We start from the raw sequence: 55,588 nt of genomic DNA on the forward strand, positions 1-55,588 counted from the left end.
ATGAATGGTGCGGACGCCGTTTTCATCGTCAGGGCCGCCCCACATCCAGCCACCGATGGCCCAGGTGCCAAGGGCAGCGCGAGAGATTGGCGTATCAATGCCTGGAATGAGAATGGTGTCGGTGGACATGTCTGTCTCCGTAGGAAATGGACTGTTTCAAAAAAGCGCATACCCGCCAGGGTGGTTGCATGGAAAGTCGAAACCCGCCATCCAGATTGTCTATGCGCCAGTCTTCCTTGACCCTTACACGCCTCGGCCAGTGGCTTGCCGTCATCCTGCCCCTGACCCTCACGCATCTTCGGGGGCTGGCGGAAGCGGATATGGACTGTCTGGCGGTTCTTCTGCTGATTTATTCCGCCAAAAACAGGCAGTGGGGATGGGCTCGGGAGCCATGGGTTGTCGCCACATTCTGCTGGTGGAGCTGGCAGGTTCTGTGCACGCTCTGGGTTTCACCGGGACATGGTGCTTTGGGACAGTCTCTCGCGGCGATCCGCTTTCCCGTGGCCGCGGCTGCTCTGGGATGCTGGGTTCTGCGTGACGCTGTCTGGCGCCAACGAACGCTCTGGGTCACCTGCGGATGCGGGTTCTATATTGCCGTCCAGATGCTGTTGCAGGCGACGATCGGCTACAATCTGTTCGGCGTTCCCCGCTTCCATGACGGAACTCTGACCGGCCCTTACACACACCCGCGTGCTGCCGCTCCGCTGTCCCGCCTGATCTTGCCCATGCTCATGTTGGGCTGCACACTGATCGAAGGCTGGAAGACACGTCTGTCGCGCACGCTGGGCCTGTGCGCTGCAACGGTTCTGGCCGTGGCGATCATGGTACTGGCAGGGCAGCGGATGCCTTTCGCGCTGTCCCTGTTCGGGATCGGGATCTGCGCGCTGCTCTATCGTCCGATGCGGCCAGCCGCACTCGTGGCCGCTGCGCTGATGCCGCTTCTGGTCTTTGCTGCCAGTGTGGTTTCACCGGGGAGTTTTTCGCATCTCGTTGTGCTGGCCCGGCAGCAACTGATGCATTTCAGCCAGTCGCCCTACGGCGAAATCTACACCCATGCTGTTGTCATGGCACAGGAGCATCCGCTGTTGGGACAGGGTTACGACGCCTATCGTCATCATTGTGCGGACCCCTCCACGTTTCATGGGGTGCCATGGCTCTCTATGGAGCACCCGCCGGGGGGCTGGACGGATCTGTGCGTCCAGCATCCGCACAATCATTACCTTCAGGCTCTGGTGAATGCGGGCATTCCCGGCCTGATTCTGTTCATTATTATGATTGCCTGCTGGCTCAAGGCCCTTTGGCCGGGGTGGCAGGGTTTAGCAATTTCCATTGGTCTGTTCGCGGCCGTGTTCATTCAGGAATGGCCCATTGCTTCAGCGTCTGATTTCCTGAACCTGCCTTTGGGTGGGTGGGGGTTTCTGTTGCTGGGGCTTGGACTGGCGTTCCGCGATGGCTTTCAAGACCGCTCGCAGAAGCCTATATCGTAACTCAGATTACGGAGGCCCTTCATGTCCAGCACCAGTGACCCGGCACGCACCGGAACCGTTCCCGTTACCGTTCTGACAGGCTTTCTCGGAGCCGGAAAAACCACCCTGCTCAACCACATTCTGACTGCCGAACATGGCCGCAAATACGCCGTGGTCGTCAATGAATTTGGCGAGCTTGGCGTGGACAATGACCTCGTGGTGGATGCCGACGAGGAAGTGTTCGAAATGAACAACGGTTGCATCTGCTGCACCGTGCGCGGCGATCTGATCCGCATTCTGGGTGGTCTGCTGCGTCGTCGGGGGCGTTTTGACGGGATCATCGTCGAGACGACCGGTCTTGCCGATCCGGCTCCCGTCGCACAGACATTCTTTGTGGATGAAAACATTCGCGAGAAGGCCCGTCTGGATGCTGTCGTAACGGTTGTGGATGCTTTCAACGTCATGCAAACGCTGGACGAAAGCCCTGAGGCTGTTAGCCAGATCGCGTTTGCGGATGTGATTGTGCTGAACAAGATCGATCTTGCGGATGAAGAGCGCCGCAAGGAGATCGTTGCCCGCATCCGTCAGATCAATGCCGTTGCCGAGATCCACGAAGCCCAACACGGTGGCGTCAAGCTGACGGATATTCTGGACCGTGGCGGCTTTGATCTTCAGCGTGCGCTTTCCACAATGCCGGACTTTCTGGAGAACGCTCACCATTCCCACGAAGAGGGTATCGTCAGCATTTCCCTCTCCGTGAAGGAACAGATTGACCAGCGGCGCTTCCAGGCCTGGATCGGTGCGCTTCTTCAGGAACAGGGCGGCGATATTCTGCGTTCCAAGGGCATTTTGAACTTCAAGGGTGAAGAGCAGCGCTTTGCGTTTCAGGCTGTGCACATGATGGCGGATGGGGATTTCATCGGTCCGTTCCGTGACAGTGAAAGCCGGGATTCTCGTCTGGTCTTCATCGGCCGCAACCTGAACCGCCCGCAGTTGCGTCGCGGCTTTGAAAGCTGCATCGCGGAATGACACGGGAAATCATTGAAGATCGCGGCGCCGAGCGCCGTTTCGAAAGCCCGATTGTTGGTGTCGCGTCGTCGCGTGACGGCAAAACATTCGCGGCGGCGACTGCGGATGGCGAGATCATTCTCATCCCGCGCGATCAGATGGCCACGCTGGGATCATGGACCGTTCTACAGGTTCATGACGGTGCACTCTGCCTGTCGCAGGACTGCCTGCCGGATGCGTTTCTGACGGGCGGTGAAGACGGTAAGCTGGTCCGGACATACGCTGATGGTCGGACTGAGGTTCTGCGGGAAGGGCGGCGCTGGGTCGATTGCATCGCCACATCCACCACGCATCTTGCGTTCTCGACAGGGCGTGAACTGGAAGTCCGGGCGGCTGAAGGCAAGACGACGCTCAAGACGCTGGATCACCCGTCATCCGTGACGGGTATCGTGTTCGACGCCAAGGGCAAGCGGGTTGCAGCCTCGCACTACAACGGTGCGTCGGTCTGGTTCGTGCAGGCGAAGATTGACACTGTGCGTCCGTTTGAATGGAAGGGCAGCCATATTGGGATTGCCATCCATCCTGGCGGTGAGGCGCTTGTGACGTCCATGCAGGAAAACGATCTGCACGGCTGGCGTCTGGCCGATGGGCACAACATGCGCATGAGTGGCTATCCAAAGCAGGTGCGGTCCATGGCGTTTACGCGCAATGGGCGCTGGCTGGCGACGGCTGGTGCAGATGCCATTGTGCTGTGGCCGTTCTTCGGTGGTGGCCCGATGGGGAAGGCGCCGTCTGAACTGGCGCGTCTGCCGGGCCTGTTCGTCAGTGCGGTCTGCCCGAACCCCAAGGAAGACATCATTGCCGGTGGCTATGAAGATGGCACCGTCCTGCTTGCCGAAATTGGCGGCGGGGATCAGCGCGTCCTGCCTCTTTGCTCAGGGCAGAAAAATGCTCGTGGAAAAGTGACGGGTATCAGCTTCACACCGCAGGGGGGCGCGATCATTTTCGGTACGGAAGAGGGAACGGTTGGCGTTGTGGACCTGTCCGCAAAATAGCTGATCAGTCCGTTCGTTATGCAGAATCATAAAAGGAGGCGTCCCTGAACCGGGACGCCTCTTTTTTATTCAGGCCGTGAAGAAGTGGCTCAGGCCCATGCCGCGCAGACCGCGGCGGTAGGCAATGGAACTCCGATCCGCCATGACATGAGCTTCAAGATTGGGATCGAGCGGCAGGTTTTCCGGCTTCTGCGCTTCGACAATCTGGCGATCTTCTTCAAAAACGCGCCGGTTGAACTCGTAAACATCCTCCACCGATCCGGTCGTATCGAAGTTCCGGCAGATCGGTGCGAACATCCGCGTCACGCGGGCAGAAACCGGGGAGGCAGCATTCATGATGACGAGCCTGCCGTCGTTCGGAAAATGGATTTCCAGCGTTGCGGTAAACGGCAGGAAAACCCTGAAATGCCGCAGCCATTCGAAGTCTGCAAACTCTTCAACGCCCAGAAGCCCATGTGGGAAATTGGAGACGTTGCTGCGGTATTCGGCCTCGAAACCCGTTTCAGTCAGCCTAGGCGAATAGGACGGAACGACCGGGTTCTCGGGGTCGGCAAACGTCTCGGTATGGACGAAGGCGAAATGCGCAACGTCAATGAAACCCTCGACCTGGCGACCTGCAAAGCCCTTGATGTCGATCCAGGGGCATGTGATCTGCTGGAACGCCGGATCATCCCAGTGCGGCATGGGCGGCAGGTTTACATCCCCTTCAGGGCGCAGACACGTCCAGATCAGACCGAAGCGTTCGACGACCGGATAGGTTCGCAGATGCAGTTTCGGCGGAATCTTGCTGTCCGGGTGAGCTGGGACCCGCACGCAACGGCCATCCTGCCCAAACCGGAAACCGTGATAGGCACAGGCAATCGTCTTGCCGTTTCCGTTGCCCATGCTGAGGGGAACACCGCGATGCGGGCAGAGATCATCCGCGATCACGATATCCCCATCCGCCCGATACACTACCAGCGGCGCATCCAGCAGCGTCACGCCCATCGGGCTGTCTCCCAGATCGCGGGACAGCGCCACCGGATACCAGGATTTGGCAAGGATATGCCAGTCTGCGGGCTCAAATGTGCAGTTCCGCGGAAGATCGACGGATGTCGGAGAAAGGCTGGCGCAGGTTGCGGTCATGACGGGATCTCCGCAGGCTGAAAAGTAGGGGCTGACAGATCATTTCATGGATGGAGCGTTCTCGGATATATCATAAAGACGGTTGAGCTGTTCTGATATTTAGGGAGGGTATATAGTGGGAGGTGTTCCGCCTCCCCGGTAGATGGCGGAGTGTTGTTCCTTGTCCGAAATTATCTCATAGTCAGGTTAGAAATGTCATAAGGTAACTTCATGTCTGGGCGGCCTTTTCCGGATCATCTGCGAACAACTGGCATGCTTCTTCAGTATCGGGCGTGGGCCGACAGGCTGACATATGAGGCCCTTCTTCAGCTTCCCCATGAGGAAATTGTGAAGCCTCGCCAGACAACGTTCGGTACGATCTTGCAGACGCTGGGCCATGTGTATGTCGTGGACGACATGTTCCATCACCATCTTCAGGGGACGGAACATGGTTATCGTTCACGGCAGGTCGACCAGACACTGGATCTTGAAGAGTGGTGGCATGCGACACAGGCACTCCATCAGTGGTATATGAAAGAATGTGCTGACTGGAGCGTGGAGGATCTGAAGGAGCAGATTGCTTTTGCGTTTATTGACGGGCAGACCGGGATAATGACCCGGGAGGAAATCATTCTCCACGTCATCAATCATGCGAGCTATCACCGGGGCTTCATCGGCGACATGCTGAAGCAGATTCCCTATAGCTGGCCAGCTAATGATCTGACGGTATTTCTACGGAATCATTGTGACAGGGGCGTATGATCAGCGATCCGTGTGACCCAGATCATGCTCTGGAGCGATCACGTCCCGTACGCGCTGCTTAAGTTCTTTCGGCCCAGGAAATCCGCCATCACGCTTGCGCTCCCAGATCAGCACATCATCGACGTGAATTTCGAAGCGTCCTCCCGTATCGGGAAGAAGCGCCACTTCTCCGAGGGCTTGCCCAAATGTAGACAGCAGTTCCTGTGCCATCCACCCGGATCGTAGGAGCCAGTTGCACTGCGTGCAGTAGCGGATTGAGACGCGGGGCGCTGTAGAGGACATAAGGCTTTCCTGAAAGGCGTAATGTCAGTTCATCATGACACAGTAGCAGGGTTCCGCCGCAGTCTTGAGCAGGAACGTCCTGTAACGTTCACAAAGAAACACTTTCCGACCGTCCACAGAGAACATTATGAAGACGAACTGTCTTTTCAACCTTGTGAGGTCCTGAACCGCATGAATATCGCTGCTCGCCTGCCAGTTACAGTTCTGATGTGTACGACGCTTCTCGCAGCCTGCACGGCGCCTTCGCATCAGCCGATCCCGGAAACAGCCATTCCTGATGCGCGGTTGGTTCTTCCTGCGCCTCCTGTTTCAGGCAGCGCAGCACAGGCAGATGATGATCGGGTCTTTCATGAAACACGCAGTCTGAAAGATACGCCGAGATGGGCGCTGGCCCAGCGGGATGCGGATCTGGAAGTGCCGCATCTGGTAAAGGATTTCTCCTGTGCTGTTGGATACACGCTGGATCTATCCAAGGCGCCTCATCTCGCGGCAGTCCTGAAGCAGATGGAAAACCCGATTGTGCATCGGACCTCCGAGGCCAAGCATTACTGGCATCGGACACGACCCTTCGTTGGAACCAACCTGCCGATCTGTACGTCTCCGGAAGGGTTAGGGCTTCATTCCTCCTATCCGTCGGGTCACACAACGGCTGGATACGGCATGGCTCTTCTGCTGGCTCACCTGCTGCCGGAACATGCCACTATGATCCTGCAGCGCGGACGTGTCTTTGGAGAAAGCCGGATTGTCTGCGGGGCTCACTGGAAATCTGACGTGCAGGCCGGTTTCCTGAATGCCTCGTCCGAGATGGATACGCTGCTTGATGCACCGGAACTTCAGGATGATCTTATTGCGGCGCGGAAAGAGCTAAGAGCCATGAAGGGAACAACGCCTGCTCCCGATGCAGCCGAGTGCGCCATTGAAGTTGAGGCTGCCGCTCATTCCATTTTGTCGGAACGCTGAAACAGGCTTGATTCAGGGCGCTTTTTTAGCGTCCTGAACAGGGGTGGACTGAATATCAGATTGAGGCGGTGGACGACTGGCGCGCTCATTGGCTTCCATAAAGCGATCCGCCAGCGCGGTATAAAGTGGGCGGGGGCACACCATTCGCGAGACGCCAAAGGCCAGGAATGATGTGGCTAGAAGCGCCAGCGTCACCTGCTGGTTGTCACACATTTCCATGACAATAATTGTTGCCGTCAGCGGGGACTGCGCCACCCCACAGAAATAGGCGACCGTGCCAAGAAGCACGACAGCGCCCGGTGTTGTGTGAGGCAGGAACTGCTCGATCCAGCCCCCGATGGCGGCACCAATGGCCAGCGAAGGCGCAAACATCCCGCCCGGAATGCCGGAGCAGTAAGACACTAGCATTGCCAGATATTTCAGCAGGAAGAACGAAGCTGGATAATGCTCTGTTCCTGCGAAAATGGCGCGAGCCTGTGCGTAGCCGGTACCGTAAGTGGTCCCTTTTGAAATCAGGCCGATAATGGCAAGAACCAGCCCGCAGGCGGCGGCGAACGCAATCGGGCGTTGTCCGGCAAAGCGTCCGACAGGGCCGGGGAGGCCGCGGGAGGCTTTAATAACAAGCGCCGCAAAGGTGCCGCCGGCCAGCCCCCCAAGGATGCCGCAGGTCAGTACGGCAATCCAGGCCGTGCCAACGGGAATATCCACATCCGCATGGCCGAAATAGGTGTAATTCCCCAGCAGGGCGATGGCCGTGACACCGGAGACGACCACGACCGTCAGCGTACGGCCGGAGGTGCGTTGCTCAAAAGAGTGAGAGAGTTCTTCAATCGCGAAGACGATCCCGGCCAGAGGCGTATTGAACGCGGCAGCCATACCGGCCGCGCCTCCCGCAAGGATCATACTGCGTTTGGCCGCGATATTGGACTGCCCGAGCAGACGGGAGAAACCGTGCATGACGGATGCCCCAACCTGCACGCTTGGGCCTTCACGGCCAATCGACGCCCCGCAGATCAGGCCCAGGCAGGTGAGCAGGATTTTGCCGACTGAAATCTTGAGAGACAGAACACGGTCCACAACCGTGTAATTGTCGATGTGGAGGGTCGCAATTGTTTGCGGAATGCCTGACCCTTGTGCACCTTTGAAGATCGTACGGGTCATCCACGTGATGAAGGCCAGACCAGCAGGAGCAATGAGCAGCATGGCCCATGGGTGCCAGGCGATAATTCTGGATCGCAGATCGGCTGCGGCATCACCCATATGCGCAAACAGAACAGCAATGACGCCGACGAGAACCGCACCGATCCAGTAGATGGCTGTGCGGCGCCACTGTGTCGTCGTGGCGCGTGCAGACCGGCGCAGATGATGAATGCGGTCTTTGCGGCGGAGGGCGTGCTTTGAGGACAAATGCCCTGCGGGTATTTGCTTGGGTGCGGAGTCGGGAATTTGGGGCGAAGTATCGGCCAATGGAAGACGTCCGGGAAGGAGTGTCGGGCAAGGGAAGATACGCCCGGTTCAGACCCGCGCGTTACAGTCCCGGTCCTGCCAGTCTTCTTCGCGTCGGGTCAAGCAGTCTGAACCGATCAAGTGTAAAATCAGTGAAATAACTGAAAAACCGGGCTCAACATTCGGGGAAACTGACAGCCAGACCACCCAGAGATGTTTCCTTGTAACGGTGGTTCATGTCAGCACCGGTCTCCCGCATCGTTCGGATGACCTGATCCAGAGAAACATGGTGTACCCCATCCCCCCGCATCGCGAGAGATGCCGCGTTGATGGCCTTGATGGCGCCAAAAGCATTTCGTTCGATACACGGAATCTGCACCAGGCCACCGACGGGATCACAGGTCATGCCCAGATGATGCTCCATGCCGATTTCTGCTGCATTTTCCACCTGGTCCGGAGTGGCGCCTAATGCCGCTGCAAGTCCAGCCGCCGCCATGGAACACGCAACACCCACTTCACCCTGACAGCCAACTTCCGCACCGGAAATGGATGCATTGCGCTTGAACAGGGCACCGATGGCAGTGGCCGTGAGAAGAAACTCCCGCATTCCCTCGCGAGACGCCCCGGGACAAAAATCGCGATAATACCGCAGGACCGCAGGGATGACGCCGGAGGCACCATTGGTCGGAGCTGTCACGACGCGACCGCCTGCAGCATTTTCTTCATTCACGGCAATGGCGAAAAGACTGACCCAATCCATGATCTCGTGCGGTGCACGCTGGTTCCAGCGAACACCATTTTCCAGCTTTCGGAAAAGGGCCGGAGCGCGACGTTTGACATGGAGTTTGCCGGGAAGGACGCCATCTTCCTTCAGCCCACGGTCAATGCAGTCCATCATCGTATCGAGAATACGATCAATATAGGCTGTGACGTCCTGATCGGCCCGCAACGTTGCTTCATTGGCCCGGATAAGACCGGCAATGCCCAGCCCCGTCCCTCGACAGTCTTCCAGCAGTTTGCGCCCGGAGGTCACATCATAGGGGACGCTGACGGGAGGAATAACTTTCGTAGCCGGAGAGGTATCTTCCGGCACAATAAAGCCACCACCGATGGAGCAATATCGCTCGCAGGAGATAACGGTGTCCGTATCATCGAAAGCTTCGAATTGCAGAGTGTTCGGATGAACCGGGGGAACGGTTTCATAATCGAACACGACATCTGATGCCGGGTCGAAAGGGATTGTGTGTCCATTCACGGTCAGGCGCTTGGTGGACTGGATCGTTTCAATGACGTGGCGTGCGTGATCCGGTGCAATGTCGTCTGGCAACCAGCCTTCGAGACCCAGAAGTACGGCGGTATCTGTTGCATGACCAACACCTGTCCAGGCAAGGGAGCCATACAGTGTGACCTGAATGCGGGACACGGGCGTATCTGCGGGCAGGTTCTGCACAAAGGCCAGTCCGGCTCGCATGGGACCAACCGTATGGGACGAGGACGGGCCGAGCCCGATACGGAAGAGGTCAAAAAGGCTGATCATATCAGAAAGCTCCGACGCTCAGGACAGCACCAGAACGCCGGAATGCTTGGCTTTGTCTGCGGGTTCGACGTGAATGTGAATGGAAGCGCGTCCGAGTTCTTCACGCAGGGCCGCTTCAATGCTGTCACAGATTTCATGGGCGTCATGAACACTCATTTCGCTGGGGACCACGAGGTGAAATTCCACGAAATGCAGGACGCCAACCTTGCGCATCCGCAGGTCATGCGCTTCCAGCGCTCCTGTTCCGCTGACGGAGATAATGCTTTTGACGGTCTCAACCGTGTCAGCGCCCGGCGTTTCATCCATCAGGCCGGACATTGAAATGCTCATCATCGAGAAACCGGCACGAAGCACGTTCAGAGCCACCAGCGCTGACAGTACAGCATCCAGACGGTCCCATTTCACCAGCGGAATCAGCGACACACCAATAACAAGAGCGACCGTTGCCCAAACATCGGACTGGACATGCTCACCCGCTGCCAGGAGGGCCTGCGAGGAATTTTTTCGGCCAAAACCGATGAGAATGCGAGCCCAGACCAGATTGACGATTCCGGCCAATGCGTTCAGCGCAACACCCTGAAATGGCGCATGAACCGGCGTGGGGTGCATCCAGTCGTGTACGGCAATTACCAGGATGCCAAGTGCGGTCAGAACAACCAGAACACCCTCAATGACAGCAGACAGATATTCTGCCTTGCCGTGGCCATAGGGATGATTGTCGTCTGCGGGGAGTGCCGCGATGGACAGAGCCCAGAGTGTTCCTGCAGCAGCAATGACGTTCAGGATCGTTTCAATGGCATCTGACAGCAAGGCCTCGGAACCGGAAACCCAGAATGCTGCGTATTTGATGGCCAGAACCACCACGCTCACCCCGATGGAAGCGCGGGCAATCTTGATACGGGTCGAAGGCATGAAGGTCCTTAACAGCAGGCCTGTTGAAGATCGCAGGACACTGGAGGGCTCTCGATCTGGAACGTGGGATGGGAGATACCAAACTTCTCCCGCAAAATCACGCTTGCCTGTGTGATGATCTGTTCAGAGGTCTGGGATGCGGCCTCTTCACGCAGAAGATGCACGGTCAGGGCCGTCTCCGTGGTGCTCATGGGCCAGATATGCAGATGGTGCAGCCCACAGACACCCGGGATAGCAAGCAGGGCATTTTGAACATCTTCGGGCGTAATGCATGCTGGCACACCATCCAGAGACAGGGAAACTGCGCCTTTGAGAAGAGACCACGTTGCCATGATGATGGACGCGGAAACGACCAGACTGACGATCGGGTCAATGATCTGGAAGCCCGTCCAGACAATCAGCAGCCCCGCAATAACCACGGCGAAGGACATCATGGCGTCCGAAGCCATATGGAGGAAGGCCCCGCGGATGTTGAGATCATTGGAGGCGCCCTTCATGAAAAGAAGCGCCGTGACGGCGTTGACCGCAATTCCTACAAGCGCCACCCAACTGACGGTCATGCCTTCAACCGGCCCGTGAACAAAAAGCCTGACAACAGATTCCCAGATGATCCCGCCTGTCACCAGAAGCAGGATCGTAGCATTTGCCAAAGCGGCCAGAATGGTTGATCGGCGCAGGCCATAGGTAAAGCGGGTCGTCGGTGCACGTCGGGCCAGACTTTCCGCGAGCCAGGCTGCCCCCAGACCCAGAATATCGGACAGGTTGTGCCCGGCGTCTGCCAGCAGAGATAGGGAATGCGCCCAGACACCCCATAGCGCTTCGGCAATGACGTAAACCGTGTTCAGGACAATCCCGATGGCGAAGGCACGACCGAAGCTGGCGGGGGCATGAACATGCTGATGCCCGAACCCGAAGCCGTGGCTATGTCCGTCACAGGACCCATGATCATGGTCGTGTCCGTCATGGCTATGCTCATGTGTGTGCTCGTGCCCGTGCGAGTGATCGTGGGCATGATCTGCATGGTCATGCGAACAGGCGTGATGGGATTCTGTGGTCATATCCGGGTAGGTCTGTGGCTGATCCGAAGATCATACTGCATGTCCATGGTTCAACCCAAGCAATGATCTGGCAACGGTGCGAGAGGCGTTGGGTGACCTTCTGTCGGGCAGGGCGACGGCTGTCTCGGATCATCATGACTGGACATGAATGTGTCATTCCGTAACACCTGGACTGTCACACCCTGCATGTCCGCAGAGGGGACTTGCACGGAGAGTGTTCATGAAGGGTACCGTCCTCGGTTTTGATAATCTGACAGGTGAAGGTGTGATCCTGAATGATCAGGACGTTCGGTACTCATTTTCGAAAATAAACTGGCGGGACACTCTGGCGCCTGAGAAGGGGCAGCGCGTTGATTTCGAGCCTTGGGGGACAATGGCCAATAACGTGTTTCTGGATGTTCGCGCAGGGCAATTTGCACCCGCAGCGGATATGTCTTTCAAAGAGGCCATTCAGGCTTGTTTCCGTCGGGTAACGGATTTTCAGGGGCGCTCCCGCCGGAAGGAATATTGGTACTTCAGGATCTTCGGAATTGTCTGTTCCGGCTTGTTTTCCCTGATTTCCGGTGACTTGAGGCACAGCAGCGGGATTAGTGTCGGCCTGCTGGAGATCGCGATTTCCCTCGCGTGGCTTTATCTGTTTGTCGTTGATCTCAGCGTGTCGGTCAGACGGCTGCATGACATCAATCGTTCAGGCTGGTGGACGCTGCTGTACCTTACAGTCATCGGAACAATCCCCCTGCTGATCATGATGTGTTTCGATACCAATCCGCGTATCAACAAATGGGGCTATCCCGCCAAATAGTCTCAACTCCCGCTGGACACATATCCCGCGACCCCCCGCCGCCACCACAGCATCATGAGGGCAAGAAAAACGAAGCCCATAGCGGGGGACAGCAGACCGAACCAGAGCGGCATCCCCAGGGGGTCGGGATGGTTCAGCATCGCGAGGGCCGGGTAGTAGCAAACGGCAGAGAGCGGAAGGGCCCATGTCAGGAAACGCCGCAGCCAGCGGGCGAACATGGTAATCGGGTACTGTCCGGCTTCCACGCCGCCATAGGTCAGCACGTTTACAACCTCCAGCCCTTCTACTGTGATGAAACACAGCGCGGCCTGCCCGATCAGGATACCGAGAAACATCACAGCTCCGCCTGCCACGGCCCAGGGCAGAAGCCAGACTGTATTCCACGACACATGAGGCGAGAGCCAGAAACCTGCCCCCAAAACGAACGCACCTTGCAGAAAACGACCGATCGGCCGGAGGCGCAGTTCATGCCCGAGCAGAAGAACCAGCGTTGAGCGGGGACGCAACAGCAGCCGGTCAAACGAGCCGGTCTTGACGTACTCGCTGCCGAACACATCAAAGCCACGGCCAAGCGTTTCGGCGACTGAAAAAGAGACGTTCACCAGTCCATACAGAACGGCGACAGCCCCAATATCCCAGCCCGCAATACTGCCAAAACGGTGGAACAGGCTCCAGATGCCGAAGAAGCTCAGCAGCGTCGTGACGAAATTGCCGACAAGCTGAAGGGCGAAGGTTCCGGGATAGCGAAGCTGTGCCTTGATCGAGGCACCAGCCATCCGGCGATAGAGCGTAAAGGCATTCATGCGCCCTGAACCTCCATCCTCGACACGGTGCGATTCATCCAGAAACGCCCGATCATGGTCAGGACCAGGAGCCAGAATCCCTGGATTCCCAGAGCGGCCACAACGCCCCCCGGAATGGGCATCCCCATGTAAAGCCGGATCGGAATATCCGAAATACCCGCGAAGGGCTGGAGCAGCAGCAGTTCGCGCGCCCAGTCCGGATAGAGCGGAAGTGGTAGCAACATGCCGGACATCAGAACAGCCAGAGGGGTTCCTACGGCATAGGTGCCGAGAGGCGACAGGGTGCGAGCGGCGATGATGTTCCACCACATCACGATACTGGCTGAAATGAAGGCCCCCAGAATAAAGGATACCAGTGCCAGAAGGGCGGCTTCAAAAGACGCAGGCGGGGCGAGGCTCCACCCGTTCAGGCCAACGAGTGCGGCCAGAGGACCTGCGACGATAGCCAGAAGAACGGCGCGGGGAACCGCATTGCCCAAGAGACGGGCAAGGGAGGCGGAGAGCCACCAGTTCCAAAGATCTACCGGGCGAAGCAGATCATAGACAATGGCCCCACTCTTTGCGGCCTCGCCAATCGCGGGGAGGCAGCCAAGTGGGAGTAACGTGAAAAACGACTGTTGAATCCAGGTGTAGGTCATGGCCTGACGCAGCGTCATCGGCGCATTCACGTCGGGCGCGTGGTGATACACGGCGGCATAGGCCATCAGCGAGATCGCCCCGAACCACATCTGCGCCACAAGTCCCGCCAGAACAGCAAGGCGATACCGCAGTCCGATTTTCCATTGCAGGACGAAGGACGTCACATACGGGCGGATCGTCACGAGGCATGATCCGCGTAAAAGCGTGTGATGATCTCTTCAATCGCCGGGCGCCCGATCCGCAGATCGCCCAGACCCGGTAATGTGGACAGGTGCGCAACAAGGGCAGGAGCGGGAAGGCGTTGCGGATCGAACGTGATGGTCACGCTGCGTGTTCCTCGCTCGGTTTCTACAGCGCCGTCTGGAAGGAACAGCTTCGGCGGAGGGCCCGTGAAATCCGCTTCCAGAATACGCTCGGACAGTGTTGTCGCTTGAAGCGCCTCAAACGGGCTGTCTGCCAGAATACGGCCATGCCCAATGACGATAACCCGGTCTGCCAAGGCTTCAATGTCGTGCATGTCATGGGTGGTGAGCAGAACCGTCGTGCCCCGTTCTCGCCGCAAGTCCCGCACAAAAGCACGGACTGCCAGTTTGGACGGTGCATCCAGCCCAATCGTCGGCTCATCGAGAATGACCACATCCGGATCATGGATCAGAGCCGCAGCGATCTCAGCCCGCATCCGCTGCCCCAGTGACAACTGCCGGACGGACTGATCCATGATGCCGTTCAGGTCCAGCGCTTCAGCCAGACGGTCCCGGTTCCGTCTGAACCGCGCCGGCTCCACACTGTAAATATCGCGCAGGAGCGCCAGCCCTTCGGCAACCGATAGATCCCACCACAACTGCGTCCGCTGGCCGAACACAACGCCAATACGCGCAACATGAGCGATCCGGTTCTCCCACGGGACCAGATCTCCCACTCGCACGATGCCGGATGTGGGACGCAAAATACCGGATAAAATCTTGATGGCCGTGGATTTTCCCGCTCCGTTCGGACCGATAAACCCGGCAATTTCGCCAGATGGAACCGTGAAGGAAATCCCATCCAGCGCCGTGATTTCACGCGTCTTTCCACGCCAGCTTCCGCCATCGCGGACCTGATACGTCTTGCGGAGGTCCCGAACCTCGATCGCGGCGGCAGTCTTCATGGATGAATGCGGTCCCTGACAGGCAATATCGCCAACAGTTCTGAGGCAGCTTGGCTTTTCCGGCAAGTGGGTGACAGGACTGAGTGTCGTTACCACCTATTACCCACACTCCTTCTGCATACGGTAAGAAGGAGTCCGTCTTTTGAACCCCGATCGTCAGGATGATCTCATGGCCGGTAAACGTATTCTCATGCTTGCAGGTGATTTCGTTGAAGATTACGAAATCATGGTGCCCTTCCAGATGCTGCTGATGGTTGGGCACAAGGTGGATGTGGTGTCTCCGGGCAAGAAGGCTGGCGAGCAGGTGGCGACGGCCATCCACGACTTCGAAGGCCATCAGACCTACACCGAAAAGCGTGGCCACAACTTCACGCTCAACGCCACCTATGCAGGCACGAAAGCGGACGATTACGATGCGCTGGTCATTCCGGGCGGACGTGCGCCTGAACAGCTCAGCACTGATGAGAGCGTGCTGGACCTGATCCGGGCCTTCGTGGCGGCCGATAAGCCAATTGCTGCCGTCTGTCATGGCCCACAACTTCTCGCCGCTGCCAATGTGATTTCCGGTCGCAAGGTTTCTGCCTATCCGGCCTGTCGTGCGGAAATGATCCTTGCAGGCGCAGACTATCAGGCGATTGCGATTGATGGGGCTGTAACGGACGGTAAGCTGGTGACCGCGCCAGCATGGCCAGCGCACCCGGCCTGGATCGGCCAGTTCCTGAAGGTTCTGGGCACGAAGATCGAAGCCTGATTGTTATCCGCAGGGAAAGACCAGCCATGTGTGAACTCTATGTCCGTGCCGACCCGATCTTTTACGAAAGCCGGACGCGCTCCCTGCGGATCCATGGTGTTGTCACCACGATCCGGCTGGAGAACATGTTCTGGGATGTGTTGACGGAAATCGCCGCAGCCGATGGCATGACGGTCAACCAGCTTATCACGAATCTTTCGGATGAAATTCTGGAGCTTCGAGGTGAGCTTCCCAATATGGCGTCTTTCCTGCGCGTCAGTTGCCTGCGCTATCTGGACCGGGAGCGTCAGACCCAAAGCGTCCCGGGATCTGTGGCTGTTCCGCCCGTTCCGCTGCGAAAGGTCGGTTAAACCTTTGCATCGCAGCAAAGAGGCATTGGCGGACAGGGGCGCAAAATCGTAGAGAGGGAGCATGACGACTCCTTCTTCTCCGCAGGGCCAGAAGCCCGGCAACAAACCTCTGTCTTCCAGACGCACGGAACACGTCATGGAGCGTGCGTTTTTCGCGACGCGCTGGATTGCGGCGCCGTTGTATTTCGGTCTGACGATCGGCTTGCTTCTGGTGGCGTTCAAGTTCTTCCAGCAACTCATTGGGCTGGTCCTGAAAGCCACAGGGCTGGATTTTGATGACGTGTTTGTTGGGGTGCTGGATCTGATCGATCTGGTCCTGCTGGCCAATCTGCTGCTGATCGTCATGTTCTCAGGGTACGAGAATTTCGTCTCCCGTCTCGATATCCGTCAGCATGAAGACTACCCGTCCTGGATCGGGCATGTGACGTTCGGGGATATCAAGATCAAGCTCATGGCGTCCATCGTCGCCATGTCTGCCATCCATGTCCTGGCTGATTTCATTCGCGTGGATGACACGTCTACGCGTGCTCTGGAATGGAGCGTCGGGATTCATCTGGCCTTCGTTGTTTCCGGTGTTCTGATGGCCGTCATGGATCGCATCATGGAAGGCTCTCCGGATACGCATCACGCTGATCCGCAGCCAGAAACCGCTCAGAATAAAGAAAAGCACGACGCATGATCCGCCTGACAGAACTGCGCCTGCCGCTGGAGCACCCGGAAGGTGCACTCCGGGAGGCAGTCCTGACGCGTCTGAACATTCCGTCCGACGCTCTTAAAGATTTCAAGATCGCCCGCCGCGGCTATGACGCCCGCAAGCGCGGCCATATCGTTCTGGTGTATAGCATCGACTGTGACGTTGCGGATGAAGCAGCTGTCCTGGCCGCTCATGAGGGCGATCAGCATGTCCGTCTAACGCCAGATACAACCTATCATCTTCCCAAGGCGACTTTGCCAGAAGGCATGCCCCGCCCTGTTGTGGTGGGGGCTGGCCCATGCGGAATCATGGCAGCGCTGACCTTGGCACAGGCTGGTCTCAAGCCAATCATCATCGAGCGCGGCAAGGATGTCCGTTCCCGAACGGTGGACACGTTTGCCCTGTGGCGCAAATCGGTTCTGACGCCCGAAAGCAACGTGCAGTTCGGTGAAGGCGGGGCAGGAACGTTCTCAGACGGCAAGCTCTATTCCGGTGTGTCCGATCCACGGAATCTTGGACGTCGCGTTATCGAGGAGTTCGTTCGGGCTGGTGCGCCGGAAGAAATCCTCTATGTGTCCAAGCCCCATATCGGCACGTTTCGTCTCGTCTCGATGGTTATGTTCATTCGTGAAGAAATCGAGCGTCTGGGCGGGGAATACCGCTTCGAAACCCGTGTCGAGGGTTTTGAGATGGAAGGCGAGGGCACGGAGCGTCGTCTGCGCGGGCTTCACCTTTCAACGGGAGAAATTCTTCTAGCCGAGCGTGTTATTCTCGCAGTTGGACACTCAGCACGCGATACGTTCGAAATGCTGCGCCAGGCTGATGTTGCAATGGATGCCAAGCCGTTCTCCATTGGGGTTCGGATTGAGCATCCACAGTCCGTCATTGATACCGCCCGTTTTGGTTCCGATGCGGGGAATGAGATCCTTGGTGCCGCGGATTACAAGCTGGTGCATCATGCCTCCAACGGGCGCTCGGTCTATTCGTTCTGCATGTGCCCCGGTGGGCAGGTTGTCGCGGCAACGTCTGAAATCGGACAGGTCGTGACCAATGGCATGAGCCAGTATTCCCGCGCCGAGCGGAATGCGAACAGCGGCATTGTCGTGGAAGTCACGCCGGAAAAGGACTTCCCGGACGATGTTCTGGGTGGCGTCGCATTTCAGCGGAAATGGGAAAAGGCAGCTTTTGTGGCAGGTGGCAGCGATTATCGCGCTCCTGCCCAGCGGGTTGGCGATTTTCTGGCAGGTCGGCCCTCCACAACGCTAGGCGATGTTGTCCCGTCCTATCAGCCGGGCGTGACCCCAACCGATCTGACGCTGTGTCTGCCAGATTTCGTCTGCGAGGCTATTCGTGAAGCCTTGCCGCGTTTCGAGCGCAAGCTGAAGGGCTTCTCGATGGAAGACGCGGTCATGACGGGTGTTGAAACCCGCACGTCGTCTCCCATCCGCCTTCAGCGAGACAGGGACGGACAAAGCCCGACCCTGCGGGGTCTGTTCCCGGCCGGTGAGGGTGCGGGTTATGCTGGCGGTATCCTATCCGCCGGAATTGATGGCATCCGCACAGCGGAGTGGCTTGCAGCGTCTCTTTAAGACGCTGCTTCCTCGTCACCTTCCATGGTTTCGCCTGGAAGGTTCTTCGGTTGAAGCAGGGCGATACCCGCTGTCACGGCACTTGATCCCACCACAAATGCTTCAGCCGTCAGAGGCAGGGTAATTGGCGTCCGTCCGATGCCCGGAATGATCCATCCGGCAATGCCTTGCCCGATGGAGCCAAGAGCATAACCCAGGCCCATCCCGAAGCTGCGTGTTTCAGACGGAAAGCACTTGGCCAGATAATGCGGCACGAGTGCGAAAATCCCGGAAGCAGCAGCACCCATGATGAAAGCAGCCGTCAGCAGCATATTCCATGACGGAGCACTCAGGAACGGCCAGATTGTCAGTACGACAATGGCAATCGCACCCAGCATGACTTTCAGATCACCGAAGCGTTCCGCCAGCCATCCGCAGAGGATTTTTCCGCTGAAAGACCCGATGCAGTAAAGTGTGATCGGGATGAAAACGTCCTGCGGTGTCAGATGATGGGACCCGCGCAGGATGGTGGGATAAAATGTATAAATGGCCGCTTTTTGGAACTCCAGAAAGCCCATGAAGGCAATGGCCTGAATGGCCGCGCCATCCAGACGGAACTGGACCTTTGGTACAGGCTGCGTTGGTGTTCGGGCCTGCCCTGCTACCCGCTCTGCACGATTGCGAAGCCAGACCGGACTTTCTTTCACGCCGAGACGAATGAAGATCGCCAGAAGGGCCGGGGCCAGACCGATGAAAAACAGCATCCGCCAGCCGTAATGTGGCAGGATCAACGCCTGCGCGCCGGCAGCAGCAAAATAGCCGACTTCATAGCCGGACATCATGAGCGCGGACGCCATGGGGCGCGTCCATGCTGGAACGCTTTCCATCAGAAGGGCCGCGGAGGCTGTCCACTCGCCACCAAAGCCGATCCCAAACAGGAATTGCACGATGCCAAGCATTAGCAATCCATGAGACAGGCCCGTCATGGCGGAAAATACGCCAAACCAGACGACACCCAGCATGAATGCCAGACGGCGTCCGTAGCGATCCGCCAGCCAGCCCCAGCTTGTATTGCCAATGGCGCGGCCAATGGATTGGGCCGTCAGAATCATGCCCAGAGCGCTGATGGTGCATCCGAATTCATGGGCGATGTCCGGCAGTGTGAACATCAGCGATGTCTGATCAAAGGCGTCCAGAAACCATCCCAAAAAAGAGGCGAACGTGACTTGCCAATAGGGGAGGAGGGCCTTGAGAGAACTGCGGGAAGACGTGTTCGGGGCGGAGCGGGAAGAGGCATCCGTCATCAACAATGTCCTGACAGGCAGATTGAACCTGCACGCTTGATGGAAGTGGCACGGAAAATCCGCAGGGATAAATCGGTAGCAGATTCGTCCTGATTGGGCGAACGAAGAATGAGCCCCTACAGTTTCAGCAGGATTCACTGAAATCACACGGCAAAGTGAGGAGAAAACGCAGGCTGTTAAGGGAAAATTAGGGGTCTGGCGTCATTTTCCTGTCTGGATAGAACAGGAGATGTCCGAATTGGATGACATGGGACAGGAGGTCAGTTACGGGACGGCGGCGCCTCGTGCTCTGGAAGGGGCAAAAGAAACCGGTAGGAGCAGACTGCAAAGCGGTAGTCCTGTAGGGGCTGTCCCCCCGCCAAGTGCAGGAATGTTTGCTACAACCTTGCGCAGTCGCCGAGCCCGTCAAAAAAGTGCGCTGCCTCCGTTAAGGTGGCTTCCCAGACTTGCCAGTGCGCGTGGGGGAATGGAAAAGCTGATTGGCGCGCAGGTCGACATGAGCCAGTTATGGCTGGCTATTCCCCGAAGGACAGTGCGTCGCAGTCGTCGAAAGTCACTGGATCAGCAGCAGCGGGAGTTCGACCTTGAACTCCTTCAGACCGCTTGTGCCCAGGCAGCGACATGGCCCGACGACATGCGACTGATGGTCTCTCTTGAAGACGATCAGGCGCCGGATGTTGCTTTCAACAAGCGGTTGAATGACGTTCTGGACCAGACCGGTTTCCCTGTTTCCCGTCTGGATCTGGTTTTTCAGGAAAGCGGTATTGCCCAGAGCGAGCGAGAAGTATGCTGTACGCTTGCGTCACTTCGGGACCGAGGGGTGCAGATCTTTACCAATGGCTTCGGGATTGCCCCCTCCAGCCTGACACTCCTGCGAGATCGCGCCATCAGTGGTCTTCTGGATGGGGTGCAGTTCGATACGTCTGTTCTGTCAGCGTCCACGCTTTCATGGTCTCTGAAGGGAGATGTACCGGAACTGGACGAGGGAGCTGTGGCATTCTTTCGGGCTGCGCTTGACGCAGTGAGAACCCTTGATCTGCATGTGCGCGCCACAGGCGTCGATACACCAGCACAGCTGGATTTTGTGCAGAAAAACGGTTGTGTAGAGGCCTCTGGCCTGGCTCTTCTACCCGCAGAAACGACGGCGCAGATTGCAGAGCGTTTTGCCGGAACAGAAGGGCGTACCCGCCGCCGCCGGATGAGTCGGACGGCAGAAGGGTTATGACGGGCAATGTCAGCAGGATGTCTTACCCTGCTGACACGACGTGCACTTGCGTCAGATTTTGCACTGATACTGAAACAGACGTTCAGGGTCGACGCGCAGGAGATTGCCCAGCATGGGAAGGACTTCCGTCAGGGCATCCTCAATTGCTTCAAGCGACTGCCCGGTCTGGTCAGCAATGTACTTCAGGTGCTTCTCGCCCATCAAGACTTCAACTTCCTGCGGTGTGAGGGGATTGGCTTCAGTGTTGTGGATTTCACTGACCCGTGTTGCCAGATGACAGTCATCACGCATCAAGCGGATGGTGACTTCCGTTAGGCCTGACCTGTCCATACTGGCATTGCTGAGCCAGTCGCCGAAGCGGACGAACAGGGAGGTTTCTTTTTCGCCTTTGGTTTTAACGGTGGTGGTCATGACCTGTATTCCTCAGCAAGGGAGGGACTGGCCGCATCCGGGGGGAATCGGCCCTGCACTGACAACGCATGAAGTCTGGTTTGGTCGCGAGGGACGAAAACACCTTCGCGTGATGTTTCCGCCCTTTTTGCGTCAGTCCAGAGGGCCGCTTTCGACCAGAACAATTTCGGCATCTTCTTTGGCCGTAATAACAATGCGTTCTACATCGGTCAGGGCTGCGCCATCCCGTGTTGCGACAGTCTGACCGTCAATCTCCAGACTGCCGGTTGCGGGTACGAGATAGGAGAAATTTTCCCGCCGTGTCTCGAATGTTAATGTTTCGCCTGCTTTCAGAGTAGCACCAAGGACGCGGGCTTCGGCCCGGATCGGTAGCGCATCGTCATCTTCGAAACCGGATGCGAGCGTGACGAACCGTCCGTTACGTGCGTCTTTCGGGAAAGGCCTTGTTCCCCAGCCTGGCGTTCCTCCTGATTCATTGGGAATGATCCAGATCTGGAACAGCGTGGTGTCCTCGGTTTCCTTGTTGAACTCCGCATGGGTGATCCCGCTACCTGCGGACATCACCTGAACATCGCCAGCTTCTGTGCGTCCTTTATTTCCCAAGCTGTCCTCGTGGGAAATAGCGCCCGTGCGGACATAGGTGATGATTTCCATGTCCTTGTGAGGATGGGCACCAAAGCCGGTGCCACCCTCGATCCGGTCGTCGTTCCACACGCGCAGGCGCCCCCAGTGCATGCGGTGACGATCCATGTAGCCAGCGAATGAGAAGTGGTGCCGGGCGTCCAGCCAGCCATGGTTGGCATGTCCAAGCGAAGAAAAGGGTCTGATGTCGAGCATGATGTGCTCCTGTTGGTTTGTTCTGACTTCCAACATGGGGCTCGGATAAGGTAAAGAAAATGGAACTGATGGAAATATAAAGTTTCCAAAAACGGCATAAAAGGCTTCTGATGCTGCCTGATCTTGAAGGCTGGGCTGTTTTCGCCCGTGTTGCGGAAAGCGGTTCGTTTGCGTCCGCTGCCCGATCACTAGGGCTGTCCGCTCCAACTGTCTCCAAAGTCATTGCCCGGCTGGAGCATCGCCTGAAAACAACGCTCTTTCAGCGGAGCGCACGCCACCTCTCCCTTACGGCAGCGGGTGTCGCCTGTCTGGAGCGAGCAAGACGAATGCTGTCGGATGGAGAATGGCTGGAGGCCGAACTGCGGGAAGGATCAGTCAGACCCCGTGGGACAATCCGGCTGGCAGTTCCAATGGGGTTCGGATTGGATATTCTGGGGCCGGTGCTGCCTGCCTTTCTGGAAAAATATCCGGATATTTCGATGGAAATTGATCTGGATGACCGGACCGTAGATCTGCTCGGTGGACGGTTTGAAGCGGCAATTCGGATTACGCCGGGCGAATTGCCGCCCGCGTCAAGTGGTGGGGCGCATCTTCTGTGTCGATCCATGGTGAGGTTCGTGTGTTCACCGGAACTAAAGGCGAGTCTTGGCCCTCTGGAGACTCCGGAAGATCTCTCTGGCAAATCTGGTCTGCTGTACGCGAATACTGACCTGCCGGATCTGTTGAGACTGACTCATCACGATGGGAAACAGGCATCCGTTCGACTGCGCGGCAGGATGACCGTGAATAATGGTGACATGCTGCTTCCGGCACTGAGAAACGGCACAGGACTGGCACTTTTGCCAGATTTCATGCTGCGAAAAGATCTTGAGGCAGGCCGACTGGTCGAAGTTTTGCCAGGATGGCAAGGCAATGTCCTGTCGGTTTGGTTCATGGTTGTTGGGTGTGGTGCGACACGCCTGCAGATGCCAGCCAGACTGCGTGTTCTCTTGGCTTACCTGGAGCAGACACTTGGCGGAAAGATGTCACAGGATTACAGTGCCGCGCAGGAGAAAACGCGATGAATTATGATGCGATGTTCCAGTCCGCCCTGGACGGTCTGCGTGCTGATGGCAGCTACCGTTACTTTGCGGAACTTGAACGCCGGTCCGGCAATTTTCCGAAAGCCTACCATCATGGGCTCGGTCGTGACGTCACAGTGTGGTGTTCCAACGATTATCTCGGCATGGGACAGCACCCGGAAGTTCTCAAGGCGATGCATGATGCCCTTGACGAGACGGGTGCAGGCGCAGGCGGAACGCGCAACATTTCCGGCACAAACCACTATCATGTGGAACTGGAAAAAGAGCTGGCGTCCCTGCACGGCAAGGAAAGCGCGCTACTCTTCAACTCGGGCTACCTGTCCAACTGGGTCACGCTGGGGACGATTGCAGGGCGTTTGCGGAACTGTGTGGTTCTGTCGGACGAACTGAATCACGCTTCCATGATTGAAGGCATCCGCCATTCCCGTGCTGAAAAGCAGATTTTCCGTCACAACGATGTTGAAGATCTGGAGCGTCGTCTGAAGGAGCTCCCGGCGGATGTTCCGAAGATCATCGCGTTCGAGTCCGTCTATTCCATGGATGGCGACATTGCTCCGATCGAGGCCTTCTGTGATCTGGCCGATAAGTATGGCGCCATGACCTATCTCGATGAGGTCCATGCCGTGGGCATGTATGGCGATCACGGTGCGGGCGTGGCTGAAAAGCTGGGCCTGTCCCATCGTCTGACGGTCATCGAAGGGACGCTTGGCAAGGGGTATGGCGTTGTAGGTGGCTACATTGCAGCCTCCGCGCCACTCTGCGATTTCGTGCGCTCTTTCGGCTCAGGTTTCATTTTTTCCACGGCTCTGCCGCCAATGATTGCGGCAGGTGCTCTGGCCAGTGTGCGGTATCTCAAGCGAAGCAGTGCCGAGCGTGAGGGGCAGCAGCGCGCCGTGGCCTATCTGCGTGCGGCGCTCGACAAGGCTGGCATCCCGCATGTTGGTAATCCGAGCCATATCGTGCCGATTATGGTGGGCGAAGCCGAACTTTGTCGTGACCTGTCAGACGAGTTGCTGAATCGTTTTGGCCATTACATCCAGCCGATCAACTTCCCGACCGTACCGCGCGGAACGGAGCGTCTGCGTCTGACGCCGACGCCGCTTCATACCAGTGAAGCGATTGATGAACTGGTCGAAGCTGTCTCCACGCTGTGGCGTGAGCGACAGCTTAAGCGCTCTGTCGCTGCGTAAGTGGGCGATTCAGCCTAAAAGAAAAAAGGCAGCCACATCAGGCTGCCTTTTTTTGTGCATGGGGTCAGGCCTGAACGTAAACCCAGGCTGTCCGGCCGGAGCGCAATGTGACTTCGACCCGTTTGTAGTCTGACACTTCATAGGCATCCGCGGCCCGCAGTTCTGCTTCCGTAATGCGGAAGACTTTCCCCGCAACCTCATCCGATGGGTTCTTGCTGGGAATGACGACAGGGTGAAAACGCTTTCCACTTGCACGCAGGACGTCAGGGTCCGTGATTTCCACCATGGCAGTCGTATGGCCAGTCATGGCGTCCTCTTCTCCGTCCAGCAGGCGGCCGAATGAAGAAAGCTGGACCTCGTCCTGCTGGAGTGTGCCGTAAGAGAACAGGAGGACTGAGGCGGCTTCGGTCATGAGAAAGTTTCCAGTCATCAGGGATCAGATGCGCTTGTAGCCCTGCCAGAGGGCTGTGACGGGCTGGCCGTCTGCCTGTGGGGTCAGAGTGATGTAGAGGCCATCGAGTTGTTGCAGCGGAAGGCAGTCATCCACTTCCATGAAATTGTCCCGATGCTGATGATCGTATCCAACCAGCAGACAGGTCTTGGCTTTGGCCTTTGCTTCCGCCTCGGAACTGGCAACCAGAAAGGTGAAGGCGTGTTCTTCCTTCAGTTCACCGGGCGCATAACCGCCCATATTGATGAAATAGAGGGTTTTGTCTGAGGTGGGCTTGGTTGTGCTGAGTGTTACGGCATAGCCGTCCGCCCAGGACACTTCAGCATAAGCGTCGACATGCAGGGAGTTCCGGATGCCAAACCAGCGTTTGCCAAGAGATGGGTATGCGTCTTCCGGTTTTTCAGCGACGGCGAACTGAACGTCATGAACTTCGATATTTGCACCGGGGGCGCTTCCGCCCAGATAAAATACATACAGTTTCACGAGCCCGTCTCCTTGGTTCCAAAACGTCATATCAGCTTTGTGCCGTAAAGCTGAAGTCAGTCGGTCAGAGCTTTGAAAAGGATCTTTCCCATGGTGTCCGTGCTTAGAGTTGCCGCCCTTCTTGCTGTCCTTGTTCCTTTGGGAACTGCGTTTGCGCGGGATTATCAGACGCAGGACAGTTGTGATGGCTTCCCGAAGGTCTTCCTGAAGACGCGGCCCGGTCTTTGTGTGGGGCTGGTGGCCAGTCATCTGGGGTTTGCGCGCGGGGTGGCAGCTATCGGCCATGATGTGTTCGTTCTGGATATGGGCGGTTGGCGAAAAGGCCAAGGCAGGTTGCTGCGACTAAAGCAGGACGGCCATGCCTCTCCGGAGGTTCTGCTGTCAGGGCTCGATGAGCCTAGCGCGTTGGTCTCTGGACCGGATGGTGCACTTTATATGGGCGTTGCGGGAAAGGTTGTTCGTGTGGACCTGTCCGGGGCGAAACCCCAAATGCGGGATGTCGTCACAGGACTCCCTGAAAAGGGGAGGCATCCTCTGACAGCGCTGGCCTTTGCGCCAGACGGGCAGCTTTACATCAATATCGGATCGGCAACCGATCATTGTGAAACGCCGGACGGCGATGCGCCTGACGTGCAGAAAGCCTGCCCTGAAACAGCACAAAATCCGCCGCGTGCAAGCATTATGAGCGTTCGTCCGGGACCAAATCCAGTCGTCTGGAAAGACACAAAACTGGTCGCGACGGGTCTGCGCAATAGCATGGGCCTGGCAGTGCTGCCGAATGGAACGCTGGTTGCGGCTGTTAACGCACGGGACGCTATCAACAAGGCCGATCCCGCTCTGTCTGATACGGCATTGCCGCACGATACCTATGACGTGATCCGTCCGGGGGCGAATTATGGCTGGCCCTATTGCTTTGAGGACAATCAGCCCAGCCCGGAATACCCGCATTATGCCTGTGCAGGCATGGAAAAGCCTGCCTTGCTGCTTCCGGCTCATGCCGCTCCACTTGGGTTGCTGGCTTATCAGGGCGACGCGCTTTCAGACCTGCAAAGGCAACTTGTGCTGCCATATCATGGGTATCGGAAGACCGGTCATCGGATCATGACCCTGAAAATCAGCGCCGGTGGGGAGCCTGTAGGTGTGCCTCAACCGCTGGTCTGGGGCTGGGAGGGACGTACGCCCCTTTCCCCTGCGGGGGCTCCGGTCTCCGTTGCGGAAATGGCAGATGGTAGTCTTCTGGTCTCAGAAGATCACAACGGCACACTTCTGCGGATCGCGAAAAGTGATCCTCACGGGGAAACGCATTGACAGCATGACACCAATGCGATGAGTGTTGCCCTCACCAGGGGGAGCTTCGCCACAAGAAGCTGAGAGGTCACTGAAGGACTGAGAAGTCTGCGGTGTGACGACCCTGCCGGGCGCATCCTGCGTTCGGGAAACCTGATCCGGTTAGAACCGGCGGAGGGAATGGTGATGACACACAGCACAGCCGGCGCTGCCGGTACGCCATGCTGTTGCCCCCGCTGCGAAAAAGGGGGCGACCATGGGTGATAGTCCAAATAATCTGAATAAAGGGCCGGCTGTCGGCCACGTGACGACAGGCCCGATCCAAGGTTCGTGTAAGAAGTGGTCTGAAGCGCCGGGGCGTCCGGACATTCTGGTCCCATATCGAGAGATTGCGTTGCACCCGTCCGCCAATGAAGAGCCTGTGCGTGTCTATGATACGTCTGGGCCCTATACGGACACGTCCGTTAGCATTGATGTGGAGAAGGGTCTTTCGACGCCGCGTGCAGCATGGCTGGCAAAGCGTGGCTTCCAGAAAGTCGAGGCTCGTGCCGTCAAGCCGGAAGATAATGGCTTTGCCAGCGAGGCACAGGCTGTTCCAGCGTGTCCGGCGCCTCATGACGTCTATTCCGGCGAAGGTGCGCAGCACGTCACGCAGTATGAATACGCAAGGGCCGGGATCATCACAGAAGAGATGATCTACATTGCCCACCGCGAAAACGTCTGCCGTGCCGAAATGGTGGCCGGGGCTGAAGAGCGCCGGGCGGATGGCGAGGATTTCGGTGCGGAAATCCCGGCGTTCATCACGCCAGAATTTGTACGGGAAGAAGTCGCGCGCGGACGGGCCGTGATTCCGGCGAACATCAATCACCCGGAACTTGAACCAGTCATTATTGGCCGAAATTTCCTTGTGAAGGTGAACGCCAATATCGGCAACTCTGCCGTGACGTCCTCTGCTGCGGAGGAAGTCGAGAAGCTGGTCTGGTCCATCCGCTGGGGTGCGGACACAGTCATGGATCTGTCCACAGGACGCAATATTCATAACATCCGTGACTGGATCATGCGGAACTCCCCAGTCCCCATCGGGACGGTGCCGCTTTATCAGGCGCTGGAGAAAGTGAATGGCGTTCCTGAAAAGCTGACTTGGGAAATCTTCCGGGACACGCTGATCGAGCAGGCTGAACAGGGCGTCGATTACTTCACGATCCATGCCGGTGTTCGCCTTCAGCATATTCCGCTGACGGCAAAGCGCACGACGGGCATTGTCTCGCGTGGTGGTTCCATCATGGCGTCCTGGTGCCTGGCCCATCATCGCGAGAGCTTCCTGTACGAGCACTTTGAAGACATCTGCGACATCATGCGCCGCTATGACATCACCTTCTCATTGGGGGATGGTCTGCGTCCGGGATCAATCGCTGATGCCAATGATGCAGCGCAGTTTGCCGAGTTGGAAACGCTGGGGGAACTGACGAAGATTGCCTGGGAAAAGGGCTGTCAGGTTATGATTGAAGGGCCGGGTCATGTGCCGATGCACAAGATCAAGGTCAACATGACCAAGCAGCTTCGGGAATGTGGAGAAGCGCCGTTTTATACGCTTGGCCCGCTAACGACCGACATCGCGCCGGGCTACGATCACATCACGTCCGGTATTGGCGCGGCGATGATCGGCTGGTTCGGCACGGCGATGCTCTGCTACGTTACGCCCAAGGAGCATCTGGGTCTCCCAGACCGTTCTGATGTCAAAACGGGCGTGATTACGTACCGTATTGCAGCGCACGCTGCCGATCTGGCGAAGGGGCATCCAGCCGCGCAGTTGCGGGATGATGCGTTGTCACGGGCGCGGTTTGAGTTCCGGTGGGAAGACCAGTTCAATCTGGCGCTTGATCCGGACACGGCACGGAGTTTTCATGATGAAACCTTGCCCAAGGAAGCGCACAAGACGGCACATTTCTGTTCCATGTGCGGTCCGAAATTCTGCTCCATGAAGATCAGCCATGATATTCGTCGCGAAGCGGAACGTCAGGATGGCATGGCGCAGATGAGCGAAGTCTTTCAGGACCATGGCGCCAGGCTTTATGTTCCTGAGAAGGAAGTAGAAACGGTTTCGGAATAACCCGATAGCCGAAATGATTTGGGGGATGGCCTTGCGTCTGCGGGCTATCCCCCTCATCATGTTGTGATGCCGTTCAAGGAAGACCTCGTCCCGTTCCGAAAGACCCGCAAGGTCACGAAACTTGCAAACCGGCTCGGAACTTCAACGGCCAACTGCGTCATGCATGTCATGATCAACGATCGTCACGGTTTTGTCCGTGAAAGCGCATCCTTCCTTCTCGTGTTGGAAAAGATCTGGAAGGCGCGCGGCCTGAACAGTGAGCAGGTCTGGGCAGAAATCGGAGAAAGAATCCGTCTGGCTGAAGAACTTCGTGCTAAAGGCATTCGTCCGCGCAAAGGCGGCCAGTACCGTTCTACCAAACTGCCCTGATAAACTGTTCTGAGTGATGCCTGCGTTCCCAGACCTGTCTCATGTTTCTCCAGATGATCTGAGCCGGCTGGACATCGGTGTTCTGGTTATCATCGGCCTGTCGGCTCTCTGGGGGCTAACGCGTGGTTTCACCACGGAACTCTCAGGGCTGGTGGCATGGGCGTCTGCTGTTGTTCTGACCTATCGTTTCCATGCTGCTCTGTTACCGTGGATTTCCCCCTATCTGCATGAAAACTGGCTGGCCGAAAGCGTAAGCGCGGCTGTTCTGTTTATCGTCATTCTTCTCCTGCTGACGACAGTGGCAGGTCGGGTAGGTGCTGCGGTGAGGGGCACTCTTTTTGGAGGTGTAGACCGCATACTGGGCGCTATTTTCGGCATTCTGCGCGGATATGTGATGCTGATTGCACTTTATCTGCTGGCAGGGTCTTTTTTTGGCTCATGGACCTCTTACCTGATGCAGGGAAGCGTTTCCGGGCCTTATATTGTGGCCGGAGCCGCACGGATGGCAGGTTATCTGCCACATTCCTTGCAACCACATCTTGCATCGCCGCCCACAAGCGGCCATGACGCGTCGTTGTGAACCCAGTCCGGAAAGGCCGAACTCCATGACTGCCTCCGATACTCTTAACCGTCCTTACGAGGAATGTGGCGTTTTCGGCGTCTGGGGCGTTCCTGATGCGTCTGCCCTGACGGCTCTCGGCCTCCACGCTCTTCAGCACCGTGGTCAGGAAGCTGCCGGTATCGTCAGTTTCGATGGCGAACGGTTTCATCAGCATAAAGGCCTTGGTCTTGTTGGGGATGTGTTTGGTGACAGCCGGGTCATGGCGACCCTTCCGGGCAGTGTCGCTATTGGGCACAACCGCTATGCGACGACAGGCGGAACGCATGTTCGGAACGTGCAGCCGCTCTATGCGGATTATGAGTTCGGAGGTTTGGCGGTTGCCCACAACGGCAACCTGACCAATTCAGCTACGCTGAAGCAGGCGTTGGTCAAGCGGGGTTGTATCTTCCATTCCCTGACGGATACGGAAGTCTTCATCCACCTGATCGCCATTTCCCTGTATTCCACCGTGCTCGATCGCTTCATCGATGCCGTCAAGCAAGTGAAGGGGGCTTACTCCCTGATCACCCTGACGCCTGATGACGGCCTGATCGGCATGCGTGATCCGTTGGGTGTGCGCCCGCTGGTTCTGGGGCGTATTCCTGGTCATGAAGGCGGAAATGGTGGCTGGGTTCTGTCCAGTGAGACCTGTGCTCTCGATATTATTGGAGCAGATTACGTTCGCGACATCGAGCCGGGTGAAATCGTGGTCATCAATTCTGATGGGCTGCGGTCCCTAAGGCCTTTCGGGGATCAGGGGGGACGCTTCTGCGTCTTCGAATACATCTACTTTGCTCGTCCGGATTCCGTGCTTGAGGGACAGCCTGTTTACGAGGCGCGTAAGCGCATCGGGGCAGAGTTGGCGCGTGAGACGGCGGTTGAAGCGGATGTCGTGGTTCCGGTGCCGGACTCCGGGGTGCCTTCCGCGATTGGATATGCGGCTGAGAGCGGTATTCCGTTCGAACTGGGCATTATCCGCAATCACTATGTAGGTCGAACCTTCATCGAGCCGACGGATCAGATCCGGAATCTCGGTGTGAAGATGAAGCACTCCGCCAATCGGCCTGTTCTGGCGGGTCGTCGCGTTATTCTGGTGGATGATTCGATCGTTCGTGGCACCACGTCCCGCAAGATTGTGGATATGGTTCGTGCGGCAGGGGCGACCGAAGTGCATATGCGCATTACGTCCCCGCCGACACGTCATGCCTGCTTCTACGGGATTGATACACCGGAAGAGAGCAAGCTTATGGCGGCAACTCACACAATGGAAGAAATGGCGGCGGCCATCGGTGTCGACAGCCTCGCTTTCATCAGTTTTGACGGATTGTACCGTGCGTTAGGGCACGAAAGCCGTGCTGAAGGGGCAGGGCGTTATTGCGATGCCTGCTTTACAGGCGATTACCCGATTCAGTTGGTGGACAAGGAAGGCAATCTGGTTTCCTGACCAAGCCTGCCTCCGGGTACATTAACAAAAAGCGTTTACCCGCCATGGGGCGACGCTTTTTTTGTTTCCACTGCAAAGGGCGGTGACGTGATTGTATCGTTCGCTCTCAGAACAACGGCATCTCGGCCAGTCCCCTTCGCAGCGTAAAGTGCGGCATCTGCTTTCTGCCAGACATCTGACCAAAGCGTTTTTGACGAATATCGAATATCTGCGCCAATACTCAGCGTGGCTTCAATACCCCTCTCTCCAATGTTTTTGACATCCTGTGTGAAAGTTTTCTTCAGGCGGTGAGCAAGCTCCAAGGCATGGGAGATGCTGGTGAAGGGAAAGAGAGCAGCGAACTCTTCGCCGCCAATACGGAAAAACTTGGCCTCCTGGGGTAAAACCTTCTGACTGGCCCTGACTGCGGCAATAATGACCTGATCCCCTGCCGTATGGCCATGGTGGTCGTTAATGGCTTTGAAATGGTCAATGTCCATGAGAAACAGCACACAGGTATGAGAAGAACCTGCGTTCTGCTCCATCCACAGGTCCACGGCCCGGCGGTTGCCTGCGTGTGTCAGTGGGTCCTGAAGAGTCAGAAGATGGTGCTCTGCGGCTAATCGTTCCCTGGGAATGGCAATCATTGCCAGAGCGATGACAATACCTTCGATGATGACCAGAAAATTATACAGGATAATGGCCCAGACCGTTGAAGGCTGGCTACCAAGAGGCTCGGGAAGAAAAGGTGTTGAAAGGGTAAGTGCGCCGTAAACGAGCGTGTAAAAGGCAATGATTCTGCATAAGAGCCGCTCGGCTGACGTCTGCTTTTCGGTAGAGCAAAGAAGATCCCGGGCGGCCTGAAAATGAAACCCTGTGATGAAAAGCATACGGACAATTGAACTGACAATGTGTCGGGTTCCGCTTGATGCAGCGCTGGCGGAAATGGCCAAAGACACGAGACAAACAATCAAGACTGCTTTCAGGCACGTCCGACGACCCAGCATGGTGCGTATGGCCTGCCAGCCGAGACCATAGGCTAATGTCATGAAAACTGCGCCAATACGCAGGCCCCACAGGCCGGGAATGAGAAAGGGGCTGGTAAAGAAAAATCCCGAAACTGACGCTGCCAGAAAAGGGCTGGAATACCAGAATGCTTTTCTGGTTTTGCCATGGGCCAGTTCAGCAGCAGTGAAATAAAGGCCGAAGATAAGGAAAAGAACCGTGCTGTATGCGAGCAGCGTGGTTGGGTCCGGGCTCATGACAGGAAGAGCGGAATTCCTTTAATCCGCATCGTTGATCTTCCTGTTCATGGGATGCTCCGTCTCACGAATACAGTTGTTCGTCCGGGGTTTCGCTATGACTCCCGGTTGAATGTGTATCAAGCGGTACGGACATGACAGCTTCCAGGCCCGGATGAAGAAGCGTGTAAGTCAGAGTGCCGGACAGGCTGCTGACAACGGCTTTCATCATGCGCGTACCAAAGCCGTTTCCATTCATATCAATGTCATGACACCCCTGATCGGACACTGTCAGGATCAGCCGATCGCCTGTTTCCGAAAGGGTGATATGCAGCGGGCCTGCGTCGCCACGATAAGCATATTTGCTGGCGTTAATGACCAGTTCCGTCAGCACGAGGCCAACATTGATCGCGCGATCAGCCGACAGTGTGACAGGAACAAGAAAAATGCGCAGATGCCTTTCCCATGCTGCGCCTAAGGAGGAGCAGAGTTCCTGTATCAGTTCTTCAAGATAGCGGCTTAGATCAACCACACCGACATGATCGCCACGATACAGACGCCTGTGAACCAGACCGATGGCGGCAATCCGGTGCTGGGCTTCAGACAGGGCCTGGGTGGTTTCCTCGTTCGTCGAGGTACGGGCCTGTAGCTTCAGAAAGGATGCGACCATCTGAAGCGAATTCTGTACGCGGTGGTTGACCTCGCGGATCAGGAAATCCTTCTGTTGCAAGAGGCTTTCCCGCTCTTGCACCGTTGCGGTCAACGTGGCGTTCAGTTCACGAAGCTGATGGGTCTGGTAATCGGCAATCAGGATCCTGCGCAGACGGCGTGCCGCCTGTTTTTGTTCGGTATTCCAGCGTTGGGACTGGCCGCAGACAGTTTGCTGCCATGAGTCAAAGGACTTGCGAGGGTGCAGAATGCCGTCCTGGTCTGGTGTGCCTTTATGAGGATTCCCTGCCCATTCAATGACCTGAACAATTTCCACGCGGCTCCAGATCAATGTCAGCGGAGAGCGGAAAGGCAGGGCAATGGCGATAATGCTAGCCGAAAGAGTCGGCCAGTTCTCTGCCGGCGGATAGTCTTTGCCCAAGGAAGAGCTGCAGAAAATCCCCCCATTGCTGCCCAGTCTGAGCCAGTCGCGGATGGCGAGCAGGTCAGCTTTGGCGGGCGTTACTCCACATGCTGTTACATCCTGCGTTCCAATGACCGCAAAGCCATCGCAGGGGAACAGACTTCGAAGTTCGGAGGCGAAATGGCGCAGATTGGTCTCAACGGATGCAGCGGCATCAAAATGTGAGGTGGCAAATTCCGTCGCGTTCCGGAGGCGCAGGCGTTCCTGGTAGGTGACCAGTTCTTCCTTGTTGCGCAATTGCCGGGACATGACGCCAGCCAGTGTGCGGCAGGCGGCGCGAATGTCTTCGGAAAGGATGCGGGGCGTTGCGTTGTGACAGGTTATCATGCCCCACAGCACGCCATCTACAACAAGCGAGATGGAGGCTGACGCTGCCACGCCCATATTGGCCATGTATTGCAGGTGAACCGGCGAAATGCTTCGAAGCTGCACATCGCTCAGATCAATCCCTGAAAGACCGGCTTCAGCAGGTCGGATGACGGCTGCCTCGTAATGGACATTCGGGATGACGCGGATACGGTTGCGCAGATAGAGCGCCCGCGCCTGACGGGGAATATCACTTGCTGGAAAGTGATGGTTCAGTAGCGATGGGAAAATCTCGTTGCGATGTTCCCCGACGACACATCCGGAACCATCTTCCTGAAAACGATAGACCATGACCCGGTCAAAGCCGGTCAGTTTTCTGAAGACCTTGGCGCCCTGGCGGCAGACTTCCGCCACATCCGGACACCGCTCAAAGCGGTCGGCAGTAGCATCGATACGGCCAAAAATTTCCCACGTCAGGAGGCGGGCTTCCTGAATGGGTTCAAGCTCTACCAGAAGTTTTCCATCCGTAGGATGGATCAGAAGACTGAATGTCTCCCCCTGAAGTCCTGAAATCCGGGCATCGCTGAAGGATGCCGGTGTGAAATCCTGAAAGCCTTCAGGCGGCAAACCCAGGAGTTCTGGCAAAGAGCGGCCCAGCCACTCTCCCGACAGACGTCCCTCAAGATCGCCTGCCCCTCCCAGAACAGTCAGGGTACTGGCATCGGCAATCAGGAGAAGTCCATAAGACTGGATGGCGTCCGGACGATGAATCGGTTCACGGTCGCAGGCCGTTAGCAATGCTTCCGAGAGAGGCTGCCCCAACTGAGAAGTTTTTGAAGACGAAGTCAAAGTCTGAACAGTCCTCTCAGCGGTGATGCAACAATCGCCCTGACGGGCAGCCCACCCATGAGGATCGGCAGAAGAAAAGACATGTCACGATCCTGCTTCCAGGCTGAGAAAACTGGAAGGAATATATCGTGAACCTTAGGGTTTTCCCCTGCCGCTTGTCAATTTAACTCAGTGTTGAAGAGCGTCCTGCTGCATCCAGGATGCAACATCCAGAGACAGTGCATGACGGCTTGCCGGGCGTGTGTAGAGCATGTGTCCGCCCTGATAGAGATGCAGGGATACGCGATCCGCCCCAACCGTCAGATGATCCTTCATCCAACGGGCCGTTCCGAACGGGCAGGCGAGGTCATAATAACCGTTGGCGACAAACACCCGCAGCCCCGGATCGAGCGCCAGAAGACGGTTCAGAACCGGAATCTGATGAACCGGTGCAGGCCCCCCTTCACTCCACTTCCAACTGCTGTTCACCTTGAAGGAGAGCAGATCGTAGGTCAGCGGCGTCTGGAACCCAAGATCATTGGCTGCATATCCTGAAAACGCATTGCCGTAAGCGCGGCCAAAGCCAAACAGCGTTGGATCGGGGCTCTCGTCCAGCCCGTCAGCGGACGGGTCGGCAATCGTCTGGGTGTAGTCGTAAAGACCATGCAGCTTGCCATCGCGGGACATGACATCATGCGAGCCGATCGCCGGAACACCATGTTGGCGCGTCACGACATCTTCCGGCAGACCGGTGCGGCGGGATATTTCCGCGTAGAACGCCTTGCCCTCATCACCACTTGGCAGCTTGCCCGCGACCTTGCTCAGATAAGTACCCATGGCCCATTCGTACGCCGCATCCGCAGATTGCGGTGTGACATTCGGGCTTTCATGCGCCGCAATAAGGCTGGGGATCATGAGGGCAGCGGACAGCGGATTTTCGTCTGTATCCAGCAAAGGCATTTCGATCGCTGGAGACAGCATGACCACACCGTTCAGCAGAATACCCTGTTCCATCTGAAGGGCATTGGCGACCTGAATGGACCGGATACCGCCATAGCTTTCACCCACCAGATAATGAGGGGAGGCCTGACGGCTGTTCTTGGCCGTCCAGAGCTGGATCGCCTTCGCAAACGTGCTCGCATCCTGCTTCACGCCATAGAACTGGTCGCCAGCCTTGGTTGTATCGAGCGGGCGGGAATAGCCCGTGCCGACGGCGTCAAAGAACACCATGTCCGTGAACGGAAGCCAGCTATCCGGATTATCGCCCAGCGTCGCATGGGTGCCGTCCGTTGCGTCCTTGGTGGGCATCGTCAGGGCAACCGGTCCCGCAGCGCCCAGATTCAGATAGGCCGTTGCAGCACCAGGGCCACCGTTGAAGAAGTAGGAGACCGGGCGCTTGGCGTCTGCTGCGCCGTCTTTGGTGTAAGCCACATAGAACATGCGGGCGGTGGGTTTGCCGTCCGGTCCGCGCAGCGTCAGCGTGCCAGCATGAGCTGTGTAGGCGATGCCATTCAGATGATGCTTCGTCACGGAATCAGTCGGGAGCAGGGCGGCTTCACCGGTAAAGCTATCCGTGGTCTTGGCTGCGTCCGTTTTGGGTGTGGGCGTCTTGGCGGCCTCGTCTGCCATGGCAGGCAGGGCCGATACAGGGGAAAGAAGGGACAGGGCGAGCAGCAGCGCACGACGGGACATCATCTGTCTGTCATCTCCGAAAGAAGGATTACAGGATCGGACTGTCGCTACCAGTCCCGTTTCGTTACGGCTACCGATCCTGCATGAAGTTTTCGTCATGCAGGATCAGGTCAGCAGGTCAGGAGCGGGTTGGTTTGATGTTAGGAGATAGCATCAGGCGCGGATCAGCAACACGATCATAGTCTTCCGCCGTCATGAACCCGAGTTCCAGTGCGGCGTCCTTCGGACTGAGATCCTTCTCCATCGCATGATGTGCCACCTGCGCGGCTTTGTCATAACCGATGGCGGGGGACAGGGCTGTCACCAGAACAAGGGATTGAGCCAAGGCCTGCTTGATGCGGGCTTCATTGGCTCGGGTGCCCTCCACAAGATGCTGGCGGAAGTTCTCGGAGCCATCATGGAGAAGTGTAATGCCCTGCATGATGTTGTGGATCATCAATGGCTTGTACACATTCATGTCGATCATGCCGGACGCTCCGCCGAGCCCAACGGCAACATCATTGCTCATAACCTGAAGCGCCAGCATGGAGAGTGCTTCCGCCTGTGTCGGGTTGATCTTGCCCGGCATGATGGAAGAGCCTGGCTCGTTTTCAGGCAAGAGCAGCTCACCAAAGCCCGCGCGTGGGCCGCACGCGAGCAGGCGGATGTCATTGGCGATCTTGAACAGGCTGCCAGCGGTTGTCCGCAGACAGCCGGACAGATGCACCAACGCATCATGTGCACCCTGCAAAGCGAATTTGTTCTCGCCCGCCCTAAAACCAAGACCAGTCAGGCGTGCGATCTCGGTGCAGGCGCGGGTATCGAATCCGGGATCGGTATTGACGCCGGTGCCCAATGCCGTGCCGCCCAGAGCCAGCGGGAAAAGATCATCCCGGGCAGCCTCAAGTCGCGCAATATTGTCTGTCAGCATCCCGGCGTAACCGTGCCATTCCTGCCCCAGTGTGATGGGAACGGCATCCTGAAGATGGGTCCGGCCAACCTTGACCAGATCCTTCCATTCTTCAGCTTTGGCAGCGATGGCATCCCGCAGTTTGGTCAAAGCCGGAATCAGGCGGCGATCAACGCCCAGTGCTGCCGCGACATGCATGGCGGTCGGGAAGTTGCAGTTGGTGGACTGCGCCATGTTCACATGATCGTTCGGATGCAGCGGTGTTTTGCTGCCAAGTGCATTCCCCGTCAGTTGGCTGGCTCGGTTCGCAATGACTTCATTGACGTTCATGTTGAACTGCGTGCCAGAGCCCGTCATCCACACATGGAGCGGGAACATGCGGTCATGCTTGCCGCTCGTGATTTCATCACAGACCGTGTGGATCAGGGCCGCCCGATCCTGCGAAAGTCGTCCACTGGCTGCATTGGCTGTGGCGCAGGCCCGCTTCATGATCGCATAGGCTTCGATCATTTCACGCGGCATCAGCTCGCGTCCGATGCTGAAATATTTCAGGGAGCGCTGCGTCTGAGCGCCCCAAAGAACATCATCAGCAACCTCGATCTGGCCCATGCCATCGGTTTCAATACGGCTCATGCGGTCTGGCGCTTTCCTGCAGGACGGGGGTTCATGCCTGCGCGGACCCTACCTCAAGAGAGGAGACGGGAAAACCGGTTTGGATCGAACCGGGAATGTTCAGGGATGGTGCGTATGAGAAGTCATGACCTGCTCGCCTGAAACGCGCAGGTCAGGTTCTTACTGGCCCAGCCAGCGATCACCGCCGAAGCGGTTGTGCGAAAACAGGAACCCCGCACAGAGGCCTGCGACGGCAAAAACGATTGTCCACAAAGACATCGGTATCAGCAGTCTGGAAATGGCTGCCAGAATCACCATGCCCGCAAAGGCGCAGATGCCAGATTCAATCAGGCGTGGGCCGAAATGCCGCTCGGCCCCGCAGTTCGGGCAACGCTCCGCAGTTGAGCGGATCTTTTCCCGGCAGACCGGGCAGATTGTGACGGCGCTGGACGCTGGTTCCATCATTGGCCGTTATTCTCCTCATGTTCACCCACGGCGATCCGCGCTTCCACAGCCATGCGCCATTGCGCATCAGCCGGGGCCGCCGCCAGGGCACGGCGATACAGATCAAGACTGTTCGCAGAAATGTGTCCGTCCTTCTGGGTCTGGAGTTCTGCGAGCTGGATTGCAAGCTCTGGCGTGAAATGAGTATCCAGCGCGACCTTCCAGTCGGCAATCGCTTCAGAAGTCAGACCAGCGCGTGCCTCGATCTGACCGAGCAGGACATGACCGGTCTCGTAGGTCGGATTGTCCTTCGGAATCGTGGAAACCTGTGCCTGAAGCTTCTGGATCATTGCCATGGCCTTCGCATCCGGCTTGACCTGCCGCGCACTCAGAGGCTGCGGGGGCAGGGAAGGGTGGCCGTTCACGATATAAAGGCAGAATGCAGCGAGTGGTATGCCGAAACCAACAGCCAGTACGGGCAGGAACCGCTTGGAGCGGGAGGCTCCCTCATTCAGGTCCGGGGCGGCAGATGACTCATCGGCGGCGAGCAGTCTGCGCTGGATTTCAATCCGCGCGGCGCCATATTCATCGCCACTGACGAGACCAAGATCCCGGTCCCGGTCGAGTTCCGCAAGCTGACCACGATAGAGTGTGAGGGCAGAGTCACGCGCATCCACCCGACGGCGGAGACGGCGCAGGCCATAGAGGGCCGGTAACAGGGCAACGCCTGCAACAATCAGGATTCCCAACCAGAACAAGACTTACTCCCGGCCCGACAGGGCATCCAGACGCGCGCGCTCTTCATCCGTGAGCGGCGCAGGCGTGACAACGCGGCGTCTCGTCGCACGCCAGGCAATAACAAGACCGGCCACCAGCGCCAGTGCCGGCATCAGCCAGAGCAGGGCGGTTGACCATGAAAACTGAGGGGCCAGCCGGATGAACTCGCCGTAGCGTTCCGTCATCCAGTCCATAATCTGCTGATCCGACTTGCCGGACGCGACCTGCTCCCGCACCACTTTCCGAAGATCACGAGCCAAAGGCGCGCTGCTGTCTTCAATGCTTTCGTTCTGGCAGACAAGACAACGGAGATGAGCGCCAATCGCTTCGGCTCGCTTCTCCTGTACGGGATTAGGGAGCATTTCCGCCGGATCATCGACGGCAAAGGCAATGCCACCCCCAACAAGTGTTGTGGCCAGAAGCAGCGCAGAAAGACGTTTCATCACAGTCCTGCCAGTCGCGGGCGGATTTCCGCTTCATAAATCTGCGGGTCGAGCGCGGCGCTTCCATGCCAGAGGATTCGGCCCCCCGGCGCGACGAGAAAGCTCTCCGGGACGCCTGTCACACCCCAGTCAATCGCAACGCGGCCATGGCGATCTGATGCGACACGGGCATAAGGCGTCCCATCACGCTGAACGAAGGCACTCGCATTTTCCGGCTTGTCTTCATAGGCGATACCCCAGATGGGCATGTTCCGTGAAATAGAGCGGAGGCCGGGCATTTCCTGAACACACGGAATGCACCAGGACGCAAAGAAATTGACCAGAACCGGGCGTGTCTCCGCCCTGAGTTCCTTGTCCGTAAAGCCGTCTCCCAGACCAGGAAGACCCGGCATGGCAAACTGCGGAATGGGGCGCCCGACATTCGGGTTTTTCACAGCCCGAGGGTCAAAGCCGCCACTTTCCATACCTTGAAGCATTTTCCAGAACCCGACGCCCAGAACGCCGGCACCAACAATCGGAAGGGCCGTCAGCAGGCCCCGTCGTGTTGAATTCATGCGTGTCTCTCCTCAGGCCTGGGCCATGTTCCGTGCGGCCGCTCTTTTCGGAGCGCCGACGCGCAGGCGACGGTCTGACAGGGAGAATGCCCCACCAATCGCCATGACCAGCCCGCCAAGCCACATCCATGGAGCCAGCGGGTTACGGTGCAGACGTAGCACATAGGTCGCATCCGCGCCCGTTCCGTGTCGGTCGCCCACCACACCATAGAGGTCCGTAATGAAGTTCGTATGAATGGCGACTTCCGTTGTGGTCTGGTTCTGCGTGGTGAAATCGCGCTTTTCCGGATGCAGCGTCGTAATCAGTCTGCCGTTGTGACGGATGGCGATATCGGCCTGCATGGCGCGATAATTCGGGCCTGCGTAATCGTGCACGTTGAGAAGCGTCCAGTCGTCTCCCGCAAGGCTGCGGGTCTCACCAACATGGATTTCCACAATCGCATGCTGGGCACCGGACATGCCGCACAGACCCAGAACCGTGATGCCAGCACCGATATGAGCCAGAGCCGCACCCCAACTGGAGCGCGGGAGGTTCCGGGCGCGGGCGAGCATCTCACCCATGCTGGAATGGCCTAGTCCGACGCGGCGCAGGATATCCGTGACGGACGCTGCCATGACCCAGATGGCCAAAGCACCACAGGCGATCGGAAGTGCACCAGAGAATTTCCAGAAGCACAGTACGAGCCCGACAGCAGCAATAATGGCCGCCACGAATAGATGCGAGAACGTGCGCGCCAGTTGTGCACGCTTCCAGGGCAGAGCCGTGCCGACGCCCATGGCCAGAAGGAGCGGGATCGTCAGGGGAATAGTGGCGGCATCAAAGAACGGCTTGCCGACAGAAATGGTACGGCCTGCCAGAAGCTGCATGAAGGGCGGGTACATCGTGCCCGTCACAACGACGGCACAAATGGAACAAAGCAGAATGTTGTTCAGCACCAACGAGCCTTCACGGGACACGGGTGAGAACAGGCCGCCTGATGTCAGGGACGGTGCACGCCAGGCGAACAGGGCCAGCGAGCCGCCGATAACCAACGCCAGAAGGCCGAGAATGAACACACCACGGGCCGGATCATTCGCGAAGGCATGAACGGAGTTCAGGATGCCTGAACGGACGAGGAAGGTGCCGGAGAGCGAGAACGAGAACGTCGCAATCGCCAGCAGAACGGTCCAGATCTTCAGACCCTCGCGCTTCTCCACCACGATGGCGGAGTGCACGAGTGCGGTGCCCGTTAGCCATGGGATAAGAGACGCGTTTTCAACCGGATCCCAGAACCAGTAACCGCCCCAGCCCAGCACATAATAAGACCACCAGGAGCCCAGCGCGATACCGCAGGTCAGGAAGCACCAGGCTGCGACGGCCCATGGGCGCACCCAGCGACCCCATGCGGCATCGACACGCCCTTCAAGAAGAGCTGCGACGGCAAATGCGAATGGGACGGCAAAGCCGACATAGCCGGTGTAGAGAATGGGGGGATGGAATGCGAGGCCGGGATCCTGAAGCAGAGGGTTCATGCCCTGACCATCCATTGGAGCCGGAAAAACGCGGTCGAACGGATTGGACGTCAGAAGGCAGAAAAGCTGGAAACCGGTTGAAACACCCCCGAGTACCGCAAGAACACGACCGCGCAGGATATCCGGAAGATTTCGCCCGAATGCGGCGACGGCCGCGCCGCAGACACCGAGGATCAGGGTCCAGAGCAGAACGGACCCTTCATGATTTCCCCAGACACCCGTGATTTTATAAAGCAGTGGCTTGGACGCGGCGGAGTTTGCGGCGACGTTCTGAACCGAGAAGTCATCATGCACGGCGCACATGATCAGGCTGAAAAATGAGATCGCCAGAGCGAGAAGCTGTGACACCGCCAGAAACGGAGCCAGCGCCACGAGGCGGGCATTGCGCTTGTGAGCGCCCCAGAGGGGCACAACAAACTGGATGAGTGCGAGAACACAGGCGAGGGCCAGGGCGAAATGGCCCTGTTCTGGTCCGAACATTATGGTGTTCAGCCTCCGGCTTTCTTGGCGGTCATAGTGTCCCAGCTGGCAGCGTCAGGCGCCTTGCCGAAGCGCGGGTCCCACTTGCCCGTGCGTTTCAGTTCGTCGGCCACTTCCTTGGGCATGTAGGTTTCATCATGCTTGGCGAGAACTTCGCTGGCCGTGAAGCCACCGTCTTTCTGGACGGTTCCGAGAGCAACGACGCTCTGACCCTCGCGGAACAGGTCCGGGAGGATGCCCGTGTAATGGACTTCCACGGCGGCCTGGCCATCGGTGACGTTAAAAGAGTTCACCGGAGCCCCATTTTCCGTAATGCGGTGCAGAGAGCCTGCCATCACCATGCCGCCAAGACGGATGGTCCGGTCCGGAGATGGTGGGTTCGCTTTGACCTGCGAAGGAGCCATGAAGAACACGATGTTGGACGAGAACGCCCGCAGCGTAAGAGCCGCAGCAGAACTGATGCAGGCGAGGCAGGCGATGACAATCCAGAGACGACGTGTCTTGCGGGTCATGATGCGGAGCTTTCACGGTGGCGGAGCTGGCTTTCGACAGCGGCCAGCCGGGTTTTGACGCGACGCAGGCGCAGGGCCGCACCAATGCCGAGAACCAGCGAACAGCCAATGGTCAGACCATAAGCGGCGGCAATATAGGGCCAGTGATTGGGAAGGTGCATCATGCTGCGGACCTGTCCGAACGGTTGAGCCGGGACCGGGCCATAAGCTGACGGGTTCGGCTCTCGTGGATTGCGGCACTCAGCCGGGCGAAAATGACTGCGGCAACACCAAGTGTGAAGCCGATGGTCGTGATGAGAAGCGGCCAGAGCATCGTCATGGACATGGTCGGAGCTCCTGTCAGCGTGATGCTGTCCGGCTGATGCAGGGTGTTCCACCACTGCACACTGAACTTGATGATCGGCAGGTCAATCGCGCCAGCAAGAGCCAGAATGGCGGCGGCGCGTTGCCCGCGGGCAGGCTCATCGAAAGCGCGGATCAGGGCGATATGGCCCAGATACAGGAAAAACAGCACCAGAACGGAGGTCAGGCGCGCATCCCAGACCCACCATGTGCCCCACATCGGCTGACCCCAGAGGGAGCCGGTAATGAGACATAGTGCAGCAGCGCAGGCTCCGACCGGGCCAATCTCGATGGCGGCCAGATCGGCCAGCGGATGGCGCCAGACCAGCGACAGCAGGCCGCAGATGGCCACGCCGAGGTAACACGACGAGGCAAGCCAGGCCATGGGAACATGCACATACATGATCCGGACCGTCTCGCCCTGTTGCCAGTCCGCAGGGGCGAAGAACAGACCCCACACGATCCCGACCGTCAGGAAGATGATCGCGCCGGTGGACAGCCATGGCTGAAGCGCACGGGCCAGACGCAGGAACTGCCCCGGATTGGCATAACGATGGAGCAGATTAGGCGTAGGGCGCACGGGAACTCTCAAACTCCGCGAAATATTTCTACATGAAATAGTCCGAACCCCTCACAATCGGAAGAGGTGCATTGTCCCATTGTTCCTATGACTGTTATCACGTTTCACGGAAATGAGCGCGAAAGGGGAACTTTTCGCAGGAGAATGACGTGGCGTACTGGCTGATAAAATCCGAACCCGAAGCCTTTTCATGGAGCGAACAGGTTCACAACGGGGTGGAACCCTGGACAGGCGTTCGCAACTATCAGGCCCGCAACAATCTGGCCGCCATGAAGATCGGTGATCTGGCGCTTTTCTACCATTCCGTGAGTGAAAAGCAGATTGTGGGTGTCGTGGACGTCGTGAAGGAAGCATATCCGGACCCGACTGCGGAGGATCCGCGCTGGGTCTGTGTGGACGTGAAAGCAAATGGCGCTTTTGCAAAGCCCATTACGCTCGCGCAGATCAAGGCTGACCCTGAACTGGAAAACATGGCGTTACTGAAGCAGTCACGCCTCTCCGTTGCGCCGGTCACGGAACCGGAGTTCCGCTACCTGACGAAAATCGGAGACTGGGTAAAAGGGCGCTGACCTCAGTGAATGTCTGAGGCGTCGCCGTTGACCAGAATATTCGTCTGCCCGTTGGACGGATGTCCGGCATAGGTCAGCGGCAGGTCTTCGCTATGATAAGGGGCTGTAACGGGAGCATTGAACTTCACCGGCATCCCGAAAATGCTGAAATGGGACGGCAAATTGTTTGCGCCGTTGGTTTTCTGCTCGGCATTGGTGCCCGGCATCCCGACCGGCAGATGAGTTCTCACTTCCCCGCTGTAGTTCGCGAGTCTCTCTTCCGAGTCTTCAACTGTCGTGTAGCCATGCGGCGGGGGCGGTGCACCGCCGTCCGGCAGGGCAACCTGCTGTGCGGGCGTCAGAACCTTGTCAGGCTGATTGTTCAACTGATGCGCCGTCGAGGGCGGGATCTGTGGCAGATCGGCCGTACTGTGGCTACGATGGGCATGATGTGGAGCGGACAGCGCCGGCGTGGCCACTGTCGCGAGGAGACTGACCGCCAGTGGGGCAGACAGGATCCAGCGGGAAAATGTTTTCATCATATGTCCTTCTCCACACCCGGCCGTGGCACCCGTCAAGCAGGGGGCTTTCGTGATGCGATATGAAACCTGCTATCGGGTAAACGGTTTCGGGTCTTACGAACAGGAGTTTTGATCGTCATGACCGTAGAGAATGGCTCGCAGCTTCCGACCAGCGAATTTGCATCACTGGCGCTGGACGGGGAGTCCCTGGCCCAGCTTCAGTCCGTGCTGGCACGCGTCGAGCAGGGGCGCGGCGTCCTCGTCCGTCTGGCTGATCTGATGGGTGGTGCTGTCGGACAGGCTGCGCGACTCGGGATGAAGGGACTTGGTCTTGCGCCGGGTCTTCAGGAAAAAATGCAGAAGACCGCGGAAGTCGCCATTGAACAGGCGTTCAATGTTGCGATCGTCGGGATTAAAAACGACGTTCCGCTCAAGCGCGATATGTGGCGGGAGAATGCCGGGCAGGCGGCTGTAGCCATCTCGGGCGCTGTCGGTGGTTTTGGCGGAGTATTCGGTCTGGCCCCGGATGTCGGGTTCACGACGTTGACCATCATGCGTGAGATCGCGCGCATCGCTCGCGAGGAAGGCGAGGATCTGCGGGACGAAGACACGCGCCGGGCCTGCCTTGAAGTCTTTGCACTCAAGACCTTTCCGGCTCGTCAGGAAGAAGAGGATGGCGAACTGGGTTTCTTCTCGGCCCGCGCTCTGCTCCGTGGACGGCCGGTCGTGATGCTGATCTCCGAAGTGGCGTCTCATTATGGCATTGGCCTGTCGCGGAAGTTTGCTCTTCAGATGGTGCCGGTTGCCGGTGCGCTCTGTGGTGCGTCGCTCAATTCGGCGTTCTTGGCCCATTACCGTGCACTTGCTCGGGCGCATTTTACGATCCGTCGCTTGGAACGGACGCATGGTCGAGCCGTTCATGAAGCAGCCATGGATCTGCGATCCGGAGCAACGTCTGAGTCCTTCTCCTGAGTTTGCAGGAGACTGAAACCGGAGAAACAGTATGTCGATGAGTCTTGTCTGGCTGGGCTGGACACTCGTTCTGGCCGTTGCGCACCTGTTTCTCACCTCGGCCGCCTGTCGGCGTCAGGACGGCGTTCAGTGGGCCACCGGAAACCGGGATGGTGAGACACCACATTATACCGGACTCGCTGCTCGGATGCGCCGCGCGCAGGCCAACCTTCAGGAAACACTCCCGATTTTCATTGGGGCAGTTCTTCTGGCGCATGTCGCCGGAAAGGATGGCGCTCTGGTTGCCTGGGGTGCAGGGCTCTATTTCTTTGGACGTCTGCTCTACGTCCCAGCCTATGCGTTTGGCTGGGGAGCAGTGCGCAGTCTCATCTGGGGTGGATCAATGGTCGGATTGTTCCTGGTTCTTCTGGGCCTGATTTAAGGCCTAGCCCTTGCTGGGACGCAGGCGCCAGAAGTCCAGAAGTCCCCAGAAGACAATTCCTGCAAGGCATATTTTGACAAGTGCCATCAGCAGGCCATGTGCTTCAGGAAGAAGCAGGCGCAGGAGCGCCAGCGGTATGAGAAAGATCATGTAGACAAAGGCGAGTGGCAAGGCGGCTCTCCATGAAGGTCGACGATCTGTGTATCATGCCGACAGACAGAGAGGCCAATATTTCCCTTATGCAGGATCGAGAGCACCGACGGCATGTCTGACGTCACACCGGAAAGCCTGCTTGATGCCTATGCATCCGGTATTTTCCCGATGGCTCCTGACCGGGACAGTGATGAACTGAACTGGTACTTTCCGGAGGAACGCGGAATTCTTCCACTGGATGGCATGGTGGTACCGCGCAAGCTGATGCGAACCATTCGGTCCGGCAAGTTTCAGGTCACGGCAGACCGGGCTTTTGGAGACGTCATGCTGGCCTGTGCCGAACCGGCGCCCGGCCGGGAAGAGACCTGGATCAGTCCTCGCATCTGCGCCCTCTATGGCGTCCTGCATCAGCGAAACCATGCTCATTCCATTGAGGTCTGGGACGGCGAGAAGCTAGTCGGCGGGTTGTACGGTGTGGCGCTGGGGGGCGTATTTTTCGGGGAAAGCATGTTCTCCCGTCAGCGGGATGTTTCCAAGATTGCGCTGGTCCATCTCGTTGCAGGATTGCGTCAGGGAGGCTATCGCCTTCTGGATACGCAGTACACGACACCTCATCTGACAACATTGGGCGGTATTGGTATTCCTGCTGCGGACTATCTGGTTCTGCTCAACCAGGCTTTGACTGTCCGCGCCGTCTGGCCTGACGATTTCAGTCTGCACGCCCTGCGCGATGACATCGCGTCTTTACGCCCACATCCAGGAGAGTCCTGATGATTTCACTCTTTCGGCGGCATCGGTCTGCTTTTCTCGCAAGTCTGCTTCTTTGTGCAGGCAGCGGCACAGCAGCCTACGCCGATGACCATCCGAGACTGTCTCCAGCGCGGGATGTCACTGTCACATATCATCTGTCCGCTCCGGGGATGCAGGGGGCTGGTGGAGATGTGAAGGTCTATTTTTCCGGTTCGGGAGATCTGCTGCGAATTGATTCCGCAGATGGACGCGGCATTACGATTCTTGATCGCCCCAAGCAGGTTGTGACGCTCGTCATGCTGGAGCGGAAACTCTACGCCCATATCCGGCCTCAGCATGGATTGCATAATCCGTTCATGCTGGATCTCGGAATGAAATACACCAAGGCAGGTCAGGCCACGATTGCCGGAGTCCCGTGTGGACGATGGGATATCCAGACGGCCCACGGCAAGGCCAGCGCCTGCGTGACTGAGGATGGCGTGATCCTGTCCGAGAACGGTGTGGATGCGGATGGAGCAGAAGGCTCCATTCAGGCCACGAACGTCGCTTACGGAGATCTGCCGACATCGACATTCGAGCCACCGGCAGGGTTCCAGGAAATCACGCCTCGTACGTCACCCCATCATTCTTCCGCTGGTGGCAGCCAGTCCACATCACCCACGCCTGCTCCTGTTCCAGAGGGTGGTGCGGCAGGCGATTCGGCTGTGCAGGCCCCCGGCCATATTGCCGCACAGGGCACACCTGCCGAGACGTCGGCTCCCGTTGTTCCACCAGTGTCTCCTGAAGACGCAAGTCAGCCGTCCGTCTCCAATGATTCGGCAGGCGATGGAACAGTCTCGACCCCTGATCAGCCTCCGAGTGGCCCATCCAATGGTGGCCAGAACTGATGCGGTGCGGTTTCCGGAGGCTTACTGTACTGGCAGGGCTGCTTCTTGGCGCTCAGACGACGTATGCCGCGGATACAGCGCCTTACGTCACGCCAATGCATGATGCGGATATTGATTATGTCATGGTGGGCCCGAACGGGCAGCATCTTCATCAACGGATGCGTTGGAGCTCAAAGCTCTGGCGCCAGCGTGTGGACCCCGAGGGGGCCGCAACGGTCATGCTGACGGATTACCGGACCCATCGGCTGATGGTGCTGGATACGACCGCAAAAAGTGCGACCGTGACTGAAGCGCCCGGCGATTCGTTTTCCGCTCCCGGTACGCCTGCTCCCGGAACGTGGAAACAGGTTGGTCCTGCCACAATTGCGGGCGAGGCCTGCATGATCTGGGAAAGCGTCGATACGAACAAACTCCCCACGGATTTCTGTTACACGACGGATGGTCTGTTATTGGGCGCAACCCAAGGCGGACGGCTTGTTGTGCAGGCAGCTTCTGTCAGTCGGGCGGGGCAGGCGGATGATCTGTTTGATCCTCCGGAAGGGTATCACCGGATAGATCCCAAACACTGAAAAACACCCGCCATGGCCGTCATGATTTGAGAAAAATCTGCCATGATTGTTGCCTTTTCCTGCCATTTTCCTGTGGCAGATTTCTTCTCACAGGACGGGTGGAACCATTCTTCGGGACTGCCCCGTCTGACGTAATGAGGAGATTTGCCATGCGTCGCATCACCCGTGCAGTTCTTCTGGCTGCACCCCTGCTGATCGGCACGGCAGTAGTTGCCCCGAATGCCGTTGTTCCCACTGCTGAAGCACATTGGCATGGTGGTTATGGCGGTCCCGGATATGGTGGCCCAGGACGTGGGTATTATGGCCCGGGACCAGGTTGGCATCACGGTGGCCATCACGGAAACAGCGGTGCAGTGATTGGCGGAATTCTGGGCGGCCTTGCAATAGGCGCTGTAGGGGGTGCCATGCTGGGTCAGTCCTATGGTCCGCCTCCGCCGCCGGTTGTTTATGCTCCGCCGCCTCGTGTCGTTTATGCGCCACCACCGCCGGTCGTTTACGCTCCGCCACCACCGCCTGTTGTGGTTTATCCGCAATACTGAGGCATTATTGCCCTTCGTCCGCCTTGATCGGGCGAAGGGTGTCAGGCAATCATGGTGCCTATGACAGATCATGCTCTTCAGCCGGGTGACCGTGCTCCAGCGTTTTCGCTTCTCGTTTCGGGGGGCGGTGCCGTCAGCAGCGAAGCGCTGAAGGGCAAACCGTATCTGCTGTATTTCTATCCCAAGGCAGATACGCCCGGCTGCACAACGCAGGCCTGTTCCCTTCAGGAAAACCTGCCGTCCTTCGACAGCGAGGGGCTGACAATCATTGGTGTCAGCCCGGACCCGGTTGCGAAAATCGATCGTTTCGCCAAAAAATATGCTCTCACATTTCCGCTGGCCTCCGATGAGGATCATGCTGTCGCCGAGGCTTATGGAACATGGGTTGAGAAATCCATGTACGGGCGGACCTATATGGGCATGGAACGCAGTTCCTTCCTCGTGGATGGGAGCGGTGTCATCCGTCATATCTGGCGCAAAGTGAAACCTGCCGATCATACCGCGCTGGTGGCTGAGGCTTTCCGGGATATGACCAGCGGGGTCTGAGCGCCCTTCCTCCATCCTTTCCACAGACAGGGAGAGCGCCGGGCGTCAACCGGCATACAGACATGACCCTGCCTGATCCTTATTCACCTGGACCGTTCTGCCTTCCGCGACACCTGAGCGTTGCACGTTGGGTCTGTCTTGTGCTGACCGCTCCTGTCGCAGTTGCCGGAGCGGCAGGGACCCTGCTGTTGTGGAAGCTGGCGCACGGCCCCGTAGACGTCACCCCCATTTCCCGCCTGATCGAGCCAATTCCCGTGGTGGCAGGCAAGAAGCCCGGTCATCCCGCAGGCCGTCTGGCATGGTCTAGGCTTCGCGTTCAGTGGCAGCCCAGTTCTGGTGGGATCTCTGCAGGGCTGATGCTGGAGGCGCGCGGTCTCACGGTGACGCGTCTGGATGGCACGGTTGCTGAAACAGCCGGGGAAGCGGATACCGTTCTGGCACTTGCGCCTTTGCTTCATGGTATTCTTGCCCCGCGTCGGCTGCGACTTCAGGATGTTTCCCTCGTGCTGCGTCGACAAGCCAATGGGGACATTGACCTTGATCTGCCGTCTCAAAAACATGGCGGACGGGGTGTTCCGACCCAGATGGACCGTCTGGCTGCAGTCGATCTGCGGAATGTGTCGATAACGCTTTTAGGTTTGCCGGATGGTCAGTCCTTGCTGCTGGGGCCGATTGAAGCTCACGGCCAACGCCTGAAAGTTGCGGCTGCGTCCAAGGATTATCTCTGGAACGGCTGGTGGACCAGTTCCGTGCGTGTGGGATCGTTCCAGACGGTTCTGACGGCAAAAGGTGGTCAGAGATCTCCCCGGATGGGCGAATGGCACCTGACGTCCACGTCTTTCCGTCCAGAGGGATTGAGTGTTTTCAGCAAGGGGTTGGCGAACTGGGACGTTCCGCTCACTCTTGCTGCGGACATGCAGGTGGTGCCCCATGGGATGGGCGAACTTCCATCCAGTCTGGCGCTGCACCTGATGCTTGGAAATGGGCATGTCCGGCAGGGCGATGATGAGCCGATTGATCTGCGTGGTGGTGAGGCCCAGATCAATCTTCACATGACATCGCCGGGGACACAGGGACCCGCCTCTTTTACTGTTCCAACCCTGAAGCTGATGCTTGCCGATACTCATGGAGCACTGACGCATCTCCAGGCGACGGCAGCTCTGACAGTGGATGACCTCAAACATCCAAAGGTGCTGGACGGTGATGCTACGACTGCCCTGGATGGTTTTAATTTTGCCACTCTTGGAAATGTCTGGCCTGCTGGCCTGATTAAAGGCGGCCGGAAATGGATCGTCGCCAATATTACGCATGGCCGCGGGCATGATCTGCAGGTTCGCACGCATATTCATTCGAATAACGGCTTCAAGCATGTCCTGCCCACCAGTATGGACGGGCAACTGCTGGGCGATGATCTGACAGTTCATTGGCTCCGTCCGATTGCTCCAGCGACGGGGCTGGACGCTACGCTAGGATTTGACGGATTCGATACCTTGGTTGTGCGTTTCCAGCATGGAACACAAGCGACCGAGAGCGGGCCGATCAAAGTTGCGGATGGGGAAGTCCGTCTTGGAAATCTCTACGAAAAAGGCCCGACGACGGGAGATATCAGTGCTCATTTGAAAGGCTCTCTGCCGGCGTTCAGAGATATCCTGTCACACCCGAGATTGCACCTGCTGTCCAAGCACCCGTTACCATTTACGGACCCCTCCGGATCTGTCGATGCGTCTGCGCGGCTGACGTTGCCGCTGACGTCGCATGTTCAGGATGAGGACATGCACGTCCAGGCCAAGGCCTCCTTTGCCAGCGTGCATCTGGGGAACGTGTTGATGGGGCATGCCGTTGATGAGGCGTCCGGCACGCTTTCCGCAACCGAAAGTGGACTGGCTCTTACTGCAGATGGGCGTCTGAGGGGGATTCCCGTTCATGTCGTTGTGAATGAGAATTTCCGGAAAGGCGCTCCGGAACGGGTTTTACAGGATATTCAGGCAAAGGCGTTCCTCGATCCGCTGTCTGCCGTAAAAGCGCATCTGGTTCCGGCAGGGCTTTTCACCGGACATGCCACGCTGTCCGCGCATTACATCGAACATGCCAGCTCTCTCGCTGACCTTGCCCTGTCGCTTGATATGGAGCAGGCGGGAATTACGGTGCCGGTCTGGACCAAGCCGGTAGGTGAAGCGGCTGTTGCAACAGGGCATATTGCGTTGCAGGGCCACGATATGGTGGCCCTGGACGGTTTGCAGGCCCATGGCAAAACGCTGGACATTGCCGGTCGGGGCGTGACACAGAACGGCAAGCTGAACGGTATTGTCATTGAAGGCTTCCGGCTGGGGCGGAGCGCCGGAAGTGCCCGGATCATGCTGCCAGACCAGCCGTCTGACCCGGTGCATATTGCTCTGGATGCGGACCCTCTGGATCTGGCCCCGTTGTTTGATCCCGCGACCCGCAAGGCCGTGCAGGACGCAAGAGAAGCCGCAACACGAGAGGCAGGAAGCCCCAGCACGCCTGACAATGCGGATCAGGGCTGGTCTATCGATGTTCGGGCGCCTCGTGTCTATTTCGGGCCGAAAGGTATGGTCGGGGGGGTTGTGTCCCATCTGGAGCTCCGTCACGGCGCGCTTGTTTCAGGCCGTTTTGCTTTGGATGCGCCCTCTCGTGTGCGGGCTGTGCTGGCGGATACCGGGCAGCAGCAGCCATTCGTGCTGGATGTGGACAATCTTGGTATTCTGCTGAAAGAACTGGGGCTGTATGACCGGATCGGTGGCGGCGTCGCGCATCTGGATGGAAATTTCCTGCGCAGCAAAGCTGGCTCATCGGGGCTTGGTCTCGGCCTTCCACCATTCCGCGGGCATTTGGATATTGGTCCCTTCGAGTTCCTCCAGCCTCCGTTCACACTGACGGCTATTTCGGATCTGTCCCCGCTTCACTGGAGTCAGAGCCATATGGATCGGTTTCAGGTGAAGCGCGTTTCAACGAAACTCAGTCTTGAAGGGCGGAAACTGACCCTGCATGACGGGACAATCGGCAATCAGGCTCTTGGCGCAACGGTCGAAGGGCCGGTTGATCTCGATACGTCTGTTGTGGATCTGCACGGCACCATTGTGCCGCTGTTCGGCCTGAATGCGCTTCCGGGCAAGCTGCCGGGGGTTGGGCATATTCTGGCGCCTGAAAAGGGTGGAGGCCTGCTTGCGGCGACCTTTGACGTTAAGGGTACCGTTGGGCAGCCTCAAATGACGGTCAATCCGCTGTCCATGCTGCTTCCGGGCGTTCTGCGGAAGATTATGGAATAAGCCTCTTCCTTCGGGGCGCAGTGGTTCCGAAATAGGGACGGGAGTTCTATGATCGTTCCCGTATCAGGAGGCAGCCATGACGGACATGACGGATCTGTTCGGGACGACGCCCGGCCCCAGCGGCAGGGAAACGCCCCCACGACGTGAGGCGCAACCCTCGCGCCCTGTCCAGCCGTCTCGTCCAGTCGAAGCTCCCAGAATGCCAGCCCGCGCGCCATCGCGGACACAGCCTCTGGCGGACCGTCTGCGTCCAAAAACACTCGAAGAAGTGCGGGGGCAGGATCATCTTCTTGGCCCTGAAGGCACCCTGACGCGGATGCTGGCGCGAGGGACGCTCTCCAGCCTGATCCTCTGGGGAGGGCCGGGATGCGGCAAGACGACGATTGCACGCCTGCTGGCTGGGAAAGCCAATCTTTTCTATTCCCAGATTTCTGCTGTCTTCTCTGGCGTGGCAGAACTGCGAAAGGCCTTTGATGAGGCGGATAAAAGGCAGGAAGCAACGGGTCGCGGAACTCTGCTGTTCGTAGATGAAATCCATCGTTTCAACCGCGCTCAGCAGGATGGATTCTTGCCCTATGTCGAGCGCGGCACGGTCGTGCTTGTCGGTGCAACAACGGAGAACCCGTCTTTCGCCCTGAATGCGGCTCTTCTGTCCCGATGTCAGGTTCTAGTGCTGAACCGCTTGGACGACGCCAGTCTGGAAGCCCTTCTGCGCCGGGCGGAAGAAGAAGTCAGTCATCGCCTGCCATTGGATCGTGAAGCGCGTGCCAGCCTGCGGGCCATGGCGGACGGGGACGGGCGCTATCTTCTGAATATGGTGGAACAGCTCGTCGTGCTGGACCCGAACCGGGCGCTCACGCCGAAGGATCTGGCAGCGCTTCTGTCCCGCCGGGCGGTGCTGTACGACCGGGACCGCGAAGAGCACTACAATCTCATTTCCGCGCTCCATAAATCCCTACGTGGCAGTGACCCGGATGCGGGGCTGTACTGGTTCGCCCGTATGCTCGAAGGGGGCGAAGATCCACGCTATATCGCCCGCCGCCTGACGCGCTTTGCGGCGGAAGACGTGGGACAGGCGGACCCGAATGCCCTGCCAATGGCCGTTGCGGCATGGCAGACTTACGAACGGCTTGGCTCCCCGGAAGGAGAATTGGCTCTGGCGCAGGTAGTCGTTCATCTGGCGACGGCCCCGAAGTCCAATGCCGTTTACATGGCCTATAAGGCGGCGAGAAAGCTGGCTCGGGAAACCGGAAGCCTGATGCCGCCTTCCCATATTCTTAACGCCCCAACGGCCCTGATGAAAGACATCGGGTACGGCAAGGGCTATGAATACGATCATGACTCCGAAGACGCCTTTTCGGGTCAAAACTATTTCCCGGAGGGCATGGAGCGGGTCTCGCTCTATCAGCCGACAGACCGGGGTTACGAGGGCCGTATCAGAAAACTTCTGGACATACGGGCCGCCAAAAGGGCATCCCGCGAGCCATGAAAGTTTCCAACCGTATTGTTACCGAAGACGAAGCCGATCTGCGCCTCGACCGCTGGTTCCGTCGTCACTACCCCAATCTCACGCAGGGCGCGCTTCAGAAGCTGTGCCGGACAGGGCAAGTCCGCGTCGATGGGGGACGTGTGCAGACCAACTCCCGTCTCGCACCGGGGCAGAGCGTCCGTATTCCGCCATTGCCGGATATAAGCCAGCCCGCACCGCTTCCCCCGCCAGATCCGATGCTGGTGCGCGAAATCGAAAAGATGGTGATCTATCAGGACGATCATCTTCTGGTTCTGGACAAGCCATCCGGTCTCGCCACGCAGGGTGGCCCCGGCATCACCAAGCATGTGGACATGATGCTCGATGGTCTGCGGAAGGAAGATGGGGACCGCCCGCGCCTTGTGCATCGCATCGACCGTGACACGTCCGGTATCCTTCTGATCGCCCGTACGCCGGGCGTGGCCGCCAAGCTGGCAGCCGCATTCCGTGGGCGTGATGTCGGCAAAACGTACTGGGCGATCGTTGTGGGCCGTCCGGCGCAGGCTTCCGGCATCATTGACCAGCCGCTCGCCAAAATCGGCGCAGGGGGAGCGGCTCTCGTGGTCGCTGCCTCCCGTGGGGAAGAAGATGCCGTGTCGGCCAAGAGCGAGTACGAGACGATTGATGCGGCCGGAAAGAAGTTTTCCTGGCTAGCCCTGTCTCCGCTGACGGGTCGGACGCATCAGCTTCGCGTTCATTGCGAATCCCTTGGCACGCCCATCGTTGGTGATCCGCGCTATGGCGGGAAGGCCGCCCATCCGGAAGGGTTCATCGACCGGCTGCATCTCCATGCCCGCCAGCTCGATATTCCGCATCCGGCGGGAGGGCGCCTGATCGTCACGGCCCCGTTGCCGCCGCATATGCGTGAGACGTTCCGTTCGCTTGGGTTTGTGCCCGGGGAGACACCGGCACCCAAGCGAATCAAGGGAAACAAAGGGCCTGCAAAATAATGAGGAAACTCACTGGCGCGCTCATCGGGGTCATCGTTGCCTTTGTGGGCGCCAGCATTGCCGCACATGAACTGATCGACCAGGATGTGCTGCGCCAGCGTGTGGCTGACGCCCTGAAGAAAGAGACGGGCCTGTCCATGGCCGTTGAAGGATCATCCATCCAGATCCTGCCATGGCCGTCCTTTGAAGCCCGGAACCTTGTTCTGCAACGTCCGGGGCAGAAGCCTGTTTTCCAGGCCAGAACCGTTCATGCGGGTCTGTCGGTTCTGGCGCTTCTGCACCGGGAGGTCCGTTTTCAGGACTTTGTCGTTGATGGTGCCACGCTTTCGCTGGAGCGTGATCGGGACGGGAGGGCCAACTGGTCTCTCAACCGACCTGTCCAGACTGATAGTAGCGATGAAAATGCTCCGCTTCCTGTTCGCAGGCATATTGGAGAGCGCGTTCAGGTTCACTGGA

General features: G+C 58.0%; 59 protein-coding genes (2 of these 59 cut by a window edge). 30 read left to right on the forward strand and 29 right to left on the reverse strand.

Annotated features, from left to right (window positions below; all coding sequences use genetic code 11):
* A protein-coding gene (locus HKD32_RS01250; RefSeq protein WP_194257366.1) for an aldo/keto reductase crosses the window boundary here: on the reverse strand, positions 1–129 show its 5' end (the start). It extends 870 nt beyond the left edge of the window; the window shows 129 of its 999 coding nt (coding positions 1–129); it begins with the start codon at positions 127–129; its stop codon lies off the left edge, out of view.
* A gap of 92 nt (positions 130–221) precedes the next feature.
* Here HKD32_RS01250 and HKD32_RS01255 point away from each other — a divergent pair, with 92 nt between their 5' ends.
* From HKD32_RS01255 to HKD32_RS01265, 3 genes are read left to right on the forward strand one after another with little or no spacing between them, the layout of a single operon-like run.
* Positions 222–1,487: an O-antigen ligase family protein gene (locus tag HKD32_RS01255; RefSeq protein ID WP_061932692.1), complete on the forward strand. Its 1,266-nt coding sequence runs from the start codon at positions 222–224 to the stop codon at positions 1,485–1,487.
* A 21-nt stretch (positions 1,488–1,508) separates the two neighbouring features.
* Positions 1,509–2,495 (forward strand): CobW family GTP-binding protein, encoded by a 987-nt coding sequence (locus tag HKD32_RS01260; RefSeq protein ID WP_061932690.1) that lies wholly within the window; start codon positions 1,509–1,511, stop codon positions 2,493–2,495.
* Positions 2,492–3,529, forward strand: a complete 1,038-nt coding sequence (locus HKD32_RS01265; RefSeq protein WP_061932688.1) for a WD40 repeat domain-containing protein — start codon at positions 2,492–2,494, stop codon at positions 3,527–3,529. The genes HKD32_RS01260 and HKD32_RS01265 overlap by 4 nt, the downstream gene beginning before the upstream one ends.
* Before the next feature lie 69 nt (positions 3,530–3,598).
* Here HKD32_RS01265 and HKD32_RS01270 read toward each other — a convergent pair whose 3' ends face one another.
* Entirely contained in the window at positions 3,599–4,654 is a 1,056-nt protein-coding gene (locus HKD32_RS01270; RefSeq protein WP_061932686.1) for an aromatic ring-hydroxylating oxygenase subunit alpha, read from the reverse strand.
* Between the two features lie 210 nt (positions 4,655–4,864).
* Here HKD32_RS01270 and HKD32_RS01275 point away from each other — a divergent pair, with 210 nt between their 5' ends.
* A complete protein-coding gene (locus tag HKD32_RS01275) occupies positions 4,865–5,395 on the forward strand; it encodes a DinB family protein (RefSeq protein ID WP_194257367.1) in 531 nt (176 codons plus the stop codon).
* On the opposite strand, the gene HKD32_RS01280 is transcribed toward HKD32_RS01275, so the two are convergent.
* Positions 5,396–5,677: a SelT/SelW/SelH family protein gene (locus HKD32_RS01280; protein ID WP_023944839.1), complete on the reverse strand. Its 282-nt coding sequence runs from the start codon at positions 5,675–5,677 to the stop codon at positions 5,396–5,398.
* 171 nt (positions 5,678–5,848) lie between these two features.
* On the opposite strand from HKD32_RS01280, the gene HKD32_RS01285 reads away from it, so the two are divergent.
* Positions 5,849–6,637: an acid phosphatase gene (locus HKD32_RS01285; RefSeq protein ID WP_062024510.1), complete on the forward strand. Its 789-nt coding sequence runs from the start codon at positions 5,849–5,851 to the stop codon at positions 6,635–6,637.
* A 12-nt stretch (positions 6,638–6,649) separates the two neighbouring features.
* Here the strand turns inward: HKD32_RS01285 and HKD32_RS01290 are convergent, their stop codons facing one another.
* The 4 genes from HKD32_RS01290 to HKD32_RS01305 form a co-directional block, all read right to left on the reverse strand.
* Positions 6,650–8,104 (reverse strand): chloride channel protein, encoded by a 1,455-nt coding sequence (locus HKD32_RS01290; RefSeq protein ID WP_194257368.1) that lies wholly within the window; start codon positions 8,102–8,104, stop codon positions 6,650–6,652.
* 154 nt (positions 8,105–8,258) lie between these two features.
* Entirely contained in the window at positions 8,259–9,620 is a 1,362-nt protein-coding gene (locus HKD32_RS01295; RefSeq protein ID WP_062017511.1) for an L-serine ammonia-lyase, read from the reverse strand.
* Positions 9,621–9,638: 18 nt separating this feature from the next.
* Complete coding sequence (locus HKD32_RS01300) at positions 9,639–10,532, reverse strand: cation diffusion facilitator family transporter (RefSeq protein ID WP_194257369.1); 894 nt, start codon at positions 10,530–10,532, stop codon at positions 9,639–9,641.
* An 8-nt stretch (positions 10,533–10,540) separates the two neighbouring features.
* A complete protein-coding gene (locus HKD32_RS01305; RefSeq protein WP_194257370.1) occupies positions 10,541–11,590 on the reverse strand; it encodes a cation diffusion facilitator family transporter in 1,050 nt (349 codons plus the stop codon).
* A 220-nt stretch (positions 11,591–11,810) separates the two neighbouring features.
* On the opposite strand from HKD32_RS01305, the gene HKD32_RS01310 reads away from it, so the two are divergent.
* Positions 11,811–12,392: a DUF805 domain-containing protein gene (locus HKD32_RS01310; RefSeq protein WP_062017514.1), complete on the forward strand. Its 582-nt coding sequence runs from the start codon at positions 11,811–11,813 to the stop codon at positions 12,390–12,392.
* 2 nt (positions 12,393–12,394) lie between these two features.
* Here the strand turns inward: HKD32_RS01310 and HKD32_RS01315 are convergent, their stop codons facing one another.
* Genes HKD32_RS01315 through HKD32_RS01325 form a run of 3 tightly spaced genes read right to left on the reverse strand, consistent with a single transcriptional unit; the run spans position 12,395 to position 15,077 of the window.
* On the reverse strand, positions 12,395–13,195 hold the full coding sequence (locus tag HKD32_RS01315; RefSeq protein ID WP_010500963.1) for an ABC transporter permease: 801 nt from the start codon (positions 13,193–13,195) through the stop codon (positions 12,395–12,397).
* A complete protein-coding gene (locus tag HKD32_RS01320) occupies positions 13,192–14,016 on the reverse strand; it encodes an ABC transporter permease (RefSeq protein ID WP_194257371.1) in 825 nt (274 codons plus the stop codon). Before HKD32_RS01320 ends, HKD32_RS01315 begins: the two co-directional genes overlap by 4 nt.
* Positions 14,013–15,077: an ABC transporter ATP-binding protein gene (locus tag HKD32_RS01325; RefSeq protein WP_337905480.1), complete on the reverse strand. Its 1,065-nt coding sequence runs from the start codon at positions 15,075–15,077 to the stop codon at positions 14,013–14,015. The genes HKD32_RS01320 and HKD32_RS01325 overlap by 4 nt, the downstream gene beginning before the upstream one ends.
* A gap of 73 nt (positions 15,078–15,150) precedes the next feature.
* On the opposite strand from HKD32_RS01325, the gene HKD32_RS01330 reads away from it, so the two are divergent.
* The 4 genes from HKD32_RS01330 to HKD32_RS01345 all read left to right on the forward strand — a co-directional run bounded on the left by HKD32_RS01330 (position 15,151) and on the right by HKD32_RS01345 (position 18,365).
* Positions 15,151–15,732, forward strand: coding sequence for a DJ-1/PfpI family protein (locus HKD32_RS01330; protein WP_194257372.1), 582 nt, complete (start codon positions 15,151–15,153; stop codon positions 15,730–15,732).
* 26 nt (positions 15,733–15,758) lie between these two features.
* Positions 15,759–16,082, forward strand: coding sequence for a ribbon-helix-helix domain-containing protein (locus HKD32_RS01335; protein ID WP_062024498.1), 324 nt, complete (start codon positions 15,759–15,761; stop codon positions 16,080–16,082).
* Positions 16,083–16,143: 61 nt separating this feature from the next.
* On the forward strand, positions 16,144–16,761 hold the full coding sequence (locus HKD32_RS01340; protein ID WP_194257373.1) for a TIGR00645 family protein: 618 nt from the start codon (positions 16,144–16,146) through the stop codon (positions 16,759–16,761).
* Positions 16,758–18,365, forward strand: a complete 1,608-nt coding sequence (locus HKD32_RS01345; RefSeq protein ID WP_194257374.1) for an NAD(P)/FAD-dependent oxidoreductase — start codon at positions 16,758–16,760, stop codon at positions 18,363–18,365. The genes HKD32_RS01340 and HKD32_RS01345 overlap by 4 nt, the downstream gene beginning before the upstream one ends.
* Here HKD32_RS01345 and HKD32_RS01350 read toward each other — a convergent pair.
* On the reverse strand, positions 18,362–19,648 hold the full coding sequence (locus HKD32_RS01350; RefSeq protein WP_194257375.1) for an MFS transporter: 1,287 nt from the start codon (positions 19,646–19,648) through the stop codon (positions 18,362–18,364). The two genes, HKD32_RS01345 and HKD32_RS01350, sit on opposite strands and share 4 nt — an antisense overlap.
* Positions 19,649–19,877: 229 nt before the next feature.
* On the opposite strand from HKD32_RS01350, the gene HKD32_RS01355 reads away from it, so the two are divergent.
* Positions 19,878–20,873: an EAL domain-containing protein gene (locus HKD32_RS01355; RefSeq protein ID WP_194257376.1), complete on the forward strand. Its 996-nt coding sequence runs from the start codon at positions 19,878–19,880 to the stop codon at positions 20,871–20,873.
* Between the two features lie 51 nt (positions 20,874–20,924).
* Here the strand turns inward: HKD32_RS01355 and HKD32_RS01360 are convergent, their stop codons facing one another.
* Both HKD32_RS01360 and HKD32_RS01365 read right to left on the reverse strand, forming a co-directional pair.
* Positions 20,925–21,284 carry a YidB family protein gene (locus tag HKD32_RS01360; protein WP_010500982.1) on the reverse strand — a complete coding sequence of 120 codons (360 nt, stop codon included), beginning with the start codon at positions 21,282–21,284 and terminating at the stop codon, positions 20,925–20,927.
* Positions 21,285–21,416: 132 nt separating this feature from the next.
* Positions 21,417–22,121 (reverse strand): pirin family protein, encoded by a 705-nt coding sequence (locus HKD32_RS01365; protein ID WP_061932660.1) that lies wholly within the window; start codon positions 22,119–22,121, stop codon positions 21,417–21,419.
* Positions 22,122–22,231: 110 nt separating this feature from the next.
* Between HKD32_RS01365 and HKD32_RS01370 the strand changes: the two genes are divergently transcribed.
* Complete coding sequence (locus HKD32_RS01370; protein ID WP_061932658.1) at positions 22,232–23,185, forward strand: LysR family transcriptional regulator; 954 nt, start codon at positions 22,232–22,234, stop codon at positions 23,183–23,185.
* Entirely contained in the window at positions 23,182–24,393 is a 1,212-nt protein-coding gene (gene hemA, locus HKD32_RS01375) for a 5-aminolevulinate synthase (protein WP_061932656.1), read from the forward strand. The genes HKD32_RS01370 and hemA overlap by 4 nt, the downstream gene beginning before the upstream one ends.
* Before the next feature lie 64 nt (positions 24,394–24,457).
* Here hemA and HKD32_RS01380 read toward each other — a convergent pair whose 3' ends face one another.
* Both HKD32_RS01380 and HKD32_RS01385 read right to left on the reverse strand, forming a co-directional pair.
* On the reverse strand, positions 24,458–24,805 hold the full coding sequence (locus HKD32_RS01380) for a gamma-glutamylcyclotransferase family protein (RefSeq protein ID WP_010500987.1): 348 nt from the start codon (positions 24,803–24,805) through the stop codon (positions 24,458–24,460).
* A 24-nt stretch (positions 24,806–24,829) separates the two neighbouring features.
* Positions 24,830–25,357: a DUF1543 domain-containing protein gene (locus tag HKD32_RS01385; RefSeq protein WP_082905362.1), complete on the reverse strand. Its 528-nt coding sequence runs from the start codon at positions 25,355–25,357 to the stop codon at positions 24,830–24,832.
* Between the two features lie 60 nt (positions 25,358–25,417).
* Here HKD32_RS01385 and HKD32_RS01390 point away from each other — a divergent pair, with 60 nt between their 5' ends.
* The 5 genes from HKD32_RS01390 to purF all read left to right on the forward strand — a co-directional run bounded on the left by HKD32_RS01390 (position 25,418) and on the right by purF (position 31,138).
* Positions 25,418–26,635, forward strand: a complete 1,218-nt coding sequence (locus tag HKD32_RS01390) for a PQQ-dependent sugar dehydrogenase (RefSeq protein WP_061932652.1) — start codon at positions 25,418–25,420, stop codon at positions 26,633–26,635.
* 235 nt (positions 26,636–26,870) lie between these two features.
* Complete coding sequence (gene thiC, locus HKD32_RS01395) at positions 26,871–28,724, forward strand: phosphomethylpyrimidine synthase ThiC (RefSeq protein ID WP_061932650.1); 1,854 nt, start codon at positions 26,871–26,873, stop codon at positions 28,722–28,724.
* Positions 28,725–28,742: 18 nt separating this feature from the next.
* The gene (locus HKD32_RS01400; protein ID WP_228118687.1) at positions 28,743–29,093 is read left to right on the forward strand and encodes a hypothetical protein; all 351 of its coding nucleotides are present in this window, start codon (positions 28,743–28,745) and stop codon (positions 29,091–29,093) included.
* Positions 29,094–29,109: 16 nt separating this feature from the next.
* The gene (locus HKD32_RS01405) at positions 29,110–29,673 is read left to right on the forward strand and encodes a CvpA family protein (protein ID WP_194257524.1); all 564 of its coding nucleotides are present in this window, start codon (positions 29,110–29,112) and stop codon (positions 29,671–29,673) included.
* Between the two features lie 25 nt (positions 29,674–29,698).
* Positions 29,699–31,138: an amidophosphoribosyltransferase gene (gene purF, locus HKD32_RS01410; RefSeq protein ID WP_010500995.1), complete on the forward strand. Its 1,440-nt coding sequence runs from the start codon at positions 29,699–29,701 to the stop codon at positions 31,136–31,138.
* A 35-nt stretch (positions 31,139–31,173) separates the two neighbouring features.
* On the opposite strand, the gene HKD32_RS01415 is transcribed toward purF, so the two are convergent.
* From HKD32_RS01415 to ccmC, 12 genes are all read right to left on the reverse strand, one after another.
* Positions 31,174–32,379: a GGDEF domain-containing protein gene (locus tag HKD32_RS01415; protein WP_194257377.1), complete on the reverse strand. Its 1,206-nt coding sequence runs from the start codon at positions 32,377–32,379 to the stop codon at positions 31,174–31,176.
* A 64-nt stretch (positions 32,380–32,443) separates the two neighbouring features.
* Positions 32,444–34,645, reverse strand: a complete 2,202-nt coding sequence (locus HKD32_RS01420; protein WP_194257378.1) for a histidine kinase dimerization/phosphoacceptor domain -containing protein — start codon at positions 34,643–34,645, stop codon at positions 32,444–32,446.
* 168 nt (positions 34,646–34,813) lie between these two features.
* Positions 34,814–36,319: a S10 family peptidase gene (locus HKD32_RS01425; protein ID WP_061932642.1), complete on the reverse strand. Its 1,506-nt coding sequence runs from the start codon at positions 36,317–36,319 to the stop codon at positions 34,814–34,816.
* Positions 36,320–36,434: 115 nt separating this feature from the next.
* Positions 36,435–37,838 (reverse strand): class II fumarate hydratase, encoded by a 1,404-nt coding sequence (locus HKD32_RS01430; RefSeq protein WP_061932640.1) that lies wholly within the window; start codon positions 37,836–37,838, stop codon positions 36,435–36,437.
* A gap of 159 nt (positions 37,839–37,997) precedes the next feature.
* Positions 37,998–38,282 (reverse strand): hypothetical protein, encoded by a 285-nt coding sequence (locus HKD32_RS01435; RefSeq protein ID WP_010501000.1) that lies wholly within the window; start codon positions 38,280–38,282, stop codon positions 37,998–38,000.
* Positions 38,279–39,019 carry a c-type cytochrome biogenesis protein CcmI gene (ccmI, locus tag HKD32_RS01440; protein ID WP_061932638.1) on the reverse strand — a complete coding sequence of 247 codons (741 nt, stop codon included), beginning with the start codon at positions 39,017–39,019 and terminating at the stop codon, positions 38,279–38,281. The genes HKD32_RS01435 and ccmI overlap by 4 nt, the downstream gene beginning before the upstream one ends.
* A gap of 3 nt (positions 39,020–39,022) precedes the next feature.
* A complete protein-coding gene (locus HKD32_RS01445; RefSeq protein ID WP_010501003.1) occupies positions 39,023–39,481 on the reverse strand; it encodes a cytochrome c-type biogenesis protein in 459 nt (152 codons plus the stop codon).
* Entirely contained in the window at positions 39,481–40,035 is a 555-nt protein-coding gene (locus tag HKD32_RS01450; RefSeq protein ID WP_010501005.1) for a DsbE family thiol:disulfide interchange protein, read from the reverse strand. The genes HKD32_RS01445 and HKD32_RS01450 overlap by 1 nt, the downstream gene beginning before the upstream one ends.
* Before the next feature lie 12 nt (positions 40,036–40,047).
* Positions 40,048–42,027, reverse strand: coding sequence for a heme lyase CcmF/NrfE family subunit (locus HKD32_RS01455; RefSeq protein WP_194257379.1), 1,980 nt, complete (start codon positions 42,025–42,027; stop codon positions 40,048–40,050).
* 8 nt (positions 42,028–42,035) lie between these two features.
* On the reverse strand, positions 42,036–42,539 hold the full coding sequence (ccmE, locus tag HKD32_RS01460; protein WP_010501009.1) for a cytochrome c maturation protein CcmE: 504 nt from the start codon (positions 42,537–42,539) through the stop codon (positions 42,036–42,038).
* Positions 42,536–42,703, reverse strand: coding sequence for a hypothetical protein (locus HKD32_RS01465; protein ID WP_167347221.1), 168 nt, complete (start codon positions 42,701–42,703; stop codon positions 42,536–42,538). Before HKD32_RS01465 ends, ccmE begins: the two co-directional genes overlap by 4 nt.
* Entirely contained in the window at positions 42,700–43,461 is a 762-nt protein-coding gene (gene ccmC / locus HKD32_RS01470; protein WP_061932636.1) for a heme ABC transporter permease CcmC, read from the reverse strand. The genes HKD32_RS01465 and ccmC overlap by 4 nt, the downstream gene beginning before the upstream one ends.
* A gap of 149 nt (positions 43,462–43,610) precedes the next feature.
* Here ccmC and HKD32_RS01475 point away from each other — a divergent pair, with 149 nt between their 5' ends.
* Complete coding sequence (locus HKD32_RS01475) at positions 43,611–44,030, forward strand: EVE domain-containing protein (RefSeq protein ID WP_010501018.1); 420 nt, start codon at positions 43,611–43,613, stop codon at positions 44,028–44,030.
* Positions 44,031–44,032: 2 nt separating this feature from the next.
* On the opposite strand, the gene HKD32_RS01480 is transcribed toward HKD32_RS01475, so the two are convergent.
* Complete coding sequence (locus tag HKD32_RS01480) at positions 44,033–44,551, reverse strand: hypothetical protein (protein ID WP_010501020.1); 519 nt, start codon at positions 44,549–44,551, stop codon at positions 44,033–44,035.
* Between the two features lie 117 nt (positions 44,552–44,668).
* Between HKD32_RS01480 and HKD32_RS01485 the strand changes: the two genes are divergently transcribed.
* Both HKD32_RS01485 and HKD32_RS01490 read left to right on the forward strand, forming a co-directional pair.
* Entirely contained in the window at positions 44,669–45,502 is an 834-nt protein-coding gene (locus tag HKD32_RS01485) for an EcsC family protein (protein ID WP_061932634.1), read from the forward strand.
* 31 nt (positions 45,503–45,533) lie between these two features.
* Positions 45,534–45,923: an MAPEG family protein gene (locus HKD32_RS01490; protein WP_062505351.1), complete on the forward strand. Its 390-nt coding sequence runs from the start codon at positions 45,534–45,536 to the stop codon at positions 45,921–45,923.
* Positions 45,924–45,926: 3 nt separating this feature from the next.
* Here HKD32_RS01490 and HKD32_RS01495 read toward each other — a convergent pair whose 3' ends face one another.
* Positions 45,927–46,094 carry a hypothetical protein gene (locus HKD32_RS01495; protein ID WP_156315464.1) on the reverse strand — a complete coding sequence of 56 codons (168 nt, stop codon included), beginning with the start codon at positions 46,092–46,094 and terminating at the stop codon, positions 45,927–45,929.
* Between the two features lie 93 nt (positions 46,095–46,187).
* Between HKD32_RS01495 and aat the strand changes: the two genes are divergently transcribed.
* From aat to HKD32_RS01540, 9 genes are all read left to right on the forward strand, one after another.
* Positions 46,188–46,847 carry a leucyl/phenylalanyl-tRNA--protein transferase gene (gene aat, locus HKD32_RS01500; protein WP_061932629.1) on the forward strand — a complete coding sequence of 220 codons (660 nt, stop codon included), beginning with the start codon at positions 46,188–46,190 and terminating at the stop codon, positions 46,845–46,847.
* Positions 46,847–47,713 carry a hypothetical protein gene (locus tag HKD32_RS01505; RefSeq protein ID WP_194257380.1) on the forward strand — a complete coding sequence of 289 codons (867 nt, stop codon included), beginning with the start codon at positions 46,847–46,849 and terminating at the stop codon, positions 47,711–47,713. The genes aat and HKD32_RS01505 overlap by 1 nt, the downstream gene beginning before the upstream one ends.
* Positions 47,713–48,282 carry a hypothetical protein gene (locus HKD32_RS01510; RefSeq protein WP_194257381.1) on the forward strand — a complete coding sequence of 190 codons (570 nt, stop codon included), beginning with the start codon at positions 47,713–47,715 and terminating at the stop codon, positions 48,280–48,282. The genes HKD32_RS01505 and HKD32_RS01510 overlap by 1 nt, the downstream gene beginning before the upstream one ends.
* Before the next feature lie 149 nt (positions 48,283–48,431).
* The gene (locus HKD32_RS01515; RefSeq protein WP_010501033.1) at positions 48,432–48,821 is read left to right on the forward strand and encodes a hypothetical protein; all 390 of its coding nucleotides are present in this window, start codon (positions 48,432–48,434) and stop codon (positions 48,819–48,821) included.
* Positions 48,822–48,881: 60 nt separating this feature from the next.
* Positions 48,882–49,367 (forward strand): thioredoxin-dependent thiol peroxidase, encoded by a 486-nt coding sequence (gene bcp, locus HKD32_RS01520; RefSeq protein WP_194257525.1) that lies wholly within the window; start codon positions 48,882–48,884, stop codon positions 49,365–49,367.
* A gap of 62 nt (positions 49,368–49,429) precedes the next feature.
* Positions 49,430–52,654, forward strand: coding sequence for an AsmA-like C-terminal region-containing protein (locus HKD32_RS01525; protein ID WP_194257382.1), 3,225 nt, complete (start codon positions 49,430–49,432; stop codon positions 52,652–52,654).
* Between the two features lie 76 nt (positions 52,655–52,730).
* Positions 52,731–54,143 (forward strand): replication-associated recombination protein A, encoded by a 1,413-nt coding sequence (locus HKD32_RS01530; RefSeq protein WP_194257383.1) that lies wholly within the window; start codon positions 52,731–52,733, stop codon positions 54,141–54,143.
* Positions 54,140–55,132 carry an RluA family pseudouridine synthase gene (locus tag HKD32_RS01535; RefSeq protein ID WP_023944883.1) on the forward strand — a complete coding sequence of 331 codons (993 nt, stop codon included), beginning with the start codon at positions 54,140–54,142 and terminating at the stop codon, positions 55,130–55,132. Before HKD32_RS01530 ends, HKD32_RS01535 begins: the two co-directional genes overlap by 4 nt.
* Positions 55,132–55,588, forward strand: partial view of an AsmA family protein gene (locus HKD32_RS01540; protein ID WP_194257384.1) — the beginning only. The gene runs 2,126 nt beyond the window's last position; the window shows 457 of its 2,583 coding nt (coding positions 1–457); the start codon lies at positions 55,132–55,134; the stop codon falls past the right edge of the window. The genes HKD32_RS01535 and HKD32_RS01540 overlap by 1 nt, the downstream gene beginning before the upstream one ends.

This window comes from Gluconobacter japonicus, assembly GCF_015244665.1.
Taxonomy (GTDB): Bacteria; Pseudomonadota; Alphaproteobacteria; order Acetobacterales; family Acetobacteraceae; genus Gluconobacter; species Gluconobacter japonicus.

Excerpts from the sequence above, each read along its gene's own strand:
- HKD32_RS01255 (WP_061932692.1), top strand. The coding sequence starts at position 222 with ATGCGCCAGTCTTCCTTGACCCTTACACGCCTCGGCCAGTGGCTTGCC.
- HKD32_RS01260 (WP_061932690.1), top strand. The coding sequence starts at position 1,509 with ATGTCCAGCACCAGTGACCCGGCACGCACCGGAACCGTTCCCGTTACC.
- HKD32_RS01265 (WP_061932688.1), top strand. The coding sequence starts at position 2,492 with ATGACACGGGAAATCATTGAAGATCGCGGCGCCGAGCGCCGTTTCGAA.
- HKD32_RS01270 (WP_061932686.1), bottom strand. The coding sequence starts at position 4,654 with ATGACCGCAACCTGCGCCAGCCTTTCTCCGACATCCGTCGATCTTCCG.
- HKD32_RS01275 (WP_194257367.1), top strand. The coding sequence starts at position 4,865 with ATGTCTGGGCGGCCTTTTCCGGATCATCTGCGAACAACTGGCATGCTT.
- HKD32_RS01280 (WP_023944839.1), bottom strand. The coding sequence starts at position 5,677 with ATGTCCTCTACAGCGCCCCGCGTCTCAATCCGCTACTGCACGCAGTGC.
- HKD32_RS01285 (WP_062024510.1), top strand. The coding sequence starts at position 5,849 with ATGAATATCGCTGCTCGCCTGCCAGTTACAGTTCTGATGTGTACGACG.
- HKD32_RS01295 (WP_062017511.1), bottom strand. The coding sequence starts at position 9,620 with ATGATCAGCCTTTTTGACCTCTTCCGTATCGGGCTCGGCCCGTCCTCG.
- HKD32_RS01300 (WP_194257369.1), bottom strand. The coding sequence starts at position 10,532 with ATGCCTTCGACCCGTATCAAGATTGCCCGCGCTTCCATCGGGGTGAGC.
- HKD32_RS01305 (WP_194257370.1), bottom strand. The coding sequence starts at position 11,590 with ATGACCACAGAATCCCATCACGCCTGTTCGCATGACCATGCAGATCAT.
- HKD32_RS01310 (WP_062017514.1), top strand. The coding sequence starts at position 11,811 with ATGAAGGGTACCGTCCTCGGTTTTGATAATCTGACAGGTGAAGGTGTG.
- HKD32_RS01315 (WP_010500963.1), bottom strand. The coding sequence starts at position 13,195 with ATGAATGCCTTTACGCTCTATCGCCGGATGGCTGGTGCCTCGATCAAG.
- HKD32_RS01330 (WP_194257372.1), top strand. The coding sequence starts at position 15,151 with ATGGCCGGTAAACGTATTCTCATGCTTGCAGGTGATTTCGTTGAAGAT.
- HKD32_RS01335 (WP_062024498.1), top strand. The coding sequence starts at position 15,759 with ATGTGTGAACTCTATGTCCGTGCCGACCCGATCTTTTACGAAAGCCGG.
- HKD32_RS01340 (WP_194257373.1), top strand. The coding sequence starts at position 16,144 with ATGACGACTCCTTCTTCTCCGCAGGGCCAGAAGCCCGGCAACAAACCT.
- HKD32_RS01345 (WP_194257374.1), top strand. The coding sequence starts at position 16,758 with ATGATCCGCCTGACAGAACTGCGCCTGCCGCTGGAGCACCCGGAAGGT.
- HKD32_RS01350 (WP_194257375.1), bottom strand. The coding sequence starts at position 19,648 with ATGACGGATGCCTCTTCCCGCTCCGCCCCGAACACGTCTTCCCGCAGT.
- HKD32_RS01355 (WP_194257376.1), top strand. The coding sequence starts at position 19,878 with ATGTCCGAATTGGATGACATGGGACAGGAGGTCAGTTACGGGACGGCG.
- HKD32_RS01360 (WP_010500982.1), bottom strand. The coding sequence starts at position 21,284 with ATGACCACCACCGTTAAAACCAAAGGCGAAAAAGAAACCTCCCTGTTC.
- HKD32_RS01365 (WP_061932660.1), bottom strand. The coding sequence starts at position 22,121 with ATGCTCGACATCAGACCCTTTTCTTCGCTTGGACATGCCAACCATGGC.
- HKD32_RS01370 (WP_061932658.1), top strand. The coding sequence starts at position 22,232 with ATGCTGCCTGATCTTGAAGGCTGGGCTGTTTTCGCCCGTGTTGCGGAA.
- hemA (WP_061932656.1), top strand. The coding sequence starts at position 23,182 with ATGAATTATGATGCGATGTTCCAGTCCGCCCTGGACGGTCTGCGTGCT.
- HKD32_RS01380 (WP_010500987.1), bottom strand. The coding sequence starts at position 24,805 with ATGACCGAAGCCGCCTCAGTCCTCCTGTTCTCTTACGGCACACTCCAG.
- HKD32_RS01385 (WP_082905362.1), bottom strand. The coding sequence starts at position 25,357 with ATGACGTTTTGGAACCAAGGAGACGGGCTCGTGAAACTGTATGTATTT.
- HKD32_RS01390 (WP_061932652.1), top strand. The coding sequence starts at position 25,418 with ATGGTGTCCGTGCTTAGAGTTGCCGCCCTTCTTGCTGTCCTTGTTCCT.
- thiC (WP_061932650.1), top strand. The coding sequence starts at position 26,871 with ATGGGTGATAGTCCAAATAATCTGAATAAAGGGCCGGCTGTCGGCCAC.
- HKD32_RS01405 (WP_194257524.1), top strand. The coding sequence starts at position 29,110 with ATGCCTGCGTTCCCAGACCTGTCTCATGTTTCTCCAGATGATCTGAGC.
- purF (WP_010500995.1), top strand. The coding sequence starts at position 29,699 with ATGACTGCCTCCGATACTCTTAACCGTCCTTACGAGGAATGTGGCGTT.
- HKD32_RS01415 (WP_194257377.1), bottom strand. The coding sequence starts at position 32,379 with ATGAGCCCGGACCCAACCACGCTGCTCGCATACAGCACGGTTCTTTTC.
- HKD32_RS01425 (WP_061932642.1), bottom strand. The coding sequence starts at position 36,319 with ATGATGTCCCGTCGTGCGCTGCTGCTCGCCCTGTCCCTTCTTTCCCCT.
- HKD32_RS01430 (WP_061932640.1), bottom strand. The coding sequence starts at position 37,838 with ATGAGCCGTATTGAAACCGATGGCATGGGCCAGATCGAGGTTGCTGAT.
- HKD32_RS01435 (WP_010501000.1), bottom strand. The coding sequence starts at position 38,282 with ATGATGGAACCAGCGTCCAGCGCCGTCACAATCTGCCCGGTCTGCCGG.
- HKD32_RS01445 (WP_010501003.1), bottom strand. The coding sequence starts at position 39,481 with ATGAAACGTCTTTCTGCGCTGCTTCTGGCCACAACACTTGTTGGGGGT.
- HKD32_RS01450 (WP_010501005.1), bottom strand. The coding sequence starts at position 40,035 with ATGAATTCAACACGACGGGGCCTGCTGACGGCCCTTCCGATTGTTGGT.
- HKD32_RS01455 (WP_194257379.1), bottom strand. The coding sequence starts at position 42,027 with ATGTTCGGACCAGAACAGGGCCATTTCGCCCTGGCCCTCGCCTGTGTT.
- ccmE (WP_010501009.1), bottom strand. The coding sequence starts at position 42,539 with ATGACCCGCAAGACACGTCGTCTCTGGATTGTCATCGCCTGCCTCGCC.
- HKD32_RS01465 (WP_167347221.1), bottom strand. The coding sequence starts at position 42,703 with ATGATGCACCTTCCCAATCACTGGCCCTATATTGCCGCCGCTTATGGT.
- HKD32_RS01480 (WP_010501020.1), bottom strand. The coding sequence starts at position 44,551 with ATGATGAAAACATTTTCCCGCTGGATCCTGTCTGCCCCACTGGCGGTC.
- HKD32_RS01485 (WP_061932634.1), top strand. The coding sequence starts at position 44,669 with ATGACCGTAGAGAATGGCTCGCAGCTTCCGACCAGCGAATTTGCATCA.
- HKD32_RS01490 (WP_062505351.1), top strand. The coding sequence starts at position 45,534 with ATGTCGATGAGTCTTGTCTGGCTGGGCTGGACACTCGTTCTGGCCGTT.
- aat (WP_061932629.1), top strand. The coding sequence starts at position 46,188 with ATGTCTGACGTCACACCGGAAAGCCTGCTTGATGCCTATGCATCCGGT.
- HKD32_RS01505 (WP_194257380.1), top strand. The coding sequence starts at position 46,847 with ATGATTTCACTCTTTCGGCGGCATCGGTCTGCTTTTCTCGCAAGTCTG.
- HKD32_RS01510 (WP_194257381.1), top strand. The coding sequence starts at position 47,713 with ATGCGGTGCGGTTTCCGGAGGCTTACTGTACTGGCAGGGCTGCTTCTT.
- HKD32_RS01515 (WP_010501033.1), top strand. The coding sequence starts at position 48,432 with ATGCGTCGCATCACCCGTGCAGTTCTTCTGGCTGCACCCCTGCTGATC.
- bcp (WP_194257525.1), top strand. The coding sequence starts at position 48,882 with ATGACAGATCATGCTCTTCAGCCGGGTGACCGTGCTCCAGCGTTTTCG.
- HKD32_RS01525 (WP_194257382.1), top strand. The coding sequence starts at position 49,430 with ATGACCCTGCCTGATCCTTATTCACCTGGACCGTTCTGCCTTCCGCGA.
- HKD32_RS01530 (WP_194257383.1), top strand. The coding sequence starts at position 52,731 with ATGACGGACATGACGGATCTGTTCGGGACGACGCCCGGCCCCAGCGGC.
- HKD32_RS01535 (WP_023944883.1), top strand. The coding sequence starts at position 54,140 with ATGAAAGTTTCCAACCGTATTGTTACCGAAGACGAAGCCGATCTGCGC.